The organism is Jiella pacifica (genome assembly GCF_010500815.1).
GTDB classification, from domain to species: Bacteria; Pseudomonadota; Alphaproteobacteria; order Rhizobiales; family Rhizobiaceae; genus Jiella; species Jiella pacifica.
Window position 1 is genome coordinate 1 of record NZ_JAAAMG010000019.1, and the last position, 55,208, is coordinate 55,208.

Below are 55,208 nucleotides of genomic sequence, written 5' to 3' on the forward strand. Positions count from 1 at the left end.
AGGCGGCCGCCCGCACTCTGGACCAACTCTGGCGGGCCGTCGGCGACATCTGCGCCCTCTTCACACCCGACGAATGCTGGAACTACTTCAAGGCTGCAGGCTGTGTTGCAGATTAAACGCCCGACGCTCTAAAGAAAGCAATGCGAAGGGGAGAGCGCCATGGCCGACTTCGTCATCCTGTCGGGCTGCTCGGGCGGCGGTAAGACCACGCTATTGGCAGAACTCGCGCGGCGCGGCCACCGCGTCGTCGAGGAGCCCGGGCGGCGCATCGTCGCCGAGGAACGGCAGGGGGACGGATCGGCCTTGCCCTGGATCGACCTTGCAGCGTTCGCACGCCGGGCCATCGCGATGGCTCGAAGCGATTGCGACATGGCGTCTGCCCTCGACGGCGTCGTGTTCTTCGACCGCGGACTGATCGATGCCGCCGCGGCCCTGGAACACGCGACGGGAGAGAACTGTCTTTCAGGCGTGGCGGATGCCCGCCGCTTTCATCGCCGCGTCTTCATGACGCCGCCCTGGCCGGAAATCTTCGCCGGAGACGAAGAGCGGCGACACGGGCTGCCCGATGCCGTCGCCGAATACGAACGGCTGCTGGTCGCCTATTCCGGCCTCGGCTACCGGATCGACGTCTTGCCCAAAACTTCGGTCCCGGAACGCGCCGACCATGTTCTCTCGGTTCTGCAGCGGGACGGTCTACTCCCGGCAGACGCCCCCGCTCATGCCGGAGATCTCGTCACCCCGCATAGGTGACGAGGAGGTCCTTGGCGTCGATCTGCGAGCCGGCCTTGACGTGGACGGCCTCGATCTTGCCGTCGCGCTCGGCGTGTATCGCGGTTTCCATCTTCATCGCCTCGATGGAGAGGAGCACGTCGCCGGCTGTGACTTCCTGGCCGGCGGCGACGGCGAGCGTCGAGACGACACCCGGCATCGGCGCGCCGACATGGTTGGCATTCCCCGGGTCGGCCTTCGCCTTGGCGCCGTTGCCGGTGGCACCATGGGCCCGGTCCGGCACCTTCACCCGGCGCGGCTGGCCGTTCAGCTCGAAGAACACCGTGCGCATGCCCTTCTCGTCGGTCTCGCCGAAGCCGAGGCAGCGGATGACGAGCGTCTTGCCGCGCTCGATCTCGACCAGCACCTCGTCGTCCTGGGCGATGCCGTAGAAGTAGCTCAGTGTCGGCAGCATCGAGACCGGGCCGTATTTGTCGGCCGCCAGCGCGTATTCGGTGAAGACCTTCGGGTACATAAGATAGGAGGCGAACTCGGCGTCGCTGACCTTGCGCTCGATCTTCGTCTCGATCGTCTCGCGCTCTTCCTGAAGATCGGCGTCGGGGATCAGCGAGCCGGGGCGGACGGTGATCGGCTCCTTGTCCTTCAACACCTTCTTCTGGATGTCCTTCGGCCAGCCCGAGGGCGGCTGGCCGAGATCGCCGTGCATCATCGAGACGACGCTGTCGGGAAAGGCGATCTCGCGCTTCGGGTCCATCACGTCGGCGACGGAAAGGTCCTGGCTCACCATCATCAGCGCCATGTCGCCGACGACCTTGGATGACGGCGTCACCTTGACGATGTCGCCGAACATCTTGTTCACGTCGGCATAGGTCTGGGCGACCTGGTGCCAGCGGGTCTCGAGGCCGAGGGAGCGGGCCTGTTCCTTGAGGTTGGTGAACTGGCCGCCGGGCATCTCGTGGAGATACACTTCCGAGGCCGGCCCCTTCAGGTCGCTCTCGAAGGCGGCATATTGGGCGCGCACCGCCTCCCAGTAGAAGGAGATCCGCCGGATCGCCGACGCGGACAGGCCCGGATCGCGGTCCGAGCCCTTCAGCGCCTCGACGATCGAGCCGAGGCAAGGCTGCGAGGTGTTGCCGGACAGCGCGTCCATCGCCGCGTCTACTGCATCGACGCCGGCCTCGACCGCGGCCAGCACGGTGGCGGCGCCGATCCCCGACGTGTCGTGGGTGTGGAAGTGGATCGGCAGGCCTACCTCCTCCTTCAGCGCCTTGAACAGGACCCGCGCGGCGGCGGGCTTGAGAAGCCCGGCCATGTCCTTGACGCCGAGGATATGGGCGCCGGCGGCCTCCATCTCCTTGGCGAGGGCGACGTAGTATTTGAGGTCGTACTTGGCGCGGGCCGGATCGAACAGGTCGCCGGTGTAGCAGATCGCGCCTTCGCAGAGTTTGCCCGCCTCCTGCACCGCGTCCATCGAGACGCGCATGTTCTCGACCCAGTTCAGACAGTCGAAGACGCGGAAGAGATCGACGCCGCCCTTGGCCGCCTCGGCGACGAAATGCTTGACGACATTGTCCGGATAGTTGGTGTAGCCGACGCCGTTGGAGCCCCTGAGCAGCATCTGCAGGAGGATGTTCGGCGCCTTTTCGCGGACGAGGGCGAGCCGCTCCCACGGGTCCTCGGTCAGGAAGCGCATCGAGACGTCGAAGGTCGCGCCGCCCCAGCATTCCAGCGACAGAAGCTGCGGCAGGCCGCGCGCATAGGCCTCGGCGATGGCGACGATGTCGTAGGTCCGGGCACGGGTCGCGAGCAGCGATTGGTGGCCGTCGCGCATCGTCGTGTCGGTGATCATCACCTCCGGCTTGTCGCGCAGCCAGTCGGCGAAACCCTTCGGGCCGAGCTCGTCGAGCTTCTGGCGTGAGCCGGGCGGGATCGGCGCGTCGAACAGCGGCGGCACCGGCGGGGCATGATCCTCCGCAGGCATCGGCCGGTTCTTGGTCTCGGGGTGGCTGTTCACCGTGACGTCGGCGAGATAGGTCAGGAGCTTGGTCGCCCGGTCGCGGCGCTTGACCTGCTGGAAGAGTTCCGGCGTCTCGTCGATGAACTTGGTGGTGTAGGAATTGTCGCGGAACTTCTCGTGGCCGATGATGGCCTCGAGGAAGGTGAGGTTGGTCGCGACGCCGCGGATGCGGAACTCGCGCAGCGCCCGGTCCATGCGGGCGATCGCCTCCTGCGGCGTCGGCGCCCAGGCCGTGACCTTTTCGAGCAGCGGGTCGTAGAAGCGGGTGATCACCGCGCCCGAATAGGCCGTGCCGCCGTCGAGCCGGATGCCGAAGCCCGTCGCGCCGCGATAGGCGGTGATGCGGCCGTAGTCCGGGATGAAGTTGTGCTCGGGGTCTTCGGTGGTGATCCGGCACTGCAGGGCATGGCCGTTGAGCTTGATGTCGGCCTGGGCGGGAACACCCGATTCGGGCGTGCCGATCGCATGGCCGTCGAGGATGTGGATCTGCGCCTTGACGATGTCGATGCCGGTCACCTCCTCGGTGACCGTGTGCTCGACCTGGATGCGCGGATTGACCTCGATGAAGTAGAAGGAGCCGGTGTCGGCATCCATCAGGAACTCGACCGTGCCGGCGCCGACATAGGACGTCGCGTCGGCGAGCTTGCGCGCATGGGCGGCGAGTTCGCGGCGCTGCTCGTTTGAGAGATACGGCGCCGGTGCGCGCTCGACCACCTTCTGATTGCGGCGCTGGATCGAGCAATCGCGCTCGAACAGATCGACGACGTTGCCATGGGTGTCGCCGAGGATCTGCACCTCGACGTGGCGGGCCCGCTCGACCAGCTTTTCCAGATAGACCTCGTCCTTGCCGAAGGCGGCTTTCGCCTCCCGCTTGGCCTCGATCACTTCACGCTCGAGGTCCTTCTCGGCGCGGATGACGCGCATGCCGCGACCGCCGCCGCCCCAGGAGGCCTTCAACATCACCGGAAAGCCGACCTCGGCGGCCATCCGCCGGACCTCGGCCATGTCATCGGGGAGCGGCGGGGTCGCCGGAACCACCGGCACGCCCACCTCGACGGCGAGATTTCGGGCGGCGACCTTGTTGCCGAGCCGGCGCATCGTATCGGCCGACGGGCCGATGAAGATAAGGCCGGCCTCATGGCAGGCGTCGACGAATTCCGGGCTTTCCGACAACAGGCCGTAGCCCGGATGGATCGCATCGGCGCCGGAGAGTCTCGCGACCCGGATCACCTCCTCGATCGACAGATAGCTCTCGATGGGACCCATGTCCTTCGGGAGATGAGCGCCCTGGCCGACCTGATAGCTCTCGTCGGCCTTGAAGCGGTGCAGCGCCAGCTTGTCTTCCTCCGCCCAGATCGCGACCGTCTTCAGGCCGAGTTCGTTGGCGGCACGGAACACGCGGATGGCGATCTCCGAACGATTGGCGACGAGAATCTTGCGGATGGCCACGGACAACACCCTCCCGAACTGTTCCGATGGGCCGCCGAATTATCCTGCGCGGCACCAATGCACAAGATTGCGGCGCGGCGCGGGATTTCGCAAGTGCGAAAGCGGTTTGCAGAAGCGCGGCCCGGCGTCGAAATGTATGCGGCTGGCCTACCGGTTTCTGACCAGCGGCGTCTTGTCCGGCCAGACGGTCTTTTCCTTCTCGCGCACGAAGGTGAAGAGCCCGGAGACCGCGACCAGCGCCATTCCGGCCATGGCGATGCCGTCGGGGAACTCTTCGAAGAACATCACCCCCATCACCGTCGCCCAGACGATCTGGCTGTATTGCGTCGGGGCGACGCGGGCAGCGGAGGCGAACCGCGTCGCCAGGACCAGCAGCAGGTGGCCGATGCCGACGACGAGGCCGCCGAAGACCAGCAGCGGCCAGAGATCACGCGAGGGCGCCACGTATTCCGGCAGCATCAACAGGCCGTTGACGAGGGTTGCGGCGACGAGGACTGCGCCGATCAGCGTCACGCGCCGCTCGCTCGGCCCGAGGACGCGCAGGACGATGACGGTGATCGCCCCGCAGATCGCGACGCCGACCGCCGCGAAATGGCCGGGCAGGACCTCGCGAAATCCCGGCCTGACGACGAGCAGGACGCCGATCAGCCCACCGAGGACGGCGAGCCAGCGCCGCCAGCCGATCTCCTCCTTCAACACCAGCCAGGAGAACACCGTGACGAAGATCGGCAGAAGGAAGATCAGCGCATAGGCCTCGGCGAGGGGCAGGGTGGTGAAGGCGACGACGCCGAGAATGCCGCCGAGGGTGCCGCTCACCATCCGCACGGCGAGAAGCCCGGGCCGCTTCGGGACGAAGACGTTCGACCAGTTGTCCTCGGGCCGCTTGGTGAAGAGCGCCGGCAACAGCGCGATCAGCGAGAGAAAGAAGCCGACCTCGAAGATCGGCAGCCGATCGCCCACGGCCTTGATCGTCGCGTCGCCGCAGGCAAACGCGAGATAAGCCGCGAAGGCAAGGATGATGCCGGTCTGCATGGGGAGTGGTCCGGGAGGAAAACGAAGCTTGGGCGATAACGCCTAAGTGGCCGCCGGGGCAAGCCTCGTTTGTCTCCCGCACGATTTAGCCGTGCTGTGTGGCTGCGGGGACGGGCCGAAGAGCAGACACGAAAAAGGGCAGCGAGGGGGGAGCTGCCCTTTTTCGTCTGCATGTTGCGATCGAGGGGGATGATCGCTTGGGGGTGCCTGATTAATGCACCGGCCGAAGCGTGGTTCCCGCGGCGCAGATTTTTTTTTGGTCCATCGATTCCATCGTTCACGGCATAGCGCCGACGTCCATCGGTGGCGGTCCTTCGCACCCTCGCCGATGCCGGCGGAAGCGGCTTCTTCGGCGCCTGTGCTGCTGCGACAAGCACGTGGCCATTCTCGAACAAGCAGCCTCCGGACGGTCTCGCGCGCCGAAGAAGTTCGCGCTCGGACGTCGCGTAAGCGGGCGGTGTTCAGGGAGGGCTCGGCCCTCGATTACCGAAATGTAATCCCTCACCACATGCCGCACCCGATTTTCATCTTGGCGCGCCGCTCGTGGGGTGCTTACTGTCCGCTGGACGCTTTTGCCAGGCGGAGCCGGGGAGGTCTTTTTGGTCGCGACGTTTCACTCGCTGGTCGATGCGGGGCGGGAGTTGCAGGGCTGGCCATGCCGGATGCAGGTCTGCGGCCAGTCGGAAGCGCGGCGGTTTCAGGCCGAGCTGGCGGCGACGCACGTCTTGTCGATTCTCACGCCCGGCCGTTCCTATCTCGGCCCCCGTGACGTCGCTCCGGCCCACCACCTGAAGGTCGAGTTCGACGACGTCGAGGACGACACCCGCCCCGGTGGCCCGAGCCTCGATCTCGTCCGCTCCATTGGCGAATGGACGGCTGCACTGCCGGACGAGGCGCGATTGTGTCTGCACGGCCTGCAGGGCGTCCGGCGCGCTCCGGCGGTCGCGCTGGGCATTCTCGCCGCACGGGTGCCGCCGGCCGACGCCGTCGCCGCGCTGGCCCGCTTCTGCCGGCACGCGCCGGATCCGAATCGCCTCCTCGTCCGACGTTTCGACGAGGCGCTCGGCCTCGGCGGTGCGTTGAGCGCGGCCTGCGCGTCTCGTTTCGCCGGCTGTGGCTCGGCGCTGCAGCGACGCGACCAGGCGGACGGTGCCGATTTCAACTTCGACATGCTGGCGCTCGACGGCGAGCGAGCCCAGGGCGGCTGAAGAGCCGGTCGGTCCACCCCCCCAGTTCGTCATTAGCCTGCCAGCCCGTCAGACCGCGGGTGTGACGGGCCATTGCACGTCGTTTCCCGACAGTTCGGGCCCCCGTCGTCGGCCTCGCGATAACCTTGCGGAATGTCGCATTTGTAATCACGTCTTTGGCAATTGCTTCAGCGCGCTGTCCGAATTAGGCTTTTTCGGGGCGAAATAACGACGACGTTTTGGCAGGAGTGGTGTTTTGAAGAAGTTTGTTCTGGCGATCGCGCTGACGGTCGCCTCCTGTTTCGCCATGGTCACGGGTGCCGAAGCGGGCATCGTCGCGAGGGTCGATCTCTCGTCCCAGACGCTGACCGTCATCAACAACGGCAAGGTGATGTATCGCTGGCCGGTTTCGACGGCTCGCAAAGGCTATCGGACGCCGACGGGCAGCTGGAAGCCCAAGCGCCTGCACCGCATGTGGTACTCGCGCAAATACGACATGTCGCCCATGCCCTATTCGGTGTTCTATTCCGGAGGCTACGCCATCCACGGCACCGGCGCGGTGAGCCGCCTCGGCCGCCCGGCCTCGCATGGCTGCGTGCGCCTTCACACGGCCAACGCCAAGGTGTTCTACTCGCTGGTCAAGCAGGCCGGCATGGGCAACACGCGGATCGTCGTCCAGCGCTGAGCGGCGACGGCACCGGAAGGACGATGCCTCCCGGCTGCCCGCCTCGATCGTGCGGGCGACGTCGGAGGGACAGCCGGAGGGATCGCCGTGCAAAGACGACGCGCGTTCGATCCTCCCCGGCGTTGACGTGGTGGAAGTGCGCTTTCCTATGCGAACGAGCGTGTGGGCTTGCGCTTCCTGCGCTTGACCATGATCTGCCAGCGGTCGTGGAACCACATCCACTGGTCGGGATGTTCGCGCACCCAGCCTTCGACGACGTCGTTGAGTGCCTGGCAGCTCCCCTCGACGTCGACGTCGCCGCTCGCGTCACGCGGAAGATCGAGCCGCGGCTGCAGTTCCAGCCTGTAGCGACCGTTCGGCAGCCTGATGCAGCGGGCCGGATAGACCTCGGCGCCATATTGACGGGCAAGCTTCGGCAACAGCGGATTGGTCTTCACCGGCAGGCCGAAGAAGGTCGACGCGACACCCTTGCCGAACTTCTGATCGACGAGGACGCCGACCGAGCCGCCGCCCTTGAGGATGCCGGCAAGCGACCAGGCGGCGCCCGCCTTGGAGGGGATCAGATGGCCGCCGGCGGTGCGCCGCGCCGCCTGGACGCGCTTGGCGACATAGAGGTTGTTCGGCTGGCGGAACAGGGCGGTGAATTGCAGGCCGAAGGCGGCCGCGCCGATCGGCAGAAGCTCGAAGCAGCCGAGATGGCCGGTGAAGAAGATGAACGGGCCCTTTCGTTCGCGCAGCTCGATGAAGATGTCGATGCCGGCGACCTCGATACGGCCTTGGTTCGGCCGATCCGGATCGAAGTCGAAGAGGTCGTCGAGATAGACGAATTCCGCGGCGATCCGGCCCATCTGGCCCCAGTTGGCCAGCGCCGTCGCCTCGATCCAGGCCTCGTCCTTTTCCGGAAAGGCCCGCGCGAGGTTCTTCTTCGCGAGTTGGTGGCGAGAGGAGAGGGGGCCGAGAAGCCGCGCCGCCCGGTCGGCGAAGGCGAGGCCCACGGGCGCCGGCAGAAGCCGCAGCACTCTGAGCGTTCCGAACAGTGCCTTGGCGACGATGAAGTCGCCGGCGCGTTTCGCCCTGATCGCCAGTTTCCAGAAGCGCGGGTTCATGCGGCGGTGGCTTCGCCGCCCCCGCCGCCGGCCGGGCCCGTCGCTCCGTCAGAGGCCTCGTCGAGCCGGAGGATGATCTTGCCGAAGACCTCGCGGGCCTCCATGCGCTTCAGCGCGAGGTCGATGCCGTCGAAGCCGATCTCGGTGTCGATCACCGGATGGACGATGCCGCGGGCCATCTTCTCCATGGCGTTCGCCATGTTCTCCATCCGGCAGCCGAAGGAACCGAGAAGCTTCAGCTGCTGCTGGAAGAGCTGCATCAGGTTCATCTGGGTCGAGACGCCGGAGGTCGAGCCACAGGTGACCAGCCGCCCGCCGCGCTTCAGGCACAGCATCGAGCCGGCCCAGGTGTCGGCGCCGACATGTTCGAAGACGACGTCGACGCCCTTCTTCTTCGTCAGCTTGCGGGTGACGCCCTCGAAGCGGTCCGCCCGGTAGTTGATCACGTGGTCGGCGCCGAGCGCCTTGGCCTTTTCCGCCTTGTCGTCCGAGCCGACCGTGGTGATCACCGTGCAGCCCATGCGCTTGGCGAGCTGGATCGCGGCCGAGCCTATGCCCGAGCCGCCCGCATGGATCAGGATCGTTTCGCCGGGCTCGAGCTTCGCATTGTCGAACAGCATGTGCTCGACGGTGCCGAAGGTGACCGGGGCGAGCGCCGCGCCGACCGCGTCGCAGCCAGGAGGAGCCGGGACGAGCAGCCGGGCCGGGACGTTGATCTTTTCCTGGGCGAAGCCGTCGAGGTGAAAGCCGTACACCCCGCCGACGTTTTCGCAGAGATTGTCGCGGCCGGCCCGGCAGTGCCGGCAGAGGCCGCAGGTCCTGGCGCCATAGACCGACACCAGCTGGCCCGGCAGGACGTTGGCGACGCCCGGGCCGATCGCCTCGACGACGCCCGAGGCCTCCGCGCCGATGGTGAGCGGCAGCTTGCGCTTGGCAAACGCCATGCCGCGCCAGCCCCATACGTCGATGTGGTTGAGCGCGACGGCGGCGATCCGAAGCGTCACCTCTCCGGCGGCAGGCGGCGGAGGCGGCGGAACGTCGACGGCTCGAAGGTCGCGGTCGGCGACGAGCTGGAGTGCGCGCATGGTCGTTTGGCCCTGAAAATGCTTCGGCCGTCCTCAGGCGCTGGGGGCGCGGCCGAGGACGAGGCAGGCGTTCTGCCCACCGAAGCCGAAGGAGTTGGAAAGCACCGCGCCGATGTCCTGCCGCCGTGCCGTATTGGGAACGACGTCGAGGTCGATGGCCGGATCCGGATTGTCGTGGTTGATCGTCGGCGGCAGGATACCCTCCTTGAGGGAGAGGATCGAGAACACAGCCTCGATGGCGCCCGCCGCAGTCAGGGTGTGGCCGATCATCGACTTGTTGGAGGAGATCGGCGTCTGCTTCAACCGCTCGCCGAACACGGCGGCAAGGCCGTTCGCCTCCATCCGGTCGTTTTCCGGCGTCGAGGTGCCGTGGGCGTTGATGTAGTCGATGCCTTCCGGCGGAAGCCCCGCATCGGCGAGCCCGGCCTTGATCGCCGCGATGATCGGCGAGCCGTCGGGCTTGGAGCGGGTGCGGTGGAAGTCGTCGGCGCGTTCGCCGCAGCCGAGAATGAGACCGTAGATCGTCGCGCCACGGGCCTTGGCGGAAGCGTAGGATTCCAGCACTAGCGCGCCGGCGCCTTCGGCCATGACGAAGCCGTCGCGATCCTTGGAGAAGGGCTTGGAGGCCCTTTCCGGCACGGCGTTGTTGGTCGACAGCGCCGACAGCAGCGAGAAGCGGATCAGCGATTCCTGGGTGATGGAGCCGTCGGTGCCGATGGTGATCGCCCTGTCCGTCTCGCCGCGCCGGATCGCCTCGACGCCGAGCTGGATGGCGCTGGCGCCTGAGGCGCAGGCTGTGGACAGGGTGATCGGCAGGCCGCGCGTGCCGAGCCGGTCGGCAAGCATCTCGGAGATCCGGCTGCATTGGGTGAGGTGGTAGATCGACGGGTCGGGATGTTTGCGGGCGATCTCGAGCAGCCGGTCGTAGCCGGCAGCCTCGATGTCGCCCCCGTCCATCGCGTCGAGCTTCAGGCGGTGCTGCCACTCCATCTCCACCGGCGGCGCGGCGAGGAAGAGCGGCGCGCCGAAGTCCTCGTCGTCGAGCCCGGCCATCCGGATCGCCTCGGAGCCGGCGGCCTCGGCCATGGCGTAGGAAAGGCCCGTCGAAGTCTGGCCCATCTCGCCCATGAAATCGACGCTGCCGGAGATCGTCGTGCGCAGGCCCTCGGTGGAGAAGCGGTCGATGCGGTGGATGCCCGAGCGGCCGGCCGTCAGCGCATCCCAGTTCGCCTCGACGCCTCTTCCGAGCGAGGAGACGATGCCGACACCGGTGACGGCGATGATCGGCCGGCCGAGAAAATCGGTGTCGCTGGCGCTCATGGACATTTCCTCCGATCGAACGGACTTGCAAATTTGCGGATGTGACCGGCCGGCGATCTCACGACCATACGGCCACGCCGGCGATCACGACACGGCACCTTCGATGGCCTCGAGCAGGCAGACGCCCTCGCCATGGAGATGGCCGATGCTGGTGACGACGACATGGCGCGGCGCGCTGTCTGCCGGCCGCTCCTCGCCGCTGTCGAAGGGCGGGATCGCGGCTCTGCGGGCGAGTGCACCGGCAGCGAGCGCGACGCCGGCGGGCATCTGCGCCTCGAAGGAATGGCCGAGCATCGTGCCATAGGCGCGGATCGGCGCCCCCGGCAGGCGTTCGGCGAGGACGCCGCGCTCGATGTCGACGAGATCGCCGAGCCCGGTCGCGCCGGAAAGGACGAGGACGTCGCCGCTTGCCGCAGACGTGTTCGGCAGGAGATCGGCGAAGCGCTTGGCCGTCCGCTCCCGGTCGCGGCGACCACGATCGCCGGTAGCCGAAACGAGCCGGGCATAGGCGCGCGCGGCGCGTCTGGCGGCATGTTCCGGCGACTCCAGGACGAGGAAGGCCCCGACGCTGCCGATCGCGATGCCGCTATGGGCCCCGGCACGGGCGAAGACCGGCCGCCACTCGTCCTTCAGCATCAGCTCCGCGAGGTCGAAATTGAGGATCAGATCCTTGCGCTCGGCCGAAAACGCGCCGCCGACGAGGCAGATCTCGCTCTGGCCGGAGGCGATGCGCGCCCTGGCGGAATAGAGCGCCGAAATGCCGGCGGCTTCCTCGCCCATGAAGGTTCGGGACGAGCCGGTGACCTTGTGGACGATCGAGATGTTGCCGGCGAGAAGGTTGGAGAGCTGGGCCAGGAACAGCGTCGGCCGGAGCTCGGTCGACAGCGTCTCGTTGATCACCGCCCCGACGTCGTTGGAGCCGCGCGCGCGGTCCATCACCATGGCGTCGACGGCCGCGTCCCGCTCGCCTCCGCCCGCCGCGACGATCATGTCGATCTCGCCCCGCACGGCCTCGTCCATCGGGATGCCCGCATCCTCGAGCGCCAGCCCGGCCGAATAAGTGCCGAGCTTCTGCCAGGTCTCCATCTGGCGCTGGTCGCCCTTCTTCGGGATCTGCCGCGACCAGTCGATCGGCGGCAGCCCGTGGACGAAATAGGGCGCGTATCCCTCGCTCTTGATGTTGGGGTGGATACCCGGCCCCATGGCGAAGAGATCGAGATGCGTGCCGATGCCCTCGCCGAGGGAGGAGACCAGACCGATCCCGGTGATCAGAACGTCCCTTGGCGTGTCAGTCATGAGAAGGTTCCGTAAGTCTCGACACCCGCGGACGGGCGGGCAACATCATCGACGCCGACCCGCGGCGGGCAAAGTCATTCGAGCGCCGCGCCGGCATCTTCGCGACGAGGGGAGCGTCGGCGATCGGCCGCGTTCAGCCGGCGGCCTTCGCGGCGCGCAGCTCGTCGATCTTGGTGCAGAGGTTCTTCAGGACGAAGTATTCCTCGGTCGGAACCTGTCCCTCGTTCACTTCCTGCGTCCATTTCTCCAGGGGGATCTTGATCCCGAATTCCTTGTCGATGGCAAAGACGATGTCGAGGAAATCGAGGGAATCGATGCCGAGATCCTCGATCGTGTGGCTTTCCGGGGTGATCTCAGCGCGGTCGATCTCGCTGGTTTCGGCGATGATGTCGGCGACCCGGTCGAATGTTGAGGACAAGGACCCATCCTTATGCGCTTGGTCTGTGTGGATTGGCGCGATGCTATAGGGAAAAGGCAGCCGAAAAGCAAAGTCTCTTCGGCGCCACGGGCGGCGAAGCCTCTGCACGCACTTCGGCTGGGGGATTTTGACGGAGCCGTGTGTGCCTGCACGATCGTCGGAATACCCGCTGATTTCAACAGTCTCGACTTGAAAGTCGAGAGGAAACTGCGCAAAGCTGAAGTTGCGCTAGCCGGGGATCAACCCTCCTGGCTTGCACGAAGGTTCGGCAGCAGATTCAGTTCGGGAGGCAATGAACTGAAAAATCGGCCGAAATCAGGATCAAGCGGGCCGATAGCAGGAAGCATTCGTGGAAGACTAAGAACCAAAACAAGCGAAAGGAACGGACGATGGGAGGAGTGACGCATCGAAATCAGCCTAGTCTCGTTTCGAATCGATTGATTCGCGCCGCCACAGCGCTCGGCCGCATCACGTCGCGCGTCCACAAGCGGGAGCAGGGGCTGACCTCGCCGGAATTCGCTGTCCTTCTGGCCCTTGGCGGCGAGAGTGCCAAACTCACCTCGTCCGACATTGTCGAACTCACGGCCATGGACAAGACGAAGGTAAGCCGGGCCGTCGCAGCGCTCGATCAGCGCGGGTGGGTGATGCGCGAGCGGGCGACCTCGGACAGGCGCTTCGAGTATCTCACCCTGACCGAGGCGGGCGGAGTGGCGCTCGGCCATCTCATGCCGAAGATCTTCGAGGCAGAAACGGCCGTCCTCAAGGGACTGTCCGAAGAAGAGCGGAACGGCCTCGAGGCCGGCCTGACGGGCCTCGACCGCGCCATCAGTCACTGATCCTGGGGGCGGCGGCAGGGCAGGCCGGCGCGGGCGCGCGGCGAAGCCTCGTGTAGCCGGCGACGTCGAGCCGCGGCTGCTGCAACGATCGGGCCACCGAGGGGCTTCGTCGTCGCGACGCCGCGAAGCCGATGATCGGCGGATGCGGCTTGCGCCGGTCGGCGCCTTCAGCTCGAGCGCGACTTGCTGTCGCGACCCATCCATGCCGCCGCTGCGTAGCGGATATCCCAAAGAAAAGGCCTGCCGTCGACCGATCGATGGTCGAGGCAGGCCTTCGTATGTTCCGATCCTTCGGGCCAAACCGCAGCGCCGGGCTCTCCGGCACTGCGAAATCGCGGATGGAGCGATCAGTTGGCCTTCTTGTCCGTCGCCATGGCATCGTCCTTCATCATGCCACCGGCATCTGCGGACTCGACGTAGTCGTACTTGCCGTCCTTCCACTCGTAGACGACGTAGCCGGGCAGCGTCACGTCGCCCTTGTCGTCGAAGGAGAGGTCGCCGATCACCGTGGTGAAGGTGCCGTCGTCGAGCGCCTTGACGACCGGATCGAAATCGGTGGAACCGGCCTGCTTGACCGCCTCGGCCCAAGCCTGGATCGCGGCGTAGGTGTAGAGGACGTAACCCTCGGCGGTCTTGCCTTCGGCCTCGAGTGCGTCGACGACGGGCTTGGCGGCCTCGTTCTTGCGCGGATCCGGCGAGAAAGTCATCAGCGTGCCCTGGCCGGCATCACCAGTGATCGCCCAGTACTCGTCGGTGACCAGCGCGTCGCCGGACATGATCGTCGTGTCCATGCCCTGCTCGCGCATCTGGCGCGCCATCAGGCCGGCCTCGGTGTGGTAGCCGCCGACATAGACGAGCGTGACGCCCGCCTGCTTCATCTTGGTGACGAGCGAGGTGTAGTCCTTTTCGCCGGCCGTGTAGGCTTCGACGAGAACCGGCTTGCCGCCGGCTTCCTCGTAGTATTTCTGCGTCTGGTCGGCGAGGCCCTTACCATAGGCCGTCTTGTCGTTGATGATCGCGACCTTGGCGTCCGGGAAGTTCTTGTAGATGTAGGCGCCGGCAACTTCGCCCTGCTGGTCGTCGCGGCCGCAGACGCGGAAGATACCCTCGCCGGGACGCTTGTCGGTGAAGTCCGGATTGGTCGAGGCCGGGGAGATCTGGACGATCTGCTCGTCGGCGTACACCTGGCTCGCCGGAATCGAGGAGCCGGAGCAGAAGTGACCGGCAACGAAGGAGACGCCCTCGGAGGCGAAGTTGTTGGCGACGGCGACGGCCTGCTTGGGATCGCAGGCATCGTCGCCGACGGAGAGCTTCAGCATCTCGCCATTGACGCCGCCAGCAGCGTTGATGTCCTTGACCGCCTGCTCGGCGCCCACCTGGAGCTGCTGGCCGAAGCTCGCATACTGGCCGGTCATCGGGCCGGCGACGCCGATCGTGATGTCGGCAAAGGCTGCGCCCGCAAAGACCAGATTGAGCGCCACGCCTGAAAGAAGTGCCTTCTTCATACGAACCTTCCCTGTGTTGATCGTTTCTGCGGCGCTGAGGCCGCAGCAGGTAGTAAATTCTCCCCCTACCTGACAGGGATTAAAGCCCGGATCTTCCCGCTATGGAAGCAGAAACGGGCCTCATGTCGCAAGCTTTCCCGCCTCAGGCCGATTGCCGGTCGAGAAAGCCGTATTGCCGCGACATCTGCTGACCTCGCACGAAGACACGGCCGCAGGCGGCAATGGCGAACAGCACGATATAGTCGACGATGCCGTAGTAGAGGCCGGTTCCGAAGGTCGAGAGCGGCAAGAAGAACGACCCGTTGAACAGCGCGAAATGGATGAACCGGACGGCCAGCGCCAACAGCACGATGTAGAAGGCGAGGAGCCCCCATCCGCTCCAGGTGAGCGCGGTCGAGCGGCCGACCATCCAGGCGCCGCCGCCGCCGAGAATGACGGTGACGAAGAGGAATTCCGAGAATGTGACTTCCCAGATGAGGCTCATTTCCGGCGTCATGTCAGTGTGCTCCCCCTTCGAGATAGGCGCTACGGACCTCTTCCCTGGCCAGGAGCTCCCGGCCGGTGCCGGACATGGTGATCGAGCCGTTGACCATGACGTAGCCCCGGTGGGCGAGACGCAAGGCATGGAAGGCGTTCTGCTCGACGAGGAAGACGGTCAGGCCCTCGTTGGTGTTGAGTTCGCGGATCGCCTCGAAGATCTGCTTGACGACGAGCGGCGCCAGGCCGAGCGAGGGCTCGTCGAGGAGAAGCAGCTTCGGCCGGCTCATCAGGGCGCGGCCGATCGCCAGCATCTGCTGTTCGCCGCCGGAAAGCGTGCCGCCGCGCTGGCCGCGGCGCTCCTTCAGGCGAGGGAACAGCGTGAAGACCTTGCGCAGGTCGTCCTCGAAATTCGCCTCGTCCTCGAGAATCGCCCCCATCTGGAGATTCTCGATGACCGTCATGCGCGGGAAGATGCGGCGGCCTTCCGGCGACTGGGCGATCGACATCGACATGATGTCGTGGGTCGGCAGGTTGGTGATGTCCTGGCCGTTGTAGACGATCTGGCCCGACCGCGCCTGCGGATTGCCGCAGATGGTCATCATCAGCGTCGATTTTCCGGCGCCGTTCGCCCCGATGAGGGTGACGATCTCGCCGCGATGGACCTCGATGTCGACGCCGCGCAGGGCCTGGATCTTGCCGTAGAAGGTCTCGACGCCGCGCACCGAAAGCAGCGTTTCGGCGGCCTGCCGGTTGTCTGTCTGCTGTGCCACGCTCACAAGGCACCTCCCTGGACGGGGGTGTGAGCGGTCGCCACGTCGAGATCGCGCTCCACTTCCTCGACCTCTTCATCGTCGACGCCGAGATAGGCGGCGATGACCTTCGGATCGTTGCGCACCTCGCTCGCCGTGCCGTCGGAGATCTTCTTGCCGTAGTCGAGCACGACGATGTGGTCGGAGATCTCCATGACGACGCCCATGTCGTGCTCGATCAGGAGCACGGAGACGCCATGCTCGTCGCGGATGTATTTGAGCAGCGTGTTGAGTTCGGCTGACTCGCGCGGATTCAGACCGGCGGCCGGCTCGTCGAGGCACAGGAGCACCGGATTGGTGCAGAGGGCCCGGGCGATTTCCAGCCGGCGCTGGGCGCCATAGGGCAGATCGGCGGCCGGATCGTCGGCACGGTCGAGGAGATCGACCCGGCGCAGCCACTCGATGGCCTTTTCCTTGGCGGCTTCGGCGGCGCGGCGATAGCCGGGAAGGCCGAGCAGCCCGCCGATCGTGTAGCCGGAAGCGCGCATCAACTCGTTGTGCTGGGCGACGAGCAGGTTCTCCAGCGCCGTCATGCCGCCGAACAGGCGGATGTTCTGGAACGTGCGGGCGACGCCGGCGATTTCGGTGATCTTGAAGTCGGCCATCCGCTCCAGAAGGAAGATCGAGCCGTCGTCGGCGCGGCGGTACTGCTGCCCGCCCCGCGTCAGTTCGGCCAGCGCCGCGTCGGAAACGGTGCCCTCCCGGCGCAGGGCGATCCGCCCCTCGGTCGGCTTGTAGAAGCCGGTGACGCAGTTGAAGACGGTGGTCTTGCCGGCGCCGTTCGGGCCGATCAGGGCGGTGATGTCGCCGCGGCCGACGTCGAAGGACAGGTCGTCGACGGCGACGAGGCCGCCGAAGCGCATCGTCAGATGCTCGACCGAAAGGACCGGATCGACAGCCCAGTTGCGATTGTTCTCGTTCATCAGTGACCCTCGCCCTGTGCGACGAGATCGGCGCCGATCGTCTTCTTTTCCTTGTAGATGGCCGAGGGCGTTCGGGTGGAGACGAGGCCGCGCGGCTTCCAGACCATGATCAGCACCATGGCGAGGCCGAAGATCAGCATGCGGTACTGGGTGGGATCGAAGCCGGCACCGAAGATCGCCTGGAGCCCGGTGAGATTTCGCAGGAGCTCGATGCCGCCGATCATCACCACCGAGGCGATGACGACGCCGAGCTGCGAGCCGAGACCACCGAGAACGACGATGGCGAGGATGATCGCCGATTCGATGAAGGTGAAGCTCTCCGGCGAGATGAAGCCCTGGCGGGTGGCGAAGAACGAGCCGGCGAAGCCGCCGAACATCGCACCGGTGGCAAAGGCCGTCAGCTTGACGTTGACGGTGTTGATGCCGAGCGAGCGGCAGGCGATCTCGTCCTCGCGCAGCGCTTCCCAGGCGCGGCCGACGGGCAGCTTGCGCATGCGCATCGTCACGAAGTTGGTGAGGAGCGCCAGCGCCAGGATGATGTAGTAGAGGAAGACGAAGCGCTGGATCGAGGAATATTCCAGCCCGAAGAAGTCCGAGAAGGAGCCCTCGCCGCGGGAGAATTCGAGGCCGAAGAGCGTCGGCTTCGGAATGCCGAGAATGCCGTTCGGCCCGCCGGTGAAGTCGTACCAGTTGAGCAGGACGACGCGGATGATCTCGCCGAAGGCGAGCGTCACGATGGCGAGATAGTCACCGCGCAGGCGCAGCACCGGGAAGCCCAGCATGACGCCCCACAGCGCCGCAAAGAGCCCTGCCATCGGCAGGCAGATCCAGAAGCCGAGATCGAAGTTCGTCGCGAGAAGCGCGAAGGAATAGGCGCCGACCGCATAGAACGCGACGTAGCCGAGATCGAGGAGGCCCGCGAGACCGACGACGATGTTGAGGCCCCAGCCGAGCATGACGTAGGTGAGGATCAGGATCGACAGGTCAAGGAGATAGCGGTCCTGGCCCGGCAGCAGCGTCATCAGAAGGAAGGGCAGCGTCAGCGCGATCAGGAGAAGGGTGATGCCGAGCACCTTGCCGATCGGCCAGCGGGCGGACGCGGCCGCCACCTTCTTCCAGCCGCCGATCGTCGGGCGCTCGCCGGCGAAGACGAAATAGGTCAGCAGGAACCGGCCGGCGAAAGCAATTCCGACGGCGATGATCCAGGATTTCGGATCGACCGTCAGATTGAGGCCGCCGACGGCGATGTCGGTCCGGAAGAAAAAGAAGAATAGCGTCAGGACGGCGACGAGCCCGGCGGTGACGCCGGCTTCCTTGAGGGCCCGGACGAGGCGGGTGTCGTCGGTCGGCGCCTCGACGAAGGGCGGTTCGCCCCGCATCGCCTCGCGACGCTCCTCGGACAGCCGCTCGGCGCCTTCCGGTCGGTTGGCGCTGGCGGAAGTGGTGCTATTTGCCATCTCGATCAGACCTTCTCGACCTCGGGCCGGCCGAGCAGGCCGGAGGGCATGAAGATCAGGACGATGGCGAGGATCGAAAACGCCGCGACGTCCTTGTACTCGACCGAGAAATAGCCCGACCAGAAGGTCTCGATGAGACCGATGGCAAGACCGCCGAGCATCGCGCCGGGCAGCGACCCGATGCCGCCGAGAACGGCCGCGGTGAAGGCTTTCACCCCGGCGATGAAGCCGATGTAGAAGTCGATGACGCCGTAATAGAGCAGGAACATCATGCCCGCGACGGCGGCAAGGCCAGCGCCCATCACGAAGGTCAGAGAGATCGTCCGGTCGACGTTGACGCCGAGGAGCGAGGCCATCTTGCGGTCCTGTTCGCAGGCGCGCTGCTGGCGGCCGAGCGAGGTCTTCGAGATCAAGAGCGAGAAGCCCGCCATCAGGACGACGGTCATCAGGATGATGATGATCTGGATCCAGGAAATCTGCACGACGATGCCGCTCGGCGAGTCCATCAGGGTGATGCCACCCTGGATCTGCGGCGGCAGCGGTTTGACTCGCGCGCCCTGCGTCACCTGGACGAAGTTCTGCAGGAAGATCGACATGCCGATCGCGGTGATCAGCGGGGCGAGGCGGAAGGAACCGCGCAGCGGCCGGTAGGCGACCCGCTCGATCGTCCAGCCCCAGGCGGCCGTGCAGATCATCGCGACGACGACCATCAGCAACAGGACGAGGGGCAGGAACGTGATTCCGATCGCCGCCAGGGCGAGAAACACCGCCAGGGCGATGAAGGAGCCGATCATGAAGATCTCGCCATGGGCGAAATTGATCATGCCGATGATGCCGTAGACCATCGTATAACCGATGGCGATCAATCCATAGATCGAACCGAGCGTTACCCCGTTGATCAACTGCTGCAGAAAATATTCCATCGACCGCCTTTGTGCCGGTTCTTATTGGTCAGGATGATCGGCGCGGCATCTTTTCGAGGTGCGCCGCGTCCGTGTGCATGATGAATTCCATAGCAGGGACGGCCGTGGCAAGCCACGTCGGCGAAAAAAGTCTCGCGCGCCGCAAAGGCGGTGAACGCTGGGGAAAACTCAAAGAGCGGCTCACCGCGACCGGAACGGCAGGTTGCGCTGTCCGATCGCGGCAATTCGAACCGCTTGGGCCGTGCCGAACGGATTGAAAGCGCCGCCCGCCTGCGACGAAAGTCTGAGGGCGGCGAGCGACGAATTGCCGCCTCCGACGCTGCAGGCGGCCTGCGACTCGGCGCGTCAGTCGCGCGCGGAGGCGCGCTCCTCGGTCGCTGATCGGTGCGCGGCGTGGTCGTGGGGGGGCGTTGTCCTCTCGTTCACTTGGGCAAGGCGGGCGGCGTCCTGGCCGCCGGCATCCGGGGGGCTGGCTTCCACCGCGCCGCGGCTTTCCAGCCACGTGGCGAGCAGCCACCACATCAGCGCCCAGGCGGCGCCCGCCGTCCAGCCCGCCAGCACGTCCGACGGCCAGTGGACGCCGAGATAGACCCGACTGATGCCGATGATCACCGTCAGGAAGACCGCGAGCCCGATCAGGAAGGCCCGAACCCGCCGGCGCGGCTCGACGCGGGAGAGCAGGATGCCGAGCGTCAGATAGGTGACCGCCGACATCATCGCATGGCCGCTCGGAAAGCTCGCGGTGTAGACGTAATCGCCATGGGGCACGAGGTCGGGCCGCGCCCGGTCGAATGTGCGCTTGAGGATCTGGCTCATCAGGAAGCCACTGGCGATCGCCGCGACGACCATCACCATCGAACGGCGCCTGCCGGAGATCCACAGATAGATCGCCACGAAGGCGGTGAGCATGATCAGGATGCCGGTGCCGCCGAGGGCGGTGACGTCGCGGCCGAACTCCTCCACCCAGCGAGGCCCGATCGGATCGGAAACGTCAGTGCTGGAGCGCAGGGAGAGCAGGATGTCGCGATCGAACCCCTTGGTGTCGCCCTCGACGACCTCGCCGGCGATGGACACGAAGGTCCAGATCGCCGCCGCCGTGAGGAGCGCGCCAACGAGAGTCCAGATCTCGACCTTCTGCCAGAGCCACAGGGAGAGCCGCTGGAGCCGCCGGGATGCGTCGCGAGTGTCGATCATGAAGAATGTGCCATTGGATGAAGTGTCGGAGAGTGCAACGCGCCGGCCGTTCAGGCGGCGGCAAGTGAAAGTATGCGCCGCGCCTCGTCGGGCGTCGCTGCCCGCCGGCCATGGGCCTCGCATCGCTCCACGGCAAGCCGCACCAGCGCGGCGTTCGACGGCGCGAGTTCGTCGCGGGACAGACGGACGTTGTCCTCAAGCCCCGTCCGGCAATGGCCACCCTCTTCGAGGCTCCAGTCGATCAGCGTCGTCTGGTGGCGGCCGATGCCGGCGCCGGTGAAGGTGGCGTCAGGGGCGAGGCGGTTCAGCGTCTTGGCGAAGAACGCAAAGCTATCCCGGTCGGCCGGCATGGCGTTCTTCACGCCCATGACGAACTGGACGTGCAGCGGCCCGGCAATCCGGCCGTCCTTCGTCATGGTGGCCGCTTGGAAGATCATCGACAGATCGAACGCCTCGATCTCCGGCTTGACGCCGTATCGGAGCATCTCCTCGGCCAGCCAGTCGACGAGGTCGGGGGCATTTTCATAGACGCGGGTGGGGAAGTTGACCGAGCCGGTCGACAGCGAGGCCATGTCCGGCTTCAAGGACAGCATGCCGCCGCGTTCCCGGCCGTTGCCGGAGCGGCCGCCCGTCGAGAACTGCACGATCATGCCGGGGCAGTGCTTGCGCACCCCTTCCATGAGACGGGCGAATTTCTCGGGATCGGAGGACGGCGTCTCGTCGTCGTTCCGCACGTGGCAGTGGACGAGGCTCGCTCCGGCCTCGAAGGCTTCGTGGGTCGATTCGATCTGCTCGGCGACGGTGATCGGCACCGCCCGATTGTCGGCTTTCTTCGGAAGGGATCCGGTGATGGCGACGGTGATGATCGTTGGTTGGCTCATGCTTCGATAAGTGGCCGTGCGGCGGAAAAGGGAAAGACCGAAACGGGCAGATGCGGGGTAAGCGTCCGCGGGCGAGGATAGGCGACCACAAAAACCGGCCTGAGCCAGATAGCCCTCGACCATGCCGCGGTAGCCGGAGCCGAAGAGGTTGAGATGAACGAGCGCTGGCCACAGGGCGTAGACCGGCGCGCGCTCGCGATGGCCGGCGGGAAGAGCGCCGTAGGCCTCGAAGAACGCCCCGGTGGGGCGCGCGAAGAGGCCGAGCATGGCGATGTCGATCTCGCCGTCGCCGTGATAGCAGGCCGGATCGATCAGGCCGGAGATCCGGCCTTTCGAGGCGAGCACGTTGCCGCTCCACAGGTCGCCGTGGAGGAGGGACGGCCTCGGCGTCTTCGGCAGGACGTCGCCGAGCCGTCGGCATAGGGCTTCGACTCGCCGCTCGACATCCGCGCCGGTGCCCCGGGCCGCTGCGAGCAGCCGGTTCTCGGCGTAAAAGCGCGGCCAGTCGTCGGAGGCCGTATTCCTGATCGCCAGTCTGTTGAAGGCGTAGTCGTCCTCCCAGCCATAGGCCTCGCCCGTCGTGTCGTGCAGCTTGGCGAGGACCCGGCCGAGATCTGTCCAGGCATGGGAGAGCCCGCCGTCGTCCGGAAGACGTTCGATCGCCAGCACCACGTCGTCGGCCGCGAAGACCTCCGGCGCGGGGACGCCCGCCGCGCGGATCGCCTGCAGCATCCGCGCCTCGGCGCGGGGCGAGGGGCTGGACTTCACCAACATCTCGCGGCCGTCGGCGAGCCGCAGGAACTCGATGCTCGACAGCGAGCCACCGGCGAAGGGACGCGTCTCTGCCACCGTGCTGCCGAGCAGGCCGGCGGCACGTTCGGCAAGATCGCTCATCGGCTCGCGGCTTCGGACTTGAGCCGTTCGACGAGTGCCTCGGCCCCCTCGCAGGCGTCGCTCCAGGCATCGTCGAAGGCCGAATCCTCTTCGTAATAGGGGTCGGTGACGGACTGGCCCTCCCGGCCGGGGACATGGTCGAGGAGGAGGCTCACTTCGGCTTTGCCGTCCGTCGGGGCGAGGCGACGTAGCCCGGCGAGATTTTCTGCGTCGAGGCCGACGACGTGGTCGAAACGGTAGAAGTCTTCCCGGGTCACGAGCCGCGCCTCTCGCGCGCCGATGTCGATGCCGTTCCTTCGCGCCACGGCCACGGCCCGCGGATCCGGCGGATAGCCGAGATGCCAATGGCCGAGCCCGGCGGATTCGACATGGACGTCAAGCCCCTCACGCTCGGCTGCAGCCCTGAAGGCGGCCTCGGCCAGCGGCGACCGGCAGATGTTGCCGAGGCAGACGAAGAGAACGGCGGGGGTCTCGCTCATGAGGGCTCCATCCGACGGCGGCGGGGTTCGGTCGTTCGGACGAAAGAGGTGGGGCGGGAGGGCCGATGGGCAAACCGCAACTCGGTGCGAGGCGATCGAGCGAAATGCCGCTCAGCCGTCGCACCGGAGCCGTTCGCGTCACCCCGGCAACAGACCGGCGACGCGGTAGCTTTCGATCAACGCATCGAAGAGCGAGACGTCCGCGCGGCTTCGCGCCAGAAGTTGCGCGCCCGCGACGGCGGCGAAGATCGCACGGGCCCGCGCTTCGCTCTCCCCGGAACCAGGCCCGGACGCGGCTGACAGCGCCCCGCTCAGCCACGCCACGTTGACGTCGGCGAACGTCTGGACCTCGTTCTTCACCGCCTCCGGCAGATCGTCGTATTCGGCCGCCATGAAGCTGCAGAGGCACATGCGATTGCCGTTTTCGAGCGCCTTGCGAAACAAGGCGGGATACTGGCGCAGGCTGCGAACCGGGTCCGAGTCTTCGGCCGAAAGGCGGTCGAGTTCGGCTGCCGTGTCCTCCCAGTAGCGCCGCGCGACCGCTGCGCCGAGCTCCGCCTTGGTCGGGAAGTGGTAGTGGATGCTCGCGGCCTTGATCCCCACCTCATTGGCGAGGTCGCGGAAATTCAAGCCGCCATAGCCGTGAGCCTGCGCGCTCCTTCTGGCAGCCGTCAGGATCGCCTCCCGAGTGTCTGATCTCATGGCGGAACCTCCACCCCAGTATGCTCACCTACCAAGTGGCAGATAAAACTTGACGGCAAGAATGGGAAGCGTAGGCTCATTCTACCATGTGGCAGGTAGATGGTAAACGTTGATGAGAATCCATGATTGGCCGACCGGTCCATACCCGGCCCGTGTCCGGATCGCTCTCGCCGAGAAGAACCTGCAGTCGCAGGTCGAGTTCGTGACGGTTGATTTGCGCAAGGGCGAACACAAGAAGCCCGAATTTCTCGTAAAGAACTACTCAGGGACGCTGCCGGTGCTCGAACTCGACGACGGAACTTTCATTGCCGAATGCACGGCCATCACCGAATATCTCGACGCACTCGACGGGACTCCCGTACTCACCGGTCGGACACCGCGCGAGAAGGGCGTCATCCACATGATGAGCAAACGCGCCGAATTGGAGCTGCTCGACGCCATCAGCGTCTATTTCCACCACGCCACTCCAGGTCTCGGCCCCGACGTCGAGATCTATCAGAATGCCGAGTGGGGGCTCCGTCAGCGCGACAAGGCCATCAGAGGCATGCACTACTTCGACGGTGTTCTGAGACGGCAGCGCTTCGTCGCCGGCGATGACTTCTCGATGGCCGACATCACGGTCATCGGCGGCTTGATCTTCGCTCAGATCGTGAAACTGCCGGTCCCGGTGGAGTGCGACGCTCTCGGGGCCTGGCACGAAAGGATGCAGGACCGACCCAGCGTGCAGAACTGGGCGGCGATGTCGGAATCGGCCGAGGTGCCCGGCTGAACCCAGCCGACTGGGTGAGAGCCCGGGCAGCGCCGATTGCCTGCCGACGCCCCTGACAAATTCGCGACGGGATCGCGATCGGCTCGCCGCTGATCGGTGGCCTGGGTCTTCTCACGGTCCAGGAAAGCTGCGGCAAAGCCCGTGCGTCCATCGCGGAAGCACCGCTTCAACATGTCGCGCGGCGGCAGCGCGGATGGATCATAAGCAAAAGCTCGGCCCGCAAGCGCCCGCAGATCCTCGCCGAGATGCGGAGGAATGCCTTAAGCAAACCGCAGCGCTGGGCGTTCGCATTTTTGGGTGGAAGTGGCTCCCCGGGCCGGATTCGAACCAGCGACCGATCGATTAACAGTCGAGTGCTCTACCACTGAGCTACCGGGGAATACGCCTGACGACGTTGACGCGGCCTATAGCAAAGCCTCTCGGCCTTTGCCAAGCCTTCGATGGAAAAAAGGCGGTTCATCTCGAGAAAAGGGTGCCAGCGGGCCGGGCGTCCAGGGGCGGTGCACGTGCCCGGAGCCATAGCCGTAGCGGGCGCGGCATGGATTGCGGGCGGCGCCCGGCCTGCCCATCTTCGCCCGAACGGGTTCAACGGCCCATCGGAGACTACGAATGGTCATGACGTCAGGCGATGCGAAGCGGCCGGACGGACGGGCGAATGCTTCGGAGGGAAGCGAACGGCCTCTCGCGGGCGGTCATCCGTCCCGCGCGGGAGAGGCGACCGATCACGGCGCGCCCGGCGAAGAGGCGGCGGCTTCGAACCCGCGTCCCAGGCTGAAGCTGTTCGGCCGGCAATTTCCGCTGCCGGCCTCGCGCCCCTGGCGCATCGCGCTCGGCGCTTCGCTGGTCGGCGGCGGTGTCCTCGGCTTCCTGCCGATCCTGGGTTTCTGGATGCTGCCGCTCGGTCTCTTCGTCCTTTCGGTCGACTCGCCGCTGGTGCGGCGGGGGCGGCGACGCAGCGAAGTCCGGTTCGCGCGCTGGCGCAACGCCCGCAGGGCTCGCCGCGCCGGGGCCGCCGAGGGCCGCGGTGCAGACACCGGGAACAACTGATCCACACGTCGTCAGGGGCTTTCCGCCTCGGCCATTCCTCGAAACGACGGCAGTTCCTTCACGCTTCGTTTGCCAAAGTGGGCGATAGATCCCGCGAATCGCTGGCCGGAACGGAGGCTTCAACCACCTCGAAACCGTAAGCGTCCAGAATGTCTCACGGAAGGGAGCCGGGCCGATGTCTCGCCTCCGAATGGGAGACTGTTCCTTGGACGCTCGCGTCGACCAGAAAGACCGTCCGATCTTCGTCGATCTCGACGGCACGCTGATCAAGACCGATCTGTTGTGGGAGACGCTGTTTCTCACGGCACGGCAATCCCCCGCACGGCTTCGCCATGTCTTCGGCTGGCGGGCGCAAGGCAAGGCGCGGCTGAAGGCGGGGCTCGCCGACGGCATCGAGTTCGACGCTGCGCTGCTGCCTTATCGCGAAGAGGTCGTCGAGGCACTGCGCCGCGCGAAGGCGGACGGCCGGCACATCGTGCTGGCCACCGGGTCGAACGAGCGGCTCGCCCATGCCGTCGCCGCTCATCTCGGCCTGTTCGACGCGGTCATGGCCTCCTGCGACGCCGTCAATCTCACCTCCAGCCGTAAGCTCGAGCGAATCACCGCCACATGCGGCGAGGACGGCTTCGACTATTTCGGCAATTCCCACGACGACCTCTGCCTGCTTGATGCCGCCGCCGAGGCGACCGTCGTCGCCCCGGATCGGGCGGCGCGCAAATGGCAGCGAGAGAACGGCGCGGAACTGATCCCGGCGAGCGGCAAGCCGGCAAGGGCCGCGCTGAAGGCCATGCGCCCGCATCAATGGGCAAAGAACGTCCTGATCTTCGTGCCGATGGTGCTGACCCACGAGTTCTTCAACGTCGCCATGCTCTTCGAGGCGCTGGTCGCCTTCCTCGCCTTCTCCTTCGCCGCCTCGGCGGTCTACATCCTCAACGACCTCGTCGACCTCACCGCCGATCGCAAGCACAAGACCAAGCGCAATCGCCCCTTCGCCAGCGGCACGCTGAAGATCCCGGACGGGCTGAAACTGGCGGGGGGGCTGTTCGGGGCGTCGCTGCTCTTGAGCCTCCTCCTGCCCTGGGCCTTCCTCGGCGTTCTCGCCGGCTATCTCGTGGCCACGACGGCCTATTCGCTGTTCATCAAGCGCATGCTGCTCATCGACGTCCTGACGCTGGCGGGGCTCTACACCACCCGCATCATGGCCGGCGTCGCGGCGACGGACGTCTCGGTCTCATTCTGGCTGCTGGCCTTCTCGCTGTTCTTCTTCCTGTCCCTGGCGCTGGTGAAGCGCTACACCGAGCTGATGGATTTCGGCACCGGCGCCGAGCGCTCCAAGACCGGCCGCGGTTATGTCGACGCCGACCTCGAAACACTTGCCCAGGCGGGGATGACGTCGGGCTTCGCCGCGGTGATGGTGCTGGCGCTCTACATCAACAGCCCGGAAGTGACGACCCACTACAACATTCCCTGGCTGGTCTGGCCGCTCTGCCCGATCCTGCTCTACATCATCGTCCGGATCTGGGTGCTCGCCCGGCGCGGCCACATGCATGACGACCCCGTCGTCTTCATGCTGCAGGACTGGCGCAGCCAGATGATGATCGCCGTCGGCGGCCTGATGTTCCTCCTGGCGGCCTATGCGTGAAGCGTCTTCTGACGGCCAGGGCAGCCGGGACCACGACAGCTGGGGCCGGCTGAAGCGACTGGAGCGCGCCGCCATGCCGGCCGCGGCCAGCGGGTGGCGGGTGGCGGGCAAGGGCGGCTTCCTGCCCTATGGCAATGGCCGCTCCTATGGCGACAGCTGCCACAACGACGCCGGCGTCCTCCTCGATACGCGGAACGGCGGGGCGCCGCGGATCCTCGCCTTCGACGCCGAGACCGGCCGTCTGACGGCAGAGGCGGGCGTGCTCTTTTCCGAGATCACCCGCCATGTCGGGCCCCATGGCTGGTTCCTGCCCGTCACGCCGGGCACGCAGTTCGTCACCCTCGGCGGGGCGATCGCCAACGACATCCACGGCAAGAACCATCATCGCCGCGGCACTTTCGGGCGCTGGGTCGAGGCGATTGAGCTTGAGCGCTCCGACCGCGGGGTCCTGGCACTCTCGCCGACCGAAAACGCCGACCTCTTCGTGGCAACGATTTCCGGAATGGGACTGACCGGGCTGATCCGCCGCGCGACCATCCGGCTGATGAAGGTGCCGTCCCTGTCGATTGTCGAGACGACGACTCGCTTCGGCGGGCTCTCCGACTATTTCGCCCTCGCCGAAGAGGCCGATGCGCGGCACGAATATGCCGTCGCCTGGATCGACTCCCTCGCCGGAGGCCGAAGTCTCGGCCGGGGGCATCTCATCTGCGGCGACCACGCGAGGGACGGCGACAGGTCGGGCGAAGCGTCCGGCCAGCTTGCCGGCGTGCCGTTCACACCGCCGGTCAGTCCGCTCGCGGGACCCTTCCTCAAAGCCTTCAACGAGGCCTATTTCCGCAAGGCGAAGGCCGGTACGCACAGCCGCACGGTTCCCTTCGCCGGCTTCTTCTACCCGCTGGATCGGATCGGCGGCTGGAACCGGCTCTACGGTCCGCGCGGGCTGCATCAGCATCAGAGCATCGTGCCCTTCGCCGATGCCGAAGCCGTGGTGCGCGCGCTGATCGAATGCGCCAAGTGCCATCGCCACGGCTCGTTCCTGACGGTACTGAAACGCTTCGGTGATCTGAAGAGCCCGGGGCTGACCAGCTTTCCGCGCCCCGGCTACACGTTGACCCTCGACTTCCCCCATCGCGGCGAGACGACGCTGAAGCTCCTTGCCGAACTCGACCGGATCACCATCGAGGCCGGCGGGGCGGTGAATCCGTACAAGGACGCCCGCATGTCACCAGAGACCTTCGCGGCGGGCTTTGCGAACTGGCGGCGGCTGGAGGCACAGCGCGACCCGGCAATGATGTCGGACTTCTGGCGGCGGACGGCGATGCGTCTTCCGGCAGGCGAAGCCGGATTCTTCACCGATACGGACAAGTCGACAGTTTCGCGGGAAACTTCTTTTACCATCCATGACGTAAAAGCCGGCGCCGGCGCCTGAGCCGCGAGGCGTCTTAACCCATCACTGAACTTCAGGCGCTATGACCATTCGTCAGTTAAGCCGCCTTCTGCTGGGATGAAAAGATCAGGCCGATGACAAAATACATCCCCTTCATTCTCTTCACCGTGCTGACCAACGCGGCAGCGCAGGTGATGCTGAAATACGGCATGATGCAGCTCGGCACGCTGAGCTTCGTCGGCGTCAATCCGATCCTGAAGATCCTGCAGATCGTCTTCAACCCTTGGGTCTTCCTCGGGCTGTGCACCTTCGTGATCTCGATGGCCTCGCATCTCTTCGTCCTGTCGAAGGTCGATCTGTCCTTCGCCTATCCCTTCCTGTCGCTGGCCTACGTCGTCGTCGCGGTCTTCGCCTATTTCGTCTTCCGCGAGGACGTGAACGCCATGCGTATCCTCGGCATCGCCCTGATCTGCGGCGGTACCTTCTTCATCGCCTGGAGCGGTGGACCGACCCACGCCGAAAGCGTCGACCGACAGGTGGCCGACGCCGTCACGCCCCTTTCCGACATTGAGAACGCTTCAAAGGTTTCGCAATGAAACACGTCATCTTCGGCGGCGATGGTTTCGTCGGCCGCCACCTCGCCAAGAAGCTCGTCGCCGACGGCGAAGAAGTCCTCGTCGCAGACATCGTCAAGAGCGAGTTGCCGCACTACGCCAGCGCCCGCTTCGTCCATTGTGACGTCACCGAACCTGCGGCCGTTGCGGCCGTTCCGATTGCCGCGGAAGACATGGTCTACAACCTGTCGGCCAAGATGCTGTCGCCGATCCAGGTGCGGGCCAAGCGCCACGACTTCTTCTATCCGGTGAACTATTTCGGCACCGAGAACATCATCCATGCAATGGACAAGGCCGGCGCGCCGAACCTCGTCCATTTCACCACCGACATGATCTACGGCCACACGGTCACCTATCCGATGACCGAGGAGCATCCGGTCTCGCCGCTCGGCGAATACGGCCAGTCGAAGCTCGACACCGAGATCCTCGCCGGTAAGTGGCGCGAGAAGGGCATGAACATCTCGCTGTTCCGCCCCCGCCTGATCATCGGCCCCGGCCGGCTCGGCATCCTGGAGAAGCTGTTCAAGCTGATCGACCACAATCTGCCGGTCCCGATGATCGGCTCGGGCAAGAACCCCTATCAGTTCATCTCGGTCTTCGACTGCGCCGAGGCCGCCCGTCTCGCCTGGAAGGCGGGCGTTCCGAACGAGGCCTACAATCTCGGCTCGCTCAACCCGCCGCCGGTGAAGAAGCTCCTCGGCGACCTGATCAAGCACGCCGGTTCGAAGTCGATCCTCATCCCGACGCCCGGGTGGGCGGTAAAGCGGACGCTCGATCTCCTCGACGCCCTCAACATGCCGCTGATGGATCCCGAACAGTATCTCATCGCCGACGAGGAATGCGTGCTCGACGTGTCGAAGGGCGCGCGCCAGCTCGGCTGGGTGCCGCAGCACCGCGACGAGGACATGCTGATCGCCGCCTACAGCGAATATCGCAACAAGCTCAGCGGTGCGGCCGGCAAGGTCGCCCCGCACGCGCAGCCGGCAGAGTGAGGGAAAGACCATGCTCGATCGCCCCGTGAATGCCACGCTCGACGCCGCGAACCGCCGTGGCCCCGCCAAGCCTCAGCTCCTCTCCGTCGAGGACGCCAAGGCGATGTCCGTCGAGACGATGGCCGATCTGTTCAAGGATCACATCAATCCCGGCCAGTTCCACTTCATGAAGCTGCTCGGCTTCCACAAAGTGAAGATCGAACGCGCCGAGGGGATGTTCTACACCGACCAGAACGGCCGGAAGATCCTCGACTTCTTCGGCGGCTTCGGCTCGCTGGCCCATGGCCACAACCATCCGCGCGTCCTCGCCGCCCGCGAGCGCTTCCAGGACGAGAAGCGCCACGAGATCGCCATCGCCTTCCTGTCGCAATATGCGGCGGCGCTGGCGAAGAATCTCGCCGCCTGCTCGCCGGGCGAGCTCGACATGGTGTTCCTCGGCTCGACCGGCTCGGAAGCCATGGAAGCGGCGATCAAGGTGGCAGAGCGCGCGTCCGGCCGGAAGAACTGCAAGATCGTCCACGCCGAGAATTCCTTCCACGGCAAGTCGAAGGGCGTCCTGTCGATCACCGACTCGACCCTCTATCAGGGTGATTTCCGCCTGGTCGACAACCGCGTCAAGGTGCCGTTCGGCGATCTGCCGGCGCTGAAGCGGGCGATCGAGAACGACTCAGACATCGGCGTCGTCGTCCTCGAGACGGTGCAGGGCGGCGGCGGCATCATCGGTGCGCCGACGGAATACTGGCAGGGCGTCCGAGCCCTCTGCGATCGCCACGACGTCCTGTGGGTCGCAGACGAGGTGCAGTGCGGCTACGGGCGCACCGGCAAGTTCTACGCCTTCGAGCATCACGGCGTCGTGCCGGACGTCACCGCTCTCGCGAAATCGCTCGGTGCCGGCAAGGCCGCCGTCGGCGCGATGATCGCCAAGCGCAGCGTCTACATGAAGGCCTATGGCACGCCGAAGACCGCGATGATCCACGCCCAGGCGACCTTCGGCGGCATCGGTGAGGCCTGCGTCACGGCGATCGAGGGCCTGGAGGTCCTCTATGACGAGGACCTGATCGGCAATTCGGCCGAGACCGGTGCCTACCTCTTGTCGCGGCTGAAGACGATCCAGGCGAAATATCCGCAGATCATCAAGGACGTGCGGGGGCAGGGGCTGATGATCGGCCTCGAATTCCACGATTTTTCGCGCACGCTGCCGCTCGCGCTCCGGCCGATGGTGGCGATGCTCGACGACAAGCTGAAGGGCTCGCTCTCCGGCTTCATCGGGGCACTGCTCTTGCGCGACTACGACGTCCTCGTCGCCTTCACCGAGTACAATCGCAACGTCATCCGCCTCGAGCCGCCGCTGATCTGCGGCGAGGACCATGTCGACCAGTTCTGCGACGCGCTGGACGATCTGCTCGGCAAGGGCATCGTCTCGATCGTCAAGGACTTCGTGAAGTCGCAGTTGGGCTGAGCGAAACCATTTCCGACAACGTGCCGCCCCGAAGACGGGGCGGCACCGCCAGCGCGATCAGCCGCCGTCGTCTGATGCTGCCTCGATTCTCGCTTCGGCAAGGTTCTGCTGGACGCGGATGAGATAGCGGCGAAACGCCTTGCGTTCACGGTCGGTGAAACCGGCGAGAGCTCGTCGCTCCAGACTCTTCTGGGCCTTCTGGACCTTTTCGACGAGGGCGGCACCCTCGTCAGTCAGATAGGCCTGGCTCTGGCGAAGGTCGGTCTCCGACGAACGCTTTTCCACGAGACCCTGCGCCACCAACCGATTGACGGTCTTCGTCACCGTCGGCGGTCGGACTGCGAGCCTTTCCGCCAGATCCCTCAGCGTGATCCCGCCGCTCTTGCCGATCGTGATCAGCACGTTGTCCTGACCGGGATAGATTTCCGTCGTGTCGAGGCTGTGCAAAAGGGCGGTTCTTGCGCTGCGTGCCGCGAGGACGAGCTGGCCGGTAACCGATCCCTTCTTCTTCTTTCGAGCCATCGTGCTTTTCGATCCTCGAAGTCCGTTGCAGATTGATCCGGCATCCGGTGTCTGTAAGGTTCGGACAAAATCCGTGGACAAGCGCCCGGTGAGATGTCGGGAACGGCTTGCCGCGTTATCTGAACCGGCGACGACGCATGGCGCCATGCACTACCAGTTCGAATGGTCGGATCAAAATGAAAACGCCTCGGCGCTACGAAGAGCTGACCAGTCCGGACATTGAGACGCTCGCGCCGCAACTTGGCGCGATGGTCGCCGTCCTGCCGATTGCGGCGATCGAGCAGCACGGGCCGCATTTGCCGCTCGGCACCGACGCCCATCTGGCCGACGCCATGGTGGAGACCGTGATCGCGCGGCTGCCGGACGATCTTGCCGCGACGTTCCTGCCGACCTTCCGCTTTGGCAAATCGACCGAACATACCGGTTTTCCGGGCACCCTCAGCCTCGACTGGCGGACGATGACCTCGGCCCTGATCGAGATCGGCGAGGGCCTCGCCGATGCCGGCTTCCGGCGCATCGTCATCGTCAACGCCCATGGCGGCAACACGCCGGTCATGGACACGGCCGCCCTCGAACTGCGCCGGTGCCGCGGAATGCTGGTCGCAACCTGCTCCTGGCTGCGCTTCGGCTATCCCGAGGGGCTTTTGCCGCAGGACGAGATCGACCTCGGCATCCATGGCGGCGCCGTCGAGACCGCCTTGATGCTGCATTTCCGGCCCGAGCTGGTTCGGCGTGAGAAGATTCAGCACTTCGAGACGCTGCAGGAGCGGCTCGCCGAGCGTCACACGCATCTGCGGGCCCATGGGCGGCTCGGCTTCGGCTGGATGGCGGGCGACCTCAATCGCCAGGGTGTCGTCGGCGACGCGCAATTGGCGACGCCTGAAATGGGCCGGGCCATTGCCGAGCACCAGGCGGAGGCTTTCGTCGCCTTCCTGCGCGACGTTCTGGCGTTCGATCTGAACGATCTGGCTCCCTGAGCGAGCCCAGCCGGAGCGATCCGGTGAAAGGAGAGCAGTCGATGGTCGATCACAAAAGTTCAAAGGGCGGGGGATCTGCCTCTCGACCCCACCGTCTCTGGCTGAAGGACCCGTTGGCGATTCTCGCCGAGGGTGCCGGCAGCGGCATCGTCGTTGAAGCTGGCCGCATCGTCGAACTCGTGCCGGCCGGCCTGACGCCGAAAGCGGCAATCGACGAAACCTTCGACGTCTCCCGCCACGTCGTGCTGCCGGGGCTGATCAATACCCACCATCATTTCTACCAGACGCTGACCCGGGCCCATCCGGCTGCGATGGACAAGGAGCTGTTTCCCTGGCTCCAGAGCCTCTATCCGATCTGGGGGCGGCTCGATGCCGAGAGCCTGCGAGTTGCCGCCCGGCTGGCGCTGACCGAGCTTCTCATGTCCGGCTGCACGACGGCCGCCGATCACCATTATCTCTTCCCGCAAGGGCTCGACGAGGCGATCGACATCGAGGTCGAGGAGGCGAAGGCACTCGGCATCCGCGTGACGCTGACCCGCGGCTCGATGGATCTTTCGCAAAAGGACGGCGGCCTGCCGCCCGATCACGTCGTCCAGGACGCCGACACGATCCTCGCAGACAGTGAGCGGCTGATCGGGCGCTATCACGATAGGTCGGACGCTTCGATGGTGCAGATCGCGCTCGCGCCCTGTTCGCCCTTTTCGGCGACCAAGCGGCTGATGCGCGAGTCCGCATTGCTCGCCGAGAAGCACGACTGTCGGCTCCACACTCATCTCGGCGAAACCGAGGACGAGAACCGCTTCTGCGAGGAGACCTTCGGCTGCCGGCCGCTCGACTATCTGGAAGAGGTCGGTTGGCTCGGACCTCGCACGTGGCTCGCCCACGGCATCCATTTCACCACCGAGGAATGCAAAAAGCTCGGCCGGCACAAGGTCGGCGTCTGCCATTGTCCGGCCTCCAACGCCGTGCTCGCCTCCGGTCTCTGTCCGGTCAAGGAGCTGACCGACGCGGGGGCGCCGGTGGGCCTCGGCGTCGACGGCTCGGCGTCCAACGACGGCTCGAACATGATCGCCGAACTGCGCAGCGCCCTGATGGTGCAGCGCTTGAACCATCGCTCCGCCGCGGCCTTCACGGCGCGGGACGCGATCGCCTTGGCGACGACCGGCTCGGCCACCTGCCTCGGCCGGCCGGAACTCGGCCGCATCGCCGTCGGGGCGCAGGCCGATCTCGCCCTGTTCACCCTCGACGCACTGCGCTTTTCCGGCGCCCACGATCCGATCGCCGCGCTCGTCCTTTGCGGCGCGCAGGGCGCCGACCGGGTCATGGTGGCCGGGCAATGGCGTATCGAGGACGGCATGCCGATCGGGGTCGACCTTGCGGCACTGCGCGAGGCCCATGGTCGGGCGGCTTTGGGCTATCGCTGAATGCGGCGAGGTGATGAGGGGCCGTTCGCGACGCGAATCGAGACGTGAAAGCGGATCTCGGACCAACGACTTTTCTGAAGTATTTGAATCGATGACAGTAATATCACCTTATTGTCGGTCATAATTCGGGTCATCCACTAGTTGCGACTCAGACATCGTCAATCCTGGTGTTAAAATCTTTGTAATTGAAAAGTACAGACGGAGATTGCCGATTTGTAAAACATCCGGATGTATCAATGGACAAAAGGCTCCATGGGATACGGGTCGGACTTGTTTCGCAATCGTCAAACCGTTCAGGATTGCGCTCCGCAGGCGCCAAAGGAAGATGACGAGAGGCTCGATCCGCTTCTCGGGTTTCCTGCCAGGGTCGCTCGCCGCTATGAAGCGGATTCGCGGCAGGAGCGGATCCGTCATCTGCGCACTGGCATCGTGGCAGGCATCCTCAGCTACAACAGCTACGACCTGATCAGTTTCTTCACCTTTCCGGACGTCGCGAACCAAGCGATCGTCTTGCGCCTGATCATCACGGCGCTTGCTGCCGCTGTCTGGTACTGGCTTCCCCGCCTGACGGCCTTCGGGCGCGAAATGCTGCTTCTCGGCGCGATGCTGGCGGCCTGTGCCGTGCCACTTTATCTGTTCGCTGCGACGAGGGCGCCGAACGGCGCGCTCAGCTTCATCGATTTTCTGCTGACCATCGTCTTTGGCATCGCCATTCTGCAACTGCGCTTCCCGGCCGCGATCGCGCTGACGGCGGTGTGCTGGACGGCCGGTCAACTGGTTGTGATATTTCGACCGGAGTTGACCTTCGATGCCCGCCTTGCCCTTTCCATGCAGCTTCTGATGGCGAGCTATTTCCTGCTCTTGAGCAGTTGGTTGATACAGCGGAGCCACCGCCAAGCCTATCTCGCCAACCTGCGCGAAACGGAGCGGTCACATGGCCTCGAGTTGGCGCGGCAGAGCTTCGCCGAACTCTCCATGACCGACGCACTGACCGGCCTCGGCAATCGCCGCTGCCTCGACGAGGTGCTGTCCGACTGGTTGGCGGAAAGTCGGTTGGGCCGCATGCAGTTTGCCCTGATCATGATCGATGTCGACCACTTCAAGGCCTATAACGACCGCTACGGGCATCCGGCGGGTGATCAGTGTCTGCGACAGATCGGTATCACGCTCGCCGGATTTGCGCGGCAGGGGAACCATGTCGTCGCCCGCTACGGCGGCGAGGAATTCGTCGTCCTGATGCGGGATGTCAGCCGTCCCATCGCCATCGACAGGGCGCGGGATATCGTCGGCGCGATCGCCGATCTTGCGATCCCTCATGCCGCCCGGCCAGACGGAGAGCGCCGCGTCACCGTCAGCGCCGGCATGACACATGTCGATATTGGCGCGGACCGCAGCGAGCAGGACGTCTTGGCCGAGGCAGACATCGCCCTCTACGGCGCGAAGCGGGGCGGCCGCGGGCGAACCGAACTGGCAGCCAAGAAGGTCGTCGAACTGGTGCCGAGAGCGCTGGCTTGAACGTCCTGTGCGCCTCAATCGCCGGCGACGAAGAACTGCAGTTTGCCGTCGGGCGTGATACCGAGGCGGTAGAAATTGTAGGCGCCGAAATCCACCATCGACTGGTAGTCGCCGGCGGTCACGATCTGTAACAGCTCGACGAGTTGGGGCTTGGTCAGCTTGGCGACGTCGACTTGGGTGAAATACGGCCAGACGTAGATTTCGTCGGGCGTATTCCGCTCGATCCTGGCGTAGCCCGAGGAAAGCAGGTCGAGAATGATGGCAAGGGTCTCGACGCCTTCGCCGTCGCCCGAGTTCTGTTTGAGAAACGCGATTGGGTCCGTCGGCGCATCGCCAAAGCTCAGTACCGTGCCGTCGTCACCCGTCTCGATCAGTGGTCGCAGCCGTTCGATGTCGCCTGTTCGGGCAACCTCGATCAGCTTGAGACGCGTGGCTTTCACCGGAGCGGGCAGTTCCACGTCGCCATGTCCGAACTCGGCGGCGAGCGGCACTGCGGAATCGGCATTGCCGGCGTAGGAGGCGCCGTCTTCGACGGATGGCTTGCCGACGCGCGGTCCGGTCCCGTCACGGATCGGTGCCGCCGGCTCGGCCTGATACCGGACCGGCGCGGAGGGCGAGCCTTCGCCTTTGGGTGCCTCCGGCCGAGCCCGTGTGAGGCCGCCGGTTTCCTCGTCCTCGGGAGAGATCGGCACCTCGCCTTGATCGGTACCTTCCGCATCGCCATCGCCTGATTGGCCGCGGCTTCCCGGCGTCGCACCGCCCCGATGCCGATCTTGCGACGAGGGCGTGTCCTTGCTCGGCTCACCGGCGGGAAGGTTCGGGCCGGATCGCTGCCGCTCGGTTCCAGGCAGGGGCGGGAGCGGCACCGCAATGATGCCGTCCTTGCCGCCGCCGAACCGGCCGCTGTCGCCCTCAAACTGGGAAAATGCGGCGGCGCTGTCGGCCGCCAAAAGCGACAAGCCGATCGAGGCGAAGCGAAAGAGCCTGTTCAGGGAAGGGGGCATCGTTGCGGCTGCCTCTGCTGCGAACGTGTCTTGACGGCAAAATGCGCCCCGAACATCCTGCCTGCCAAAAAAAGTGCCGAGCGGTGCGCGTCTTACTATTGGATCGTCCGGTCGGCGCGGAATTCGCCGTATTCCAGGCGCTTCCTCAGGGTCTCCATCATGACGACGACGTCGTCCTCCCCGTGCAGGCGTACGAGTTCGGTCAGAGCGGTGGTGATGGCGGTCTCGGCCAGGATCTCCGCCTCGATGCCATCCGACATGCCATCGGCCCATGCCTCGTTGTGATATTCGAGGGCAACCTGCTTCTTTTCCGCCTGGATCATCTCCTCCAACTCGGCGCCTTGTACATCGATCATGTGACCCCCTAAAATTCCCGGCCCCGTTTTCACCAGTCGTTAAGACCTAGCATGATCCGACGCGCTGGAGCGGGCAAAACCCAAGCGATCGTTAATCGAACGTTAACTGCCGTACCTGGACCCGATCTCCCGCGCCAGGGCGGCCCCCTCCTGCCGATAGCGGTTGACAGCGATCCGGGCTGCGCTGGTGCAACTGCGATAGGTCGCCGCGAAGGTCCGATAGCCGTTGTTGAAGCTGGCGATCAGCTGCTTCTTCTCAGCCTCGGCGGGTTCCTGTGCCGCGATCAGCTCCTGCATCTTCTGGCGCCAGATCTCGGCCTGGGGATCCCCGCACAGCTTGCGCAGGAAGTGCATCGAACCGAGGATCATCGCAAGGCGGCCGAGCGGCTGCATGTAGGCGGCCTCGCCCGGCTGCTCCGGAGCCGCTTCGCTCTGCGACTGCGCAGACGCGGCCGGGATGGCGGCCGGCACCATCAGAGCCAGGAATGCGACGACGAAGAGTCGGATGACGGACATGAAGACAGAATTCACCATTCGCTAACCATGCTGCAAGCGCGAGCAACAGGAGAGGGGCGTTATTCCCAGCCCTGCGTCCCGATGGCAACAGCCGATGCGCTAACAGGGCTAACGAGCCTTGCGCAGGCGGAGTCAGACGGGGTCGGATCGGCCGCGGCGCATGGCAAGGCAGCGCTCGATGACGGCGACGAGACCGGGTGTCGTCTCCCCGGCAGCCTCCCGCCGGGCGACTTCCGCAAGGTTCAGGATCTCCAGCGCCTCGGCGTCGTCTGCGGCTCGAGGCAGGGCGTCTGCGGCGAGATCGCCGGCGAAAACGGCAATGACGGCATGGGACCGTTCGCCGATCGCTTCGTGCAATGTGATAAAGTCAAGGTCGCCGGCGACGATTCGGGTTTCCTCGAAGAGTTCTCGCTTGGCGGCGCCCCGAAGGGCCTCGCCGAATCGAACCCCGCCGCCGGGAAGGCTCCACAGGCCGCGATAGGGCGTCTTGCCGCGCCTGACGAGAAGAACGTCCTCGTCCTTCGACAGACAGACGGAAACGCCCAGCAATGGTCTTTCGTGGCTCTCCAATCCGGTCTTCTCCCTACGCGTTGCGGACAGGTCGCTCGCCCGCGCGGCGCCGACGCGGCGACGCGGGGAGAGCCTGAACGATGCCCGGCCGCTTTGCCTTGACTGCAACGCCAGAAACGGTGGCGCGATGCTTCGGCCTTCAGAGGATCGACGATTTTCCGCCGCGCCCGGCTATCCTGCCGACACAGCCGATCATGGTGGTGCTCGGCGGCAGGGAGGAAAGGGCGGAAGCTTTTGCCGACGGGCCGGCCGCGCAACTGGTGCGCTGGGGACTGATCCCTGGCTGGTTCAAGGCGAGTGGGCGATTGCCGGCCATGTTCAACGCGCCGGCCGAGACGGCGGCGGGCAATCCGGCGTTTCGCGGCGCGATGCGCCATCGCCGCTGCCTCGTCCCGGCGACAGCTTTCTATCGCCGGACGGGCGGCAAGAGCCGGACGGAACCGTTGTCCCGCTTTACCCTCGAAGATCTACCGGTGTTTGCGATGGCGGGGCTGATGGAGCCCTACATGGCGGCGGATGGAAGCGAAATCGACACGGCGGCAATCCTGACCGCGCACGCCCTTGCGTCTGACGTGGGGCAAGTTGACCGGCTGCCGGTCATCGTGCGGCCGGCAGATTTCGGCCGCTGGCTGGACTGTCGCGGCAATGGCCCGGGAGATGTCGCCGATCTCCTCCGGCCGCTGGCTGCGGCGGACTTCACCGTCGAGACTATATCGTAGCGAGCGAGGGCCGAACGTGCCGGCCGTCGCCATCATCTCAAAAAGCGCCGAAGACGTCGGGACGAGGTCCGTTGCGCGGACCGTCCGGGAACTACTCCGCTGCGATCAGCGAAACGGTCTCGGCCTCGTCCGAGCGGCGCGTCGCCGGAGCGACCTTGCGGCTGGCATGGCTGGCGGCGGCGATCGCCGGGATCGCGATGGCGCGGTAGTTGCGGGCGAGGTCGATCTCGTTCTCGCGTTCTCGCCTGGAGCGGAATTGCAGGTTGTCCTGGGTCGTCATGTCATGCTGCTCGCATCTTCGGGGTTGATCGGTCCACTCAAGACCGTCGATTGCGCCAGATTGAAGACATTCGCTTACACTTTCTTGCCGCTGATTCCATCGGCGCGAAGGAGCCGGCGAACGTGACCCGTCTGCGACAGCCAAGGCGCTGAAAACGGGCAATATTTTCTGCTGAATCGGCAGATGCAAGCGTTTCTTTTCGCACGGCTTCGAGGGCTCAAATTCTGTGTCGATCCGAAACGAATCGTCAGGCTGACGACGCCGCATGTGACGGTTTCGTGAACCCCGGATCAGGAGCGGGAATCGGCCTCCTGTAGCTCCCGCGCCGCCACGGATCCTTCGGCGCCGTCCGGGGCCGCGAGAATCGCCATTGCCGGCGACATCCTGTAAGGCGTGGCGAAATCGAAAAAGGCGAACCGGCTGCGGCGAGCCGCCGCGGAAATGGGGCGGGACATGAGCGAAGACGACGGCTTTCTCGGGCTGAAACTCTACAACACCATGACGCGGACGAAGGAGGACTTTCGGCCGCTCGACTGGCGCAGTGGCGCGATTGCCGAAAAGGACCGGCGCGTGCGCATGTATGTCTGCGGGCCCACCGCCTACGACTACGCCCATATCGGCAATGCCCGGCCGGTCATCGTCTTCGACGTCCTGTTCCGCCTGCTCCGCCACCTCTATGGCGCCGATCACGTCGTCTATGCCCGCAACATCACCGACGTCGACGACAAGATCAACGCGCGGGCGGCGCGGGATTATCCGGGTGTTCCGCTGAACGAGGCGATCGGGCGGCTGACGGCCTGGACCGCCGAACAGTTCCACGCCGACGTCGCTGCGCTCGGCTGCCTCGAGCCGACCTTCGAGCCGCGCGCCACCGCCTATGTCAGCCGCGACGACGGCCACGACATGATTTCGATGATCACCGCGCTGATCGAAAAGGGCCATGCCTATCAGGCCGGCGGCGAAGTGCTCTTCGACGTCACCTCGATGGCCGATTACGGGCGGCTGTCGAACCGCAAGCTCGACGACCAGAAGGCCGGCGCCCGTGTCGCGGTGGATGCCCACAAGAAGAACCCGGCGGATTTCGTCCTGTGGAAGCTGTCGTCTCCCGAGGAGCCCGGCTGGGATTCGCCCTGGGGCCGGGGCCGGCCGGGCTGGCACCTGGAATGCTCGGTGATGTCGGAAGCGCTGCTCGGCGAGACCTTCGACATCCACGGCGGCGGCCTCGACCTGATCTTCCCGCACCACGAGAACGAGATCGCCCAGTCGCGCTGCGCCCATGGCAGCGGGACGATGGCCGAGGTCTGGATGCACAACGGCTTCCTCCAGGTGGAAGGCCGGAAGATGGCGAAGTCGGAGGGCAACTTCGTCACCATCCGCGAGCTTCTGGAGACGGAGAAGTTCGGCGGGCGAAAGTGGCCGGGCGACGTGCTGCGGCTTGCGATGCTGATGACGCATTACCGGGAGCCGATCGACTTTTCTGTGCGGCGGCTGGAGGAGGCGGAGGCTGTTCTTGCGCGCTGGCGTCGTGTCGCGACTGACGAGGGTGCAACATCAGGAAGCGAGTTCTCGTCAGAGTTTGTCACCGCCTTATGCGACGACCTCGACACTGCGCGAGCGATGCAAATTTTGCATCGGCATTTCAATCTTGGTCGCTGGGCTGAAGACCCCATGCTCCGACACGAGAAAGAGGCTGTGTTCGGGTTTGACAACTCATCTTCAGGTTTCACAGATCCCGCCCAGCGAAAGGCCGCAGCTTCGATAGGTCTTTCGTGCCTAAATCTCGTGGGTATCAAGCTCAATACGTCGAACGAGCTGGAGGAAGGTGAGATGGCGCAAATCGCCAAACGCCTCGCCTTCATCCGCGACAAGAACTGGGCTGAAGCCGACCGCATCCGCGACGAGCTCCTCGAAAAGGGCATCCAGCTGAAGGACGGCAAGGACGCCGCGACGGGAGAGCGGACGACGACCTGGGAGGTCAAGCGCTGAGGCTACCGGCGTGAGTTCGGACGGGGTTGCGCGAGGCGCCCCCCTCTGTCCTGCCGGACATCTCCCCCACGAGGGGAGATCGGCTGCTTTGTCGCCGCCGCCTTTTCGGCGGGTAGCCGCAGGAGCCGAACAGCGTGGGCGAGGCGCGTTGTTTGCAGCGTCGGCGAGACGGGGCGTTTGACGGGTTAGGCAGGGCGCCGATGCAGGATCGATCTCCCTCCTTGTGGGGGAGATGCCCTGGCAGGGCAGAGGGGGGTAAGCAGCCGCCGCATCTTCGGCGAGCAGGCGATCGGCCCGGCGTCGCCTCGCTTGTGCAATGATCGACGCTCGAAACCCGACCGATTTGTAAGGTTGCACCCGCTGGTGTAGAGACAGCCGCGAAGAAATGACGGCGTTGCGGATCGCTCGTCGGGAGGGGCCGCCCCTTCTTGCCGCCACAATGGCAAGGGACTGTGGCACGGTCCCCCGCACAGATCCCACCCGAACCCCGACGAACTCGGCCGACGACCGGCCATCAGGAGCGCTCATGGATCGCATTCGCATCAGAGGCGGTAACGAACTCAACGGCATCATCCCGATCTCCGGGGCGAAGAACGCCACGCTGCCGCTGATGATCGCCTCGCTCCTGACCGACGACACGCTGACGCTGGAGAACGTGCCGCATCTCGCCGACGTTGAGCAGTTGACGCGCATTCTCGGCAATCACGGCGTCGACTTCTCGGTCGCCGGCAAGCGTTTCGGCCAGGATTCCGGCATCGGCCGGACGATCCATTTCAACGCCCGCAACATCGTCGACACCACCGCGCCTTACGAACTCGTCTCCAAGATGCGGGCGAGCTTCTGGGTGGTTGGGCCGCTGCTCGCCCGCATGCACGAGGCGAAGGTCTCGCTGCCGGGCGGCTGCGCCATCGGCACCCGGCCGGTCGACATCTTCATCGACGGCCTGCGGGCGCTCGGTGCGGACATCGAGATCGAATCCGGTTATGTCGTCGCCAAGGCGAAGGGCGGCCTCACGGGCGACCGCTACCGCATGCCGAAGGTCTCGGTGGGGGCAACCCACACCTTGATGATGGCGGCGACGCTGGCCAAGGGCGAGACGGTCCTCGAAAATGCCGCGCGCGAGCCGGAGATCGTCGACCTTGCCCAATGCCTCACCGCCATGGGGGCGAAGATCGAAGGCGCGGGCACCTCGACGATCCGCATCGACGGCGTGCGTTCGCTGTCGGGCGCCCGGCACCGGGTCCTGCCGGACCGGATCGAGACCGGCACCTATGCCATGGCCGTCGCCATGACCGGCGGCGACGTCACGCTGACCGGCACCAGCGCCGACCTTCTGCCGACCGCGATGGAGACGCTGGCGCGGGCGGGTGCCGCGCTGACGCCGGTGGAAGGCGGCATCCGGGTCTATCGCAATGGCGGCGGAATCGCCCCGGTCGACGTGACCACCGATCCCTATCCCGGCTTTCCGACGGACCTTCAGGCGCAGTTCATGGCGCTGATGACCAAGGCGGACGGCACCGCGTCGATCACCGAGACGATCTTCGAGAACCGCTTCATGCACGTCCAGGAACTGGCGCGGCTCGGCGCGAAGATTCATCTCTCCGGCCAGGTCGCGCGGATCGAGGGCGTTGACAAGCTGAAGGGCGCACCTGTGATGGCGACGGACCTGCGGGCCTCGGTCTCGCTCGTCATCGCCGGACTGGCCGCCGAGGGCGATACGCTGGTGAGCCGCGTCTATCACCTCGATCGCGGTTTCGAGCGGTTGGAAGAAAAACTCGGCAATTGCGGCGCCGAGATCGAACGCATCTCCGGCTGATCGCGAGGACCTACGGCGCGGGCTTTCGGCCAGCCGGCGATTGCTCGCAGGCAGGCTTGCATTTTGTGGCGTTTGCGCCGATTTAAGGGGCGCTTTCCAGTTGACCGCGCCCGGCGCGGCGCGCGCGTGGCCGAACGGCAGCCTGCCGCAAGGACAGTTCCGAGGGACGATCCGCCGTCGAGGTCGCCTGCCGTCCAAACGAAATGAACGATCGACACGGTGAGGTCTTCGCCGATGCCGAGCACCCAAACGAAGCGCGGCCGCCCGAAGCGGGCCGCGACAGAACGAAGTCTAGGATCGAACAGCGTATGGCAAAAGAAGAAGTTCTCGAATTTCCGGGCGTCGTGACCGAGCTCCTGCCGAATGCGACATTTCGGATCAAGCTCGAGAACGATCACGAAATCATCGCCCACACCGCAGGTCGGATGCGCAAGAACCGCATCCGCGTCCTGACCGGCGACAAGGTGCTCGTCGAGATGACGCCTTACGACCTGACCAAGGGTCGTATCACCTACCGCTTCAAGTAAGCCTGCAGCCGCGCCGGAATGTCGTCTCCCCAACACCTGGTCCTTGCCTCCGCTTCGCCGCGGCGTCTGGCGCTCCTCCAGCAGGTGGGCGTCGAGCCGGACCGGCTGATGCCGGCCGACATCGACGAGACGCCGCAAAAGAGCGAGCATCCCCGTTCGCTGGCCAAGCGCCTGTCGAAGGGCAAGGCCGAGGTCGCGACCCGGCGGCTGCGCGAGCTGGACTACGGCCCGGCGACCGTGCTCGCCGCCGATACGGTCGTCTCGGTGGGCCGTCAGATCATGCCGAAGGCCGAACTCGAAGAGGACGCGGTCGCCAATCTGCGGACGCTGTCCGGCCGCACCCATCGTGTCTACACCGGCGTCTGCGTCATCGGTCCGAACGGTGCTCTGCGCCAGCGGCTGATCGAGACGCGGGTCAGGTTCAAGCGGCTCTCGCGACTCGACATCCAGAGCTATCTCGCCTCGGACGAATGGCGCGGCAAGGCCGGCGGCTATGCCATCCAGGGGCTGGCCGGTGCCTTCGTGGTGCGCCTCGTCGGCTCCTATACCAACGTCGTCGGCTTGCCGCTGGCCGAGACGCTGGCGCTGCTCGCGGGGGAGGGATACGACATCCATGCCTCCTGGCGGGCGCCGCTAATGCGCGTCGACGACGAGGATTCAGATCCGGACGACGACGAAGGCGAGATGCGCTCGCGAGGCGGGTTGTCGCGACGCTCCCTCCGGGACGACGAGGAAGACACGCTGATCGATACCCAAGAACTGATGGCGGACGATGTCGACGACGACGAGCGCGCCGGGCGGCATGGGCGGGTGGAGAAGGACGTCCGCGACCGCTTCGGCGCCAAGCCCGCGTCGGGAGGCTCGGCCGACCAGCCCGCGGCGCAAGGTCCGATGATCGGCCACCGGCCGCCAACTTCCGCAAACGAGGGCTCTCGGCCGGCCGTACCAGCGGTGGGCAAGCCCGCCGAGGGCGGGCGCGAGACCGATATCGAGGGTGAGACTGGCCCCGCCGACCTGTCGGCCGGCCCGGACGAGGCGGGGTCCCGCCTAGAGGCAGACCCGGGCGAGCGCAAGCCCGTCCAGGGCGGAAAGCGCGAGGACGAAGCCGGAGGAGAGGAGCGATGAACGGCGAAGCGACGGCTCCGACCCCCATGCGCCCGACCCGGAAATGCCCCGAATGCGGCCGCCTTTCGCGGCGCGAGACCTTTCCGTTCTGTTCGCCGCGCTGTCAGGCGGTGGACCTCAACCGCTGGCTCTCGGGGCGATACGTCATCCCCGGCCCGCCCCTCGACGAGGTGTCGGACGACAACGAGCGCTGATCTCGATCGGAAGTCTTGCGGGATGGTCGCCAATGCGGGGCCGCGAGAGAGCTCTGGAGAGCCCAGCCGGGATCGTCCCGCCGGATCGGCGCGAAACATTCGCCGACCGAGTTTCCCGCGTGCAGCCGACGAAGCGGCTGGCGCCACGCCCGAGTGGTTCAGCGCTGCTCGTCGCCTTCATGCAGGGGCGCGTCGAGTGCTTCGATGCGCGGACGCCCGTTGTCACGGCGCAGCGCCGATACCGCATCGACCATGCTCGGGGAACGTTCGGCGTTCGATCGCGTCGCCGCGATGCCGAGCGCGCGAAGGGCGCTCTCCACTTGTTCGGCGAGGTCTTTGTCGTCATCGATCCGCATGACAGTCCCGATGTTAGAACGACGTTGCCGGAATGGACCAGCCACCTTTGGTCTTCTTGGGATGCCGATCCCCATTTGCCGGGGACGGTCCCATGGTTGGGACTTCCGCCGCGCGACGAGGGGATCGGTTCGCGGCGGTGACGTGGGCTGCAGGGCACAGGGAGAGGTCGAATTCTGCTCCCCACCAACGGCCAATCTAGGGTGCCTTCCCCGAGGCGAATATCAATCAGTTTAAGAACCGCCAAATTCTTTGGGCAGGCACGAATCAGCGCGCTCCGCGGCCAGCTGATTTCGGCTAATTCCGGCCCGGCATCCATCGCCGATGCCGAAAGCCTCCGCCGCGTGGAGAGCGACGAAGGCGTCGGGATGGCGGGATGTCGCGAAAGACTGCGGTTCTAGCGGTCGACGGCGCCGACCAGCACGTCGCGTCCGTTGGCGATGCGGTTCCATTTGCCCGGGTCGCCCGTGTTCTGACGTTTCAGGAACGCGTAAGGCGTGTCGCTCCACAGCAGGACGCGCCAGTTGAGATTGTCGAGGATGAAATCGCCGTCGGTGGTATGGAGGGTCAGCACTGCGTGGCCCTCGCCATTGGTCTTCTTCACCACCGTGATGAGAAGATTGCCGAGATCGATCTTGGCCTCCTCGTGCAGCCGCTTGCGCTTGCGAAGAACGAAGTCCTCGCAGTCGCCGGTGGATGCCGGATAGGTCCAGTATTCCTCGACGCCGTAGATCTTCTCGTCGGATTCGGGCTTGATCTGCGCGTTGACCGAGACGTTGATGGTGGCGATCGTGTGGATCAGCGATCGGGTCAACACCAGAGGCTTTGCCTGGCCAGGTTGCGCGACAGGACGGCATTCGGCGGGACTGCGCTTGCACAGGCCCTGTTGCCCGATGGGGCGGGGCGCCTCGACGCCGATCTGCATGAATGGCCCCCGAGCCTCGACAGCTTCGGCGTTGCCGGGCCCAAAAGCTGCCGTCAGGCAAAGCAAGAGCGTGGCGCCAATTGCGCGAAATCCCACCATGCGTCCCCTCGATCGCAGGTTAATTTAGCTGATCTGCCGATGTTCTATGCAATGGCGAAATGAGTCAATCCGTTGTGCACTGCGCAACGGCGCCGGCCGATAGCCAGACACAAGATTGGCGACGGCCCGGCGCAAGTTGCGCGCTCAGGTGACGCGGAAGCTCACCTGTCTTCGGTTGCAAAGGCTTGCGTGAAAAGGAGATTCCGGGCTCGGCTCGCAGATTGTGACGTTTCGATCACACTGGCGGGCAAGAAGGGCCGCGGACTCTCGACGCCAACAGGCTTCAGCCCATGTCGTCAGCCGCCCTCACGAGTTCCGACAGGCTCCGGGTAATGAGATCAAGGTCCTGCGGGCGGGAGAGCCGGTGATCGCCATCCCTGACCAGGCTGAGGATCACCGCATGGTGGGGCAGGTGCTCGACGAGGGTGAGGGCGTGTTCGTAGGGCACGTCCGGATCGGCCATTCCCTGAATGATGGTGACCGGGCATTTCGTGTCGATCAATCCGTCGAGGACGAGATTGGCGCGGCCGTCGTCGATGAGAGAGAGGGTGTAGACATCCGGCTCGTCGGAATAGTCGGACGGGGCGAGAAGGCGGCCGTTCGCCTCGATTTCCTTCCGCTGCTCGGCCGAGAGTTTCGGCAGAAGCAGCCGCTCGGTGAAATCTGGCGCCGGCGCGAGAAGCAGCATGGCGCCGATGCGCTCCTCGACGCCGAAACGTTCGGCCCGCCTGACGAGGTTGAGCGCGATCCACGCCCCCATGGACGAGCCGACGAGAACGAGCGGGCCTCGGCCGATTTCGTGCAGGACGGCTGCCGCCTCCTCGGTCCAGCGCCCGATGGTGCCGTCTTCGAAATCACCGCCGGACTCGCCGTGGCCGGAATAGTCGAGGCGGCAATAGCCGTAATCGTGCCGTGCGGCAAAGGCGAGAAGATGCTCGGCCTTGGTGCCGCGCATGTCGGAGCGGTAGCCACCGAGCCAGACGATCGTCGGGGCGCTCGCGCGGGCGCCGCTGCGGCGAAGGCGGTAGGCGATCTCGCGCATGGCCGCACCCTCTCCGACAGCCAACCGCCCGGCGATCTCGTTCGCCGCGTCGGCGGCGTGTTCAGGGGACGTGACGTTTGAAGCCATGGTTGGATCACCGAAATCTCGAGTGGCTTTGGGTCTCACGGCAGTGAGGCCATTGCAAGTCGCCGGGTTCCCGGCACCATGCTTGTCACGACAGCAGCGTCGAAGCCCCCGTTGGAAGGGGTGACAATCCGAAACCGGCTCACCATGTCTCTTCTGGGAGGCAAGTTTCGTTCGTCGCACGGAGATTGCCGGCCGAAACAGGTGCGGCGAAAGCGGCTTGCCGCAGGTGTCAAGCCCGACGATTGGTGCTATAAGGAAAGAGGGCGTGCCTCCGATCGCTTCGAGCGAACAGGGTGACGGGCGATCGAACCGATCCTCGACCTAGCGCGTTCCAGACAGATCAATCCGTCGTCAACAACTGGAGAATACGACCATTCGCAGACCATTTCGCGCACCGCCGGCTCAGAAGGAGGGCCCCCGCTCGAATCGTGAGATCCGGGTTCCGGAAATTCAGCTCATCGACCACGAGGGCCAGAATCGCGGTCAGATCTCGACGCAGGAAGCCCTTTCCATGGCAGAAGAGGCCGGCCTCGATCTCGTCGAGATCGTTCCGACCGCCAATCCTCCTGTCTGCAAGATCCTCGATCTCGGCAAGCTGAAATACGAGAGCCAAAAAAAGGCGGCCGAGGCGCGCAGGCGCCAGAAGACCATCGAGGTCAAAGAGATCAAGATGCGGCCGAACATCGACGAGCACGACTACGAGACGAAGATGAAGTCCGTGCGGCGCTTCTTCGACGAGGGCGACAAGGTGAAGGTCACGCTTCGCTTCCGCGGTCGCGAGATGGCGCACCAGGAACTCGGCATGCAGCTTCTCAATCGTGTCAGGGAAGAGACTGCGGAGTATTCGAAGGTCGAGGCCGAGCCGAAGCTCGAAGGCCGTCAAATGATGATGGTGCTGGCGCCGCGCGGCTGAAGCTCGCGCGAAACGCCGCCGCATCTGGAGCACGACCGAAGTCGCAGCGGGCCACGCTGCATCCGGCAATGTTCCGTCAGCCATTGGAAAGACGCCGCCGGGCCGACCGTCCAGGCGGCGTTTTCGTCTCGCGGCGATGGCAGAACCCGCGACACCGTCCTTCGGCATCTCTCGACCGGAACGGGCGGACGGCGTTCCCTGCTCTTTCATCCGTGCCCTGCCGGTCTTATCTGCCATGCGCGGACGAAGGCAGTGCGAGAGAGGATCGACATGAGCGGGACGCCGAACGGAGCGCTGGGGCATGGCCGGGCGCCGAGCCTCGAAGAGATCGAGGAAATGGCGGTCGCGGCCTATGGCGATCTGCCGGAGGAATTCCGCACGCTCTGCGGCGACATCCGCTTCATCGTCGCCGATTTCCCCGACGAGGAGATCATCGATGCGATGGGCCTCGACAGCGAGTTCGACATTCTCGGCCTGTTCGAGGGCCGGCCGGTCGGCGACATGGGAGTGCCGATCACCGGCGAGATGACCAACCGCATTCTCCTCTATCGTCGGCCGATCATCGACTACTGGGCCGAACACGAGGAAACGCTGGAGGCGATCGTCCGGCACGTGCTGATCCACGAGGTCGGCCACCATTTCGGTCTCTCCGACGACGACATGGAAGAGTTGGAGCGCGAGTCCGAGTGAGGTTTGCCGAGCGCTGCACCGGTAATTCGTCCCGGTGCAGGTCGAGCGACAGGAAGAGGAGTTGCGGCAGCGGCGTCCACCATCCGGTGGTGACGCCCGCCCGACGCAGCATCGCCGCGGCCCAGCCATTGCAGTTGGCGAGGATGTGGAAGCGGCCATGTGCTTCGTAGAACCGGTCGAACGCGCCATAGGCCGTCCCGGTGATCTCGATGGGCTCGTCGCCCGCCCCGCGGGAAAAGGTCGCCAGTACCGCCGATCGCAAGGCGTCGTAGTCTTCCTGCGTCAGGTCGAGCGTCTTGACGTCAGGGCTCGCCGCGTCGATCGGTCCAGCCAGCGCGACGTGCAGCGACGAGGCATCGCCGACGAGGGTGCGTAGGACCGGCATGGGTTTTATGTCCGCCCATGTCGGCGTCTCGGTATAGAAGCTCCGGCCGCCCCAGCCGACGGTGATCCACCGGACGTCCGGTCGATCGACGGGCAGTCCGGCATCCGCCAGAAATGCGAAGTCCCGGCGCGTCCGTGGGGTGGCGGGGAGGGCGATGTCGCTATGGATGAGCCCGGCAAGAAGCAGGATCCGGTGGGAATTGGCGCCGGAGGATCCGCCGGAATCGGGCGCAGCGCCGCGCGGGACCGCAACCCCGAGAACCAGGCTGGCGAGGCCGGACGATAGGAGCAGCCCGGCGGCGCCCAGGCCACGGACGAGAAGGCGCCGCCTCGGTTTCACCACGAGGCATCGTGCCCCTGACCGCGAAGCAATGCAGTCGAGCGCGGATTGCCGCAGGAGGTCTTGGAGGCCGCGGCGAGCCCGTGGTGAGCGGCCATCGCGAAGACCCGGCCCCGAACAATCCGATCGAGGCCGAGGTCGCCGAGGACGGGGATGCGCGTCGCGCCCATATCGGCGCTCCGTTCGGATCCCGCGCCCCGGCCTCGGGACGCGCGGCGGGGCGTTCTCGGCCCCAGTTACTGTTCCCCGAGATTCATCTGGGGATCGTAATCCTCGCGCGGGACGGACTTCGTCACGGCTTGGCCGCAGCGCATGGTCTTCGCTACGTCGTCGAAGGCGTAGGTCGGTGAGCCGTAGAGCTCCCAGCCTTTCGACAGGGCCAGGGACACCTTGTGGCAGAAGCTGGAATCGTCAGGCCCGGTGAGCATGCGGTAGAGTTTCATTGGATCACGCGTCGTTGGAGGGAGTTTCAAAGGATCGCGTAGCGATCTCGTCACGTCGCAACAGCACCCGGCGCGCCTGGGTCAGATGCAGCCGCTCGACCATCCGGCCGTCGAGCTGAATGACGCCGCGACCGGCGTTGTCCGGCCGTTCAAAGGCGGCGACGATCGCTTCGGCTTCGCCGATTTCGGCCTCGCTCGGACCGAATGCCGCATTGGCCGGGTCGATCTGCGCGGGGTGGATCAGGGTCTTGCCGTCGAAACCCATCCGCCGGCCGGCGGCGCATTCGAGCCGAAGGCCTTCCCCGTCACGAAGATCGCCGAAGACGCCGTCGAGGACATAGAGGCCGTTCGCCTTGGCGGCGAGGACGATCTGCATCAGCCACGGCAACAGCTCGGTCCGGCCGGCGTCCGGCTGGATGTCGGTGGCGAGACGGATGTCGTTTGTCCCGACGACGAAGGCCGACAGTCGTCCGCGCACGCCCTTTCTGGCGATCTTCTCGGCCCGCGCGATACCGCGCGGCGTCTCGATCATCGCCCAGAGCCGCAGTCCCGCCGGGGCGTCCATTTCGTCGAGCGCCCGCGCAGCAGCCTCGAGCATGTCGCCGTCCTCGACCTTCGGCAGGAGCACGGCATCGATGCCGGACCCGCGCGCCATCAGGAGGTCCTCGGTTCCCTCGCGGGTCTCGATCGGATTGATGCGAACGATCTTCAGCCCGGGAAACCGCGATGCCGCAAGATGCTCCCGCAGCTTTTCCCGCGACGGACCTTTCGCCTCCGGAGCGACGGCATCTTCGAGGTCATAGATGATCCCGTCGGCGGCAAGGCCGTCGGACTTCTCGAGCGCACGGGCATTGGCGCCGGGGACGTAGAGAATGGAGCGAAGCAGCGAGCGCGTCTTGGTCATGGAGATTTCCTTGCCGAAAAGCGCCTGCCACGCAAGCCTTGGACGGCCGCTGAGATGGCGCCGATCTCAAGCTCAGTCTCGAGTTCAAAATTTATAATGGTTGAATTATACAGCGAAGACCGGGCATGGCGAAAGTATGTCAGGTAGCCGACGAAATAATAACCCGTCATGGACAAGGGAACGAGGTCTCCTGAAGTTGATTTACTAGGCATACATCAAATCAATGAGGAGGCACCCATGGCGACGACAGTCGGTCAGGAACGGGAAATCGAGACTCTCGTCCAGGATCTGATCATTCTCGAACGTGACGCGATCGCGGCCTACGATTCCACGATCGAAAAGTTGTCGGACGCAGCGTTGAGTTCGCAGATCGCCCAGTTCCGCCGAGATCATCTGCAGCATCTCGACGTGCTCAACGAGATGGCCGCCGAACTCGGCATTCCGGCGCCGACCGAAGGCGACGCCAAGCAGATGCTGACGACGGGCAAGATCGCGCTCGCCCAGTTGATGGGCGACAAGATGATCCTCAAGGCGATGAAGACCAACGAGGACGACACCGTCACCGCATATTCGCGCGCGGCGAACCATGCGGATGCGATCGAAAAGTCGCGAGCCTTCTTCGCCAAGGCGCTTGCCGACGAAGAGCGCCATCGCGCCTGGATGGAACAGACGGCCGCAGCTCTCTGAGACGAGCCTCGACCGAGAGCTTCGAAAAATCCGGCGGACGACGCGTTCGAACAGATGGTTTGGCTCGCCGCCGCCTTTGGAGGCCGATGATCGCATGGCCGCCGGCCGACCGCCAGCGTGTGCTGCAGCCGCAGCACGCGAACGACGAGGTGCGCCCAAATCGGCGCGCCGCTTCCGCAGCAGAACCAAAGGGACGATCATGTTTCACCATTCTTCCAAGCTTCAGTATACCGTCACCGTCGACACGCCGGATCCGCAGTTCGCCAAGCTGCTCCAGCAGGCGATCGGCGGCGTCGAGGGCGAGATTCGCGTCGCCATGCAGTATTTCTTCCAGGCGATGGGCGCCCGCGGCGACGATCGGATCCGCGACCTCTTGATGGCCACCGCCACGGAAGAACTGTCGCATATCGAATTTCTCGGTCATGCGGTGGCGCTCAACCTCGAAGGTGCGCCCGTCACCGTCCAGGAGGAGGCGGCCAAGGACCCGGTCGTCAACGCCATTCTCGGCGGCGCCAACCCGCGCCATCTCCTGTCCTCGGGCCTGTCGGCCATGCCGGTCAACGCCAACGGCGTGCCCTTCGACATGAGCCACGTCTACGCCACCGGCAACATCGGCGCCGACATGCTGGCCAATGCGACCGCCGAGGCCGGCGGCCGGGTTCTCGCCTCGCGCCTCTATAATCTCACGGATGACACGGGCATGAAGGACATGCTCTCCTTCCTCATCGCCCGCGACAGGATGCACCAGCAGCAGTGGCTGGCGGTGATCGAGGAGCTGGGCGGGCTGTCGGCCTCGTTGCCGATTCCGAACTCGACCCCCGAGAACCACGAGGCGATGCAGCACTCCTACTATTTCCTCAACACGCTGCTCGACAAGGAAGCGCCGCAGGGCCGTTGGTCCTCGGGCCCCTCGCTCGACGGACGCGGCGAGTTCTCCGTCAAGCAGCAGCCGGAGCCGGAAGGTCAGGTTCCGAGCCTCGGCAAGGCCAGGCCGAATTCCGGCGCCCAGACGGAACAGATGTAAGGTCCTTTCCTAGACCGACGCAGCGAGCGGCGGCGCGCCAGCGCCGCCGTTTGCATGTCCGGATCGGGCGACGAGCCAGAGCAACCGAAATTGTTCAAACCGCCGGAAGAGCGTGCTATCGGTCGGGCTCGACAATGCAGAACCAGGTTCGAGGCAAGCCATGCAGAAGTTCGACAAGCTCACGGGCGTCGCCGCGCCCTTGCCGGTCGTCAACGTCGACACCGACATGATCATCCCGAAGGAATATCTGAAGACGATCAAGCGCACCGGCCTCGGGTCCGGCCTCTTCGCCGAGATGCGCTACAAGGACGACGGCTCGGAAAACGAAGACTTCGTCCTCAACAAGCCGGCCTATCGCAACGCCGAGATCCTGGTCGCAGGCGACAATTTCGGTTGCGGCTCGTCGCGCGAACACGCGCCCTGGGCGCTGCTCGACTTCGGCATCCGATGCGTGATCTCGACGTCCTTCGCCGACATTTTCTACAACAACTGCTTCAAGAACGGCATCCTGCCGATTCGCGTTACGCCGGAGCAGCTGGCTCTCCTGATGGACGATGCCGAGCGCGGCTCGAATGCGCGCCTCACCGTCGATCTCGCCGAGCAGACGATCTCCGGGCCGGATGGCGGCCAGATCACCTTCGAGATCGATTCCTTCCGCAAGCACTGCCTCATCAACGGTCTCGACGACATCGGCCTGACCCTGGAGCGGGCCGACAAGATCGCCGATTTCGAACAGAACCTCGCCGGCGAGCGCCCCTGGGCCTGAGACGCCCGCGTGCACAAGCCCCCCCGATTCGCCGTGCTGCCGGTTCATCGGGGGGCGATGATGGCGTGAAACTTCGCATGTTGCGCAAGCCCGGCGCCAGCCGGCAAGTGTACAGGGCGTCGTCATGGGCAGGGGCGTTTCGGCGCTCCACCGTCTTTCCGACGAAAGCCGCCGATCGGGTGTTGACGCGCCGGGCGGAATCATCGAAGAAGGCCCCCGAAGCGCTGTGGTAGCTCAGTGGTAGAGCACTCCCTTGGTAAGGGAGAGGTCGAGAGTTCAATCCTCTCTCACAGCACCATTTTTCCGACGAAAATTTTGACTCGGTATCGACGCAATCGGCGGCGCGGCTTTCGGCGTCAAACGCGCTTTGAAGGGCTCATACCATCCCGCGAAATGCAATGCATGCCGCCGGCGGCCACGGTCGAGCATCTTGCGAAAAAGCGGCACTGCCCGAAGGCAGACTTGCTTTGATGCATTGCCGACAGAGGCTATGAGTCGTCCGAAAGTCGGGCGCGCTAATGCCTATCGCCCCCGCCTCAACGCTCGATCCGGGAGCCACTCATGGCCATCACGCTCTACGAACTCGTCGGCCGCGACGCCGCGCGGCCGTTTTCGCCGCATTGCTGGAAGGTGCGGCTCGCCCTGCGCCACAAGGGTCTGGACTTTCAGTCCGCGACGGCGGGCTTCACCGAAATTCCGGGCCTCGAGGGTGGCTGTTCGAAGATCGTGCCGATCCTGAGAGACGGGGAAACCCTCGTCGCCGCTTCCTTCGCCATCGCCGAGTATCTCGAAGAGACCTATCCGAATCGGCCGAGCCTGTTCGGCGGTGAGGGTGGACGGGCCTTGTCGCGCTTCGTCGAAAGCTGGTCGCAGCGCACCATCCACCCGGCGCTGGCTCGGTTCGCCGTCCTCGACATCCACGACGTTCTCGGTGAGCCGGATCAGGCCTATTTCCGCGAAAGCCGCGAGAAGGCCTTCGGCACGACGCTGGAGAGCTTCGTCGCCGACCGCGCGGACAGGGTCGAGCCGCTCCTGAAGTCGTTGGAGCCGCTGCGCGCCATCGTCGCCAGGCAGCCTTTCCTCGGCGGCGACGGCCCGCTCTTTGCCGACTACATCGTCTTCGGCGGCTTCCAGTGGGCCCGGGTTTCCTCGCCATTCCAGTTTCTGCCGGCGGAGGATCCGGTGGCACTTTGGTTTGAGCGCTGCCTGGCGCTTTACGACGGCGAGGGGGCCAAGGTCCCGGCCGCTGCCTGAAATGAGCCACCCTGGCTCGGCTTGCCCTGGGGAAACGGGCTCGCTATAGGTCGCGCCACATCCCCAACAGGTCGAAGACAAGGAACTTTCATGGCGCTCGAACGCACTTTCTCGATGATCAAGCCCGATGCCACGCGTCGCAATCTTACCGGTGCGATCACCAAGAAGCTCGAAGAGGCGGGCCTGGCCGTCGTGGCGTCGAAGCGGGTTTGGATGAGCCGCCGGGAGGCCGAGGGCTTCTATGCCGTCCACAAGGAGCGGCCATTCTTCGGCGAACTGGTCGAGTCCATGTCGGCCGGCCCGACGGTCGTCCAGGTCCTGCAGGGCGAGAACGCCATCGCCAAGAACCGCGAGATCATGGGCGCGACCAATCCCACCCAGGCGGCCGAGGGCACGATCCGCAAGGACTTCGCCCTGTCAATCGGCGAGAACTCGGTACACGGCTCCG

The 55,208-nt window shown here is 65.4% G+C and carries 55 protein-coding genes, 2 tRNA genes and 4 pseudogenes (1 of these 61 running past the window's edge); 29 read left to right on the forward strand and 32 right to left on the reverse strand.

Translation table 11 applies throughout. From position 1 onward, the window contains the following. A pseudogene (locus GTK09_RS27565) lies at positions 1–116 on the forward strand (IS630 family transposase); the annotation flags it as partial. Between the two features lie 43 nt (positions 117–159). Further along, the gene (locus tag GTK09_RS19525) at positions 160–750 is read left to right on the forward strand and encodes an AAA family ATPase (protein ID WP_163465119.1); all 591 of its coding nucleotides are present in this window, start codon (positions 160–162) and stop codon (positions 748–750) included. Here the strand turns inward: GTK09_RS19525 and pyc are convergent. Together pyc and GTK09_RS19535 are read right to left on the reverse strand one after the other, a co-directional pair. Beyond that, the gene (pyc, locus tag GTK09_RS19530; RefSeq protein WP_163465120.1) at positions 734–4,195 is read right to left on the reverse strand and encodes a pyruvate carboxylase; all 3,462 of its coding nucleotides are present in this window, start codon (positions 4,193–4,195) and stop codon (positions 734–736) included. The two genes, GTK09_RS19525 and pyc, sit on opposite strands and share 17 nt — an antisense overlap. A gap of 147 nt (positions 4,196–4,342) precedes the next feature. Continuing rightward, the gene (locus tag GTK09_RS19535) at positions 4,343–5,227 is read right to left on the reverse strand and encodes a DMT family transporter (protein WP_163465121.1); all 885 of its coding nucleotides are present in this window, start codon (positions 5,225–5,227) and stop codon (positions 4,343–4,345) included. A 599-nt stretch (positions 5,228–5,826) separates the two neighbouring features. Between GTK09_RS19535 and GTK09_RS19540 the strand changes: the two genes are divergently transcribed. Next, positions 5,827–6,435 (forward strand): hypothetical protein, encoded by a 609-nt coding sequence (locus GTK09_RS19540; protein WP_163465122.1) that lies wholly within the window; start codon positions 5,827–5,829, stop codon positions 6,433–6,435. A 235-nt stretch (positions 6,436–6,670) separates the two neighbouring features. Next, positions 6,671–7,099: a L,D-transpeptidase gene (locus GTK09_RS19545; protein ID WP_163465123.1), complete on the forward strand. Its 429-nt coding sequence runs from the start codon at positions 6,671–6,673 to the stop codon at positions 7,097–7,099. 146 nt (positions 7,100–7,245) lie between these two features. Here GTK09_RS19545 and GTK09_RS19550 read toward each other — a convergent pair whose 3' ends face one another. From GTK09_RS19550 to GTK09_RS19570, 5 genes are all read right to left on the reverse strand, one after another. Next, positions 7,246–8,205, reverse strand: a complete 960-nt coding sequence (locus tag GTK09_RS19550; protein WP_163465124.1) for a lipid A biosynthesis lauroyl acyltransferase — start codon at positions 8,203–8,205, stop codon at positions 7,246–7,248. Further along, positions 8,202–9,290 (reverse strand): zinc-binding dehydrogenase, encoded by a 1,089-nt coding sequence (locus GTK09_RS19555; protein ID WP_163465125.1) that lies wholly within the window; start codon positions 9,288–9,290, stop codon positions 8,202–8,204. Before GTK09_RS19555 ends, GTK09_RS19550 begins: the two co-directional genes overlap by 4 nt. 33 nt (positions 9,291–9,323) lie before the next feature. Beyond that, positions 9,324–10,610, reverse strand: a complete 1,287-nt coding sequence (locus GTK09_RS19560; protein WP_163465126.1) for a beta-ketoacyl-ACP synthase — start codon at positions 10,608–10,610, stop codon at positions 9,324–9,326. Between the two features lie 84 nt (positions 10,611–10,694). Beyond that, a complete protein-coding gene (locus GTK09_RS19565) occupies positions 10,695–11,906 on the reverse strand; it encodes a beta-ketoacyl-ACP synthase (protein ID WP_163465127.1) in 1,212 nt (403 codons plus the stop codon). Positions 11,907–12,039: 133 nt separating this feature from the next. Further along, positions 12,040–12,324, reverse strand: a complete 285-nt coding sequence (locus GTK09_RS19570) for an acyl carrier protein (RefSeq protein ID WP_163465128.1) — start codon at positions 12,322–12,324, stop codon at positions 12,040–12,042. Between the two features lie 437 nt (positions 12,325–12,761). Here GTK09_RS19570 and GTK09_RS19575 point away from each other — a divergent pair, with 437 nt between their 5' ends. Beyond that, positions 12,762–13,160: a MarR family transcriptional regulator gene (locus GTK09_RS19575; RefSeq protein WP_163465129.1), complete on the forward strand. Its 399-nt coding sequence runs from the start codon at positions 12,762–12,764 to the stop codon at positions 13,158–13,160. Positions 13,161–13,507: 347 nt separating this feature from the next. Here the strand turns inward: GTK09_RS19575 and GTK09_RS19580 are convergent, their stop codons facing one another. The 11 genes and pseudogenes from GTK09_RS19580 to GTK09_RS19625 form a co-directional block, all read right to left on the reverse strand. Continuing rightward, positions 13,508–14,665, reverse strand: a complete 1,158-nt coding sequence (locus GTK09_RS19580) for a branched-chain amino acid ABC transporter substrate-binding protein (RefSeq protein WP_163465130.1) — start codon at positions 14,663–14,665, stop codon at positions 13,508–13,510. A gap of 142 nt (positions 14,666–14,807) precedes the next feature. After that, positions 14,808–15,161 carry a DUF6867 family protein gene (locus GTK09_RS19585; RefSeq protein WP_163465131.1) on the reverse strand — a complete coding sequence of 118 codons (354 nt, stop codon included), beginning with the start codon at positions 15,159–15,161 and terminating at the stop codon, positions 14,808–14,810. A 1-nt stretch (position 15,162) separates the two neighbouring features. After that, complete coding sequence (locus tag GTK09_RS19590) at positions 15,163–15,915, reverse strand: ABC transporter ATP-binding protein (RefSeq protein ID WP_312869928.1); 753 nt, start codon at positions 15,913–15,915, stop codon at positions 15,163–15,165. A gap of 2 nt (positions 15,916–15,917) precedes the next feature. Continuing rightward, on the reverse strand, positions 15,918–16,877 hold the full coding sequence (locus GTK09_RS19595) for an ABC transporter ATP-binding protein (RefSeq protein ID WP_163465132.1): 960 nt from the start codon (positions 16,875–16,877) through the stop codon (positions 15,918–15,920). Then, the gene (gene livM / locus GTK09_RS19600) at positions 16,877–18,334 is read right to left on the reverse strand and encodes a high-affinity branched-chain amino acid ABC transporter permease LivM (RefSeq protein WP_163465133.1); all 1,458 of its coding nucleotides are present in this window, start codon (positions 18,332–18,334) and stop codon (positions 16,877–16,879) included. The genes GTK09_RS19595 and livM overlap by 1 nt, the downstream gene beginning before the upstream one ends. Before the next feature lie 5 nt (positions 18,335–18,339). Next, complete coding sequence (locus GTK09_RS19605; protein WP_163465134.1) at positions 18,340–19,257, reverse strand: ABC transporter permease subunit; 918 nt, start codon at positions 19,255–19,257, stop codon at positions 18,340–18,342. A 345-nt stretch (positions 19,258–19,602) separates the two neighbouring features. Continuing rightward, on the reverse strand, positions 19,603–20,451 hold the full coding sequence (locus GTK09_RS19610) for a phosphatase PAP2 family protein (protein ID WP_163465135.1): 849 nt from the start codon (positions 20,449–20,451) through the stop codon (positions 19,603–19,605). Positions 20,452–20,501: 50 nt separating this feature from the next. Continuing rightward, positions 20,502–21,332, reverse strand: coding sequence for a 3-oxoadipate:acetyl-CoA acetyltransferase (locus GTK09_RS27225; RefSeq protein WP_203561125.1), 831 nt, complete (start codon positions 21,330–21,332; stop codon positions 20,502–20,504). A 117-nt stretch (positions 21,333–21,449) separates the two neighbouring features. Further along, a pseudogene (locus tag GTK09_RS27230) lies at positions 21,450–22,226 on the reverse strand (fructosamine kinase family protein); the annotation flags it as partial. After that, the gene (locus tag GTK09_RS19620) at positions 22,223–22,705 is read right to left on the reverse strand and encodes a low molecular weight protein-tyrosine-phosphatase (protein WP_163465137.1); all 483 of its coding nucleotides are present in this window, start codon (positions 22,703–22,705) and stop codon (positions 22,223–22,225) included. The pseudogene GTK09_RS27230 and the gene GTK09_RS19620, both read right to left, overlap by 4 nt. Positions 22,706–22,843: 138 nt before the next feature. Continuing rightward, positions 22,844–23,407, reverse strand: coding sequence for a TetR/AcrR family transcriptional regulator (locus tag GTK09_RS19625; RefSeq protein ID WP_163465138.1), 564 nt, complete (start codon positions 23,405–23,407; stop codon positions 22,844–22,846). A 112-nt stretch (positions 23,408–23,519) separates the two neighbouring features. Between GTK09_RS19625 and GTK09_RS19630 the strand changes: the two genes are divergently transcribed. After that, the gene (locus tag GTK09_RS19630; protein ID WP_163465139.1) at positions 23,520–24,176 is read left to right on the forward strand and encodes a glutathione S-transferase; all 657 of its coding nucleotides are present in this window, start codon (positions 23,520–23,522) and stop codon (positions 24,174–24,176) included. Positions 24,177–24,480: 304 nt separating this feature from the next. On the opposite strand, the gene GTK09_RS19635 is transcribed toward GTK09_RS19630, so the two are convergent. Continuing rightward, a tRNA-Asn gene (locus tag GTK09_RS19635) sits at positions 24,481–24,555 on the reverse strand. Positions 24,556–24,785: 230 nt separating this feature from the next. On the opposite strand from GTK09_RS19635, the gene GTK09_RS28170 reads away from it, so the two are divergent. The 6 genes from GTK09_RS28170 (at position 24,786) to GTK09_RS19665 (ending at position 31,317) form a co-directional block, all read left to right on the forward strand. Continuing rightward, on the forward strand, positions 24,786–25,223 hold the full coding sequence (locus GTK09_RS28170; RefSeq protein ID WP_376768021.1) for a hypothetical protein: 438 nt from the start codon (positions 24,786–24,788) through the stop codon (positions 25,221–25,223). 205 nt (positions 25,224–25,428) lie between these two features. Beyond that, positions 25,429–26,865: a UbiA family prenyltransferase gene (locus tag GTK09_RS19645; protein ID WP_246218013.1), complete on the forward strand. Its 1,437-nt coding sequence runs from the start codon at positions 25,429–25,431 to the stop codon at positions 26,863–26,865. Beyond that, on the forward strand, positions 26,858–28,294 hold the full coding sequence (locus GTK09_RS19650; protein WP_376768022.1) for an FAD-binding oxidoreductase: 1,437 nt from the start codon (positions 26,858–26,860) through the stop codon (positions 28,292–28,294). Before GTK09_RS19645 ends, GTK09_RS19650 begins: the two co-directional genes overlap by 8 nt. A gap of 92 nt (positions 28,295–28,386) precedes the next feature. Next, a complete protein-coding gene (locus tag GTK09_RS19655; RefSeq protein ID WP_163465140.1) occupies positions 28,387–28,848 on the forward strand; it encodes a DMT family transporter in 462 nt (153 codons plus the stop codon). Beyond that, the gene (locus GTK09_RS19660) at positions 28,845–29,858 is read left to right on the forward strand and encodes an NAD-dependent epimerase/dehydratase family protein (protein WP_163465141.1); all 1,014 of its coding nucleotides are present in this window, start codon (positions 28,845–28,847) and stop codon (positions 29,856–29,858) included. Before GTK09_RS19655 ends, GTK09_RS19660 begins: the two co-directional genes overlap by 4 nt. Before the next feature lie 10 nt (positions 29,859–29,868). Then, a complete protein-coding gene (locus GTK09_RS19665; RefSeq protein ID WP_163465142.1) occupies positions 29,869–31,317 on the forward strand; it encodes an aspartate aminotransferase family protein in 1,449 nt (482 codons plus the stop codon). Between the two features lie 57 nt (positions 31,318–31,374). Here the strand turns inward: GTK09_RS19665 and GTK09_RS19670 are convergent, their stop codons facing one another. Continuing rightward, complete coding sequence (locus GTK09_RS19670; RefSeq protein ID WP_163465143.1) at positions 31,375–31,839, reverse strand: MarR family winged helix-turn-helix transcriptional regulator; 465 nt, start codon at positions 31,837–31,839, stop codon at positions 31,375–31,377. A 176-nt stretch (positions 31,840–32,015) separates the two neighbouring features. Between GTK09_RS19670 and GTK09_RS19675 the strand changes: the two genes are divergently transcribed. The 3 genes from GTK09_RS19675 to GTK09_RS28050 all read left to right on the forward strand — a co-directional run bounded on the left by GTK09_RS19675 (position 32,016) and on the right by GTK09_RS28050 (position 35,755). Beyond that, positions 32,016–32,816, forward strand: a complete 801-nt coding sequence (locus GTK09_RS19675; protein ID WP_163465144.1) for a creatininase family protein — start codon at positions 32,016–32,018, stop codon at positions 32,814–32,816. 41 nt (positions 32,817–32,857) lie between these two features. Beyond that, the gene (locus tag GTK09_RS19680) at positions 32,858–34,240 is read left to right on the forward strand and encodes an 8-oxoguanine deaminase (RefSeq protein ID WP_163465145.1); all 1,383 of its coding nucleotides are present in this window, start codon (positions 32,858–32,860) and stop codon (positions 34,238–34,240) included. A gap of 429 nt (positions 34,241–34,669) precedes the next feature. Further along, entirely contained in the window at positions 34,670–35,755 is a 1,086-nt protein-coding gene (locus tag GTK09_RS28050) for a GGDEF domain-containing protein (RefSeq protein WP_163465146.1), read from the forward strand. 14 nt (positions 35,756–35,769) lie between these two features. Here the strand turns inward: GTK09_RS28050 and GTK09_RS19690 are convergent, their stop codons facing one another. From GTK09_RS19690 to GTK09_RS19705, 4 genes are all read right to left on the reverse strand, one after another. Beyond that, entirely contained in the window at positions 35,770–36,759 is a 990-nt protein-coding gene (locus GTK09_RS19690) for a hypothetical protein (RefSeq protein ID WP_163465147.1), read from the reverse strand. A 95-nt stretch (positions 36,760–36,854) separates the two neighbouring features. Further along, a complete protein-coding gene (locus GTK09_RS19695; RefSeq protein ID WP_163465148.1) occupies positions 36,855–37,115 on the reverse strand; it encodes a hypothetical protein in 261 nt (86 codons plus the stop codon). A 102-nt stretch (positions 37,116–37,217) separates the two neighbouring features. Beyond that, positions 37,218–37,631: a TIGR02301 family protein gene (locus GTK09_RS19700; RefSeq protein WP_163465149.1), complete on the reverse strand. Its 414-nt coding sequence runs from the start codon at positions 37,629–37,631 to the stop codon at positions 37,218–37,220. A gap of 132 nt (positions 37,632–37,763) precedes the next feature. Then, a complete protein-coding gene (locus GTK09_RS19705) occupies positions 37,764–38,180 on the reverse strand; it encodes an NUDIX domain-containing protein (protein WP_163465150.1) in 417 nt (138 codons plus the stop codon). Between the two features lie 101 nt (positions 38,181–38,281). Here GTK09_RS19705 and GTK09_RS19710 point away from each other — a divergent pair, with 101 nt between their 5' ends. Beyond that, the gene (locus GTK09_RS19710) at positions 38,282–38,920 is read left to right on the forward strand and encodes an SOS response-associated peptidase (protein ID WP_163465151.1); all 639 of its coding nucleotides are present in this window, start codon (positions 38,282–38,284) and stop codon (positions 38,918–38,920) included. 91 nt (positions 38,921–39,011) lie between these two features. Here the strand turns inward: GTK09_RS19710 and GTK09_RS19715 are convergent, their stop codons facing one another. Beyond that, positions 39,012–39,200 (reverse strand): hypothetical protein, encoded by a 189-nt coding sequence (locus GTK09_RS19715; protein ID WP_163465152.1) that lies wholly within the window; start codon positions 39,198–39,200, stop codon positions 39,012–39,014. Positions 39,201–39,653: 453 nt separating this feature from the next. On the opposite strand from GTK09_RS19715, the gene cysS reads away from it, so the two are divergent. The 5 genes and pseudogenes from cysS to yacG all read left to right on the forward strand — a co-directional run bounded on the left by cysS (position 39,654) and on the right by yacG (position 44,848). Further along, on the forward strand, positions 39,654–41,186 hold the full coding sequence (gene cysS, locus GTK09_RS19720; RefSeq protein ID WP_163465153.1) for a cysteine--tRNA ligase: 1,533 nt from the start codon (positions 39,654–39,656) through the stop codon (positions 41,184–41,186). A gap of 526 nt (positions 41,187–41,712) precedes the next feature. Further along, positions 41,713–43,002, forward strand: coding sequence for a UDP-N-acetylglucosamine 1-carboxyvinyltransferase (murA, locus tag GTK09_RS19725; RefSeq protein ID WP_163465154.1), 1,290 nt, complete (start codon positions 41,713–41,715; stop codon positions 43,000–43,002). Positions 43,003–43,310: 308 nt separating this feature from the next. Then, a complete protein-coding gene (infA, locus tag GTK09_RS19730) occupies positions 43,311–43,529 on the forward strand; it encodes a translation initiation factor IF-1 (protein ID WP_019994787.1) in 219 nt (72 codons plus the stop codon). Positions 43,530–43,547: 18 nt separating this feature from the next. Beyond that, positions 43,548–44,153 (forward strand): annotated as a pseudogene (locus tag GTK09_RS19735) (Maf-like protein); the annotation flags it as partial. Positions 44,154–44,650: 497 nt separating this feature from the next. Further along, positions 44,651–44,848 carry a DNA gyrase inhibitor YacG gene (gene yacG / locus GTK09_RS19740; protein WP_163465155.1) on the forward strand — a complete coding sequence of 66 codons (198 nt, stop codon included), beginning with the start codon at positions 44,651–44,653 and terminating at the stop codon, positions 44,846–44,848. A gap of 158 nt (positions 44,849–45,006) precedes the next feature. Here the strand turns inward: yacG and GTK09_RS19745 are convergent, their stop codons facing one another. The 3 genes from GTK09_RS19745 to GTK09_RS19755 all read right to left on the reverse strand — a co-directional run bounded on the left by GTK09_RS19745 (position 45,007) and on the right by GTK09_RS19755 (position 47,268). Further along, entirely contained in the window at positions 45,007–45,204 is a 198-nt protein-coding gene (locus tag GTK09_RS19745) for a hypothetical protein (protein WP_163465156.1), read from the reverse strand. 395 nt (positions 45,205–45,599) lie between these two features. Continuing rightward, on the reverse strand, positions 45,600–46,226 hold the full coding sequence (locus tag GTK09_RS19750) for a transglutaminase-like cysteine peptidase (RefSeq protein WP_163465157.1): 627 nt from the start codon (positions 46,224–46,226) through the stop codon (positions 45,600–45,602). 283 nt (positions 46,227–46,509) lie between these two features. Beyond that, entirely contained in the window at positions 46,510–47,268 is a 759-nt protein-coding gene (locus tag GTK09_RS19755) for an alpha/beta hydrolase (RefSeq protein WP_246218020.1), read from the reverse strand. A gap of 460 nt (positions 47,269–47,728) precedes the next feature. Between GTK09_RS19755 and infC the strand changes: the two genes are divergently transcribed. Further along, positions 47,729–48,268: a translation initiation factor IF-3 gene (infC, locus tag GTK09_RS19760; RefSeq protein WP_163465215.1), complete on the forward strand. Its 540-nt coding sequence runs from the start codon at positions 47,729–47,731 to the stop codon at positions 48,266–48,268. Between the two features lie 270 nt (positions 48,269–48,538). Beyond that, positions 48,539–48,958: a metallopeptidase family protein gene (locus GTK09_RS19765; protein ID WP_163465159.1), complete on the forward strand. Its 420-nt coding sequence runs from the start codon at positions 48,539–48,541 to the stop codon at positions 48,956–48,958. A gap of 58 nt (positions 48,959–49,016) precedes the next feature. Here GTK09_RS19765 and GTK09_RS19770 read toward each other — a convergent pair. From GTK09_RS19770 to GTK09_RS19785, 4 genes and pseudogenes are all read right to left on the reverse strand, one after another. Further along, positions 49,017–49,685 (reverse strand): annotated as a pseudogene (locus tag GTK09_RS19770) (TIGR02117 family protein); the annotation flags it as partial. Next, a complete protein-coding gene (locus tag GTK09_RS19775; RefSeq protein ID WP_163465160.1) occupies positions 49,679–49,852 on the reverse strand; it encodes a hypothetical protein in 174 nt (57 codons plus the stop codon). The pseudogene GTK09_RS19770 and the gene GTK09_RS19775, both read right to left, overlap by 7 nt. A 66-nt stretch (positions 49,853–49,918) precedes the next feature. After that, a complete protein-coding gene (locus GTK09_RS19780) occupies positions 49,919–50,125 on the reverse strand; it encodes a DUF1737 domain-containing protein (protein WP_163465161.1) in 207 nt (68 codons plus the stop codon). A 4-nt stretch (positions 50,126–50,129) separates the two neighbouring features. Then, positions 50,130–51,029: an HpcH/HpaI aldolase/citrate lyase family protein gene (locus GTK09_RS19785; protein ID WP_163465162.1), complete on the reverse strand. Its 900-nt coding sequence runs from the start codon at positions 51,027–51,029 to the stop codon at positions 50,130–50,132. A 237-nt stretch (positions 51,030–51,266) separates the two neighbouring features. Here GTK09_RS19785 and GTK09_RS19790 point away from each other — a divergent pair, with 237 nt between their 5' ends. From GTK09_RS19790 to ndk, 6 genes are all read left to right on the forward strand, one after another. Next, positions 51,267–51,716 carry a DUF2383 domain-containing protein gene (locus GTK09_RS19790; protein ID WP_163465163.1) on the forward strand — a complete coding sequence of 150 codons (450 nt, stop codon included), beginning with the start codon at positions 51,267–51,269 and terminating at the stop codon, positions 51,714–51,716. 199 nt (positions 51,717–51,915) lie between these two features. Then, positions 51,916–52,740, forward strand: a complete 825-nt coding sequence (locus GTK09_RS19795) for a manganese catalase family protein (protein WP_163465164.1) — start codon at positions 51,916–51,918, stop codon at positions 52,738–52,740. Between the two features lie 160 nt (positions 52,741–52,900). Then, a complete protein-coding gene (gene leuD / locus GTK09_RS19800) occupies positions 52,901–53,506 on the forward strand; it encodes a 3-isopropylmalate dehydratase small subunit (protein ID WP_163465165.1) in 606 nt (201 codons plus the stop codon). A 223-nt stretch (positions 53,507–53,729) separates the two neighbouring features. After that, positions 53,730–53,804: transfer RNA gene (locus tag GTK09_RS19805), tRNA-Thr, on the forward strand. A 263-nt stretch (positions 53,805–54,067) separates the two neighbouring features. After that, the gene (locus GTK09_RS19810; protein ID WP_163465166.1) at positions 54,068–54,760 is read left to right on the forward strand and encodes a glutathione S-transferase family protein; all 693 of its coding nucleotides are present in this window, start codon (positions 54,068–54,070) and stop codon (positions 54,758–54,760) included. Positions 54,761–54,850: 90 nt separating this feature from the next. Further along, positions 54,851–55,208: the 5' portion of a nucleoside-diphosphate kinase gene (gene ndk / locus GTK09_RS19815; protein ID WP_163465167.1), read on the forward strand. Its footprint extends 65 nt past the window's final position; the window shows 358 of its 423 coding nt (coding positions 1–358); its start codon is at positions 54,851–54,853; its stop codon lies off the right edge, out of view.

Coding starts and splice junctions, on each gene's coding strand:
- GTK09_RS19525 (WP_163465119.1), top strand. CDS start 160: ATGGCCGACTTCGTCATCCTGTCGGGCTGCTCGGGCGGCGGTAAGACC.
- GTK09_RS19535 (WP_163465121.1), bottom strand. CDS start 5,227: ATGCAGACCGGCATCATCCTTGCCTTCGCGGCTTATCTCGCGTTTGCC.
- GTK09_RS19550 (WP_163465124.1), bottom strand. CDS start 8,205: ATGAACCCGCGCTTCTGGAAACTGGCGATCAGGGCGAAACGCGCCGGC.
- GTK09_RS19555 (WP_163465125.1), bottom strand. CDS start 9,290: ATGCGCGCACTCCAGCTCGTCGCCGACCGCGACCTTCGAGCCGTCGAC.
- GTK09_RS19560 (WP_163465126.1), bottom strand. CDS start 10,610: ATGAGCGCCAGCGACACCGATTTTCTCGGCCGGCCGATCATCGCCGTC.
- GTK09_RS19565 (WP_163465127.1), bottom strand. CDS start 11,906: ATGACTGACACGCCAAGGGACGTTCTGATCACCGGGATCGGTCTGGTC.
- GTK09_RS19580 (WP_163465130.1), bottom strand. CDS start 14,665: ATGAAGAAGGCACTTCTTTCAGGCGTGGCGCTCAATCTGGTCTTTGCG.
- GTK09_RS19585 (WP_163465131.1), bottom strand. CDS start 15,161: ATGACGCCGGAAATGAGCCTCATCTGGGAAGTCACATTCTCGGAATTC.
- GTK09_RS19595 (WP_163465132.1), bottom strand. CDS start 16,877: ATGAACGAGAACAATCGCAACTGGGCTGTCGATCCGGTCCTTTCGGTC.
- livM (WP_163465133.1), bottom strand. CDS start 18,334: ATGGCAAATAGCACCACTTCCGCCAGCGCCAACCGACCGGAAGGCGCC.
- GTK09_RS19605 (WP_163465134.1), bottom strand. CDS start 19,257: ATGGAATATTTTCTGCAGCAGTTGATCAACGGGGTAACGCTCGGTTCG.
- GTK09_RS19610 (WP_163465135.1), bottom strand. CDS start 20,451: ATGATCGACACTCGCGACGCATCCCGGCGGCTCCAGCGGCTCTCCCTG.
- GTK09_RS27225 (WP_203561125.1), bottom strand. CDS start 21,332: ATGAGCCAACCAACGATCATCACCGTCGCCATCACCGGATCCCTTCCG.
- GTK09_RS19620 (WP_163465137.1), bottom strand. CDS start 22,705: ATGAGCGAGACCCCCGCCGTTCTCTTCGTCTGCCTCGGCAACATCTGC.
- GTK09_RS19625 (WP_163465138.1), bottom strand. CDS start 23,407: ATGAGATCAGACACTCGGGAGGCGATCCTGACGGCTGCCAGAAGGAGC.
- GTK09_RS19630 (WP_163465139.1), top strand. CDS start 23,520: ATGAGAATCCATGATTGGCCGACCGGTCCATACCCGGCCCGTGTCCGG.
- GTK09_RS28170 (WP_376768021.1), top strand. CDS start 24,786: ATGGTCATGACGTCAGGCGATGCGAAGCGGCCGGACGGACGGGCGAAT.
- GTK09_RS19650 (WP_376768022.1), top strand. CDS start 26,858: ATGCGTGAAGCGTCTTCTGACGGCCAGGGCAGCCGGGACCACGACAGC.
- GTK09_RS19655 (WP_163465140.1), top strand. CDS start 28,387: ATGACAAAATACATCCCCTTCATTCTCTTCACCGTGCTGACCAACGCG.
- GTK09_RS19660 (WP_163465141.1), top strand. CDS start 28,845: ATGAAACACGTCATCTTCGGCGGCGATGGTTTCGTCGGCCGCCACCTC.
- GTK09_RS19665 (WP_163465142.1), top strand. CDS start 29,869: ATGCTCGATCGCCCCGTGAATGCCACGCTCGACGCCGCGAACCGCCGT.
- GTK09_RS19670 (WP_163465143.1), bottom strand. CDS start 31,839: ATGGCTCGAAAGAAGAAGAAGGGATCGGTTACCGGCCAGCTCGTCCTC.
- GTK09_RS19675 (WP_163465144.1), top strand. CDS start 32,016: ATGAAAACGCCTCGGCGCTACGAAGAGCTGACCAGTCCGGACATTGAG.
- GTK09_RS19680 (WP_163465145.1), top strand. CDS start 32,858: ATGGTCGATCACAAAAGTTCAAAGGGCGGGGGATCTGCCTCTCGACCC.
- GTK09_RS19690 (WP_163465147.1), bottom strand. CDS start 36,759: ATGCCCCCTTCCCTGAACAGGCTCTTTCGCTTCGCCTCGATCGGCTTG.
- GTK09_RS19695 (WP_163465148.1), bottom strand. CDS start 37,115: ATGATCGATGTACAAGGCGCCGAGTTGGAGGAGATGATCCAGGCGGAA.
- GTK09_RS19700 (WP_163465149.1), bottom strand. CDS start 37,631: ATGTCCGTCATCCGACTCTTCGTCGTCGCATTCCTGGCTCTGATGGTG.
- GTK09_RS19710 (WP_163465151.1), top strand. CDS start 38,282: ATGCCCGGCCGCTTTGCCTTGACTGCAACGCCAGAAACGGTGGCGCGA.
- GTK09_RS19715 (WP_163465152.1), bottom strand. CDS start 39,200: ATGACGACCCAGGACAACCTGCAATTCCGCTCCAGGCGAGAACGCGAG.
- cysS (WP_163465153.1), top strand. CDS start 39,654: ATGAGCGAAGACGACGGCTTTCTCGGGCTGAAACTCTACAACACCATG.
- murA (WP_163465154.1), top strand. CDS start 41,713: ATGGATCGCATTCGCATCAGAGGCGGTAACGAACTCAACGGCATCATC.
- infA (WP_019994787.1), top strand. CDS start 43,311: ATGGCAAAAGAAGAAGTTCTCGAATTTCCGGGCGTCGTGACCGAGCTC.
- yacG (WP_163465155.1), top strand. CDS start 44,651: ATGAACGGCGAAGCGACGGCTCCGACCCCCATGCGCCCGACCCGGAAA.
- GTK09_RS19745 (WP_163465156.1), bottom strand. CDS start 45,204: ATGCGGATCGATGACGACAAAGACCTCGCCGAACAAGTGGAGAGCGCC.
- GTK09_RS19750 (WP_163465157.1), bottom strand. CDS start 46,226: ATGGTGGGATTTCGCGCAATTGGCGCCACGCTCTTGCTTTGCCTGACG.
- GTK09_RS19755 (WP_246218020.1), bottom strand. CDS start 47,268: ATGCGCGAGATCGCCTACCGCCTTCGCCGCAGCGGCGCCCGCGCGAGC.
- GTK09_RS19765 (WP_163465159.1), top strand. CDS start 48,539: ATGAGCGGGACGCCGAACGGAGCGCTGGGGCATGGCCGGGCGCCGAGC.
- GTK09_RS19775 (WP_163465160.1), bottom strand. CDS start 49,852: ATGGGCGCGACGCGCATCCCCGTCCTCGGCGACCTCGGCCTCGATCGG.
- GTK09_RS19780 (WP_163465161.1), bottom strand. CDS start 50,125: ATGAAACTCTACCGCATGCTCACCGGGCCTGACGATTCCAGCTTCTGC.
- GTK09_RS19785 (WP_163465162.1), bottom strand. CDS start 51,029: ATGACCAAGACGCGCTCGCTGCTTCGCTCCATTCTCTACGTCCCCGGC.
- GTK09_RS19790 (WP_163465163.1), top strand. CDS start 51,267: ATGGCGACGACAGTCGGTCAGGAACGGGAAATCGAGACTCTCGTCCAG.
- GTK09_RS19795 (WP_163465164.1), top strand. CDS start 51,916: ATGTTTCACCATTCTTCCAAGCTTCAGTATACCGTCACCGTCGACACG.
- leuD (WP_163465165.1), top strand. CDS start 52,901: ATGCAGAAGTTCGACAAGCTCACGGGCGTCGCCGCGCCCTTGCCGGTC.
- GTK09_RS19810 (WP_163465166.1), top strand. CDS start 54,068: ATGGCCATCACGCTCTACGAACTCGTCGGCCGCGACGCCGCGCGGCCG.